Source organism: Paracoccus sp. SSJ (genome assembly GCF_030234105.1).
Classification (GTDB): domain Bacteria; phylum Pseudomonadota; class Alphaproteobacteria; order Rhodobacterales; family Rhodobacteraceae; genus Paracoccus; species Paracoccus denitrificans.
Window position 1 is genome coordinate 1 of the sequence record NZ_JASSPE010000023.1, and the last position, 57,225, is coordinate 57,225.

At 70.4% G+C, this 57,225-nt stretch carries 47 protein-coding genes, 1 tRNA gene and 1 pseudogene (1 of these 49 only partly in view); 19 read left to right on the forward strand and 30 right to left on the reverse strand.

Going from position 1 to position 57,225, the window contains the following annotated elements:
• Positions 1–186: 186 nt before the first annotated feature.
• From QPR87_RS23785 to QPR87_RS19730, 4 genes and pseudogenes are all read left to right on the forward strand, one after another.
• A pseudogene (locus QPR87_RS23785) lies at positions 187–324 on the forward strand (calcium-binding protein); the annotation flags it as partial.
• Positions 325–417: 93 nt separating this feature from the next.
• Positions 418–1,674, forward strand: coding sequence for a Hint domain-containing protein (locus QPR87_RS19720; protein WP_285050987.1), 1,257 nt, complete (start codon positions 418–420; stop codon positions 1,672–1,674).
• A gap of 17 nt (positions 1,675–1,691) precedes the next feature.
• Positions 1,692–2,411: an outer membrane protein gene (locus QPR87_RS19725; RefSeq protein ID WP_285050989.1), complete on the forward strand. Its 720-nt coding sequence runs from the start codon at positions 1,692–1,694 to the stop codon at positions 2,409–2,411.
• Between the two features lie 78 nt (positions 2,412–2,489).
• The gene (locus tag QPR87_RS19730) at positions 2,490–2,792 is read left to right on the forward strand and encodes a hypothetical protein (protein WP_285050990.1); all 303 of its coding nucleotides are present in this window, start codon (positions 2,490–2,492) and stop codon (positions 2,790–2,792) included.
• Between the two features lie 260 nt (positions 2,793–3,052).
• On the opposite strand, the gene QPR87_RS19735 is transcribed toward QPR87_RS19730, so the two are convergent.
• From QPR87_RS19735 to QPR87_RS19750, 4 genes are all read right to left on the reverse strand, one after another.
• Positions 3,053–5,002 carry a caspase family protein gene (locus QPR87_RS19735; protein ID WP_285050991.1) on the reverse strand — a complete coding sequence of 650 codons (1,950 nt, stop codon included), beginning with the start codon at positions 5,000–5,002 and terminating at the stop codon, positions 3,053–3,055.
• Positions 4,971–9,899 carry a two-partner secretion domain-containing protein gene (locus tag QPR87_RS19740; RefSeq protein ID WP_285050993.1) on the reverse strand — a complete coding sequence of 1,643 codons (4,929 nt, stop codon included), beginning with the start codon at positions 9,897–9,899 and terminating at the stop codon, positions 4,971–4,973. Before QPR87_RS19740 ends, QPR87_RS19735 begins: the two co-directional genes overlap by 32 nt.
• Before the next feature lie 31 nt (positions 9,900–9,930).
• Positions 9,931–11,706 carry a ShlB/FhaC/HecB family hemolysin secretion/activation protein gene (locus QPR87_RS19745; RefSeq protein WP_285050994.1) on the reverse strand — a complete coding sequence of 592 codons (1,776 nt, stop codon included), beginning with the start codon at positions 11,704–11,706 and terminating at the stop codon, positions 9,931–9,933.
• A 116-nt stretch (positions 11,707–11,822) separates the two neighbouring features.
• On the reverse strand, positions 11,823–12,335 hold the full coding sequence (locus tag QPR87_RS19750) for an OmpA family protein (RefSeq protein ID WP_232290469.1): 513 nt from the start codon (positions 12,333–12,335) through the stop codon (positions 11,823–11,825).
• A 186-nt stretch (positions 12,336–12,521) separates the two neighbouring features.
• On the opposite strand from QPR87_RS19750, the gene QPR87_RS19755 reads away from it, so the two are divergent.
• The 4 genes from QPR87_RS19755 (at position 12,522) to QPR87_RS19770 (ending at position 19,041) form a co-directional block, all read left to right on the forward strand.
• A complete protein-coding gene (locus QPR87_RS19755) occupies positions 12,522–13,277 on the forward strand; it encodes a PP2C family protein-serine/threonine phosphatase (protein ID WP_041529969.1) in 756 nt (251 codons plus the stop codon).
• Between the two features lies 1 nt (position 13,278).
• Positions 13,279–14,226, forward strand: a complete 948-nt coding sequence (locus QPR87_RS19760) for a M15 family metallopeptidase (RefSeq protein WP_285050997.1) — start codon at positions 13,279–13,281, stop codon at positions 14,224–14,226.
• Positions 14,202–16,607 (forward strand): ImcF-related family protein, encoded by a 2,406-nt coding sequence (locus QPR87_RS19765; protein ID WP_285050999.1) that lies wholly within the window; start codon positions 14,202–14,204, stop codon positions 16,605–16,607. The genes QPR87_RS19760 and QPR87_RS19765 overlap by 25 nt, the downstream gene beginning before the upstream one ends.
• 82 nt (positions 16,608–16,689) lie before the next feature.
• Positions 16,690–19,041, forward strand: coding sequence for a type VI secretion system Vgr family protein (locus QPR87_RS19770; RefSeq protein WP_285051001.1), 2,352 nt, complete (start codon positions 16,690–16,692; stop codon positions 19,039–19,041).
• Here the strand turns inward: QPR87_RS19770 and tagF are convergent.
• From tagF to QPR87_RS19840, 14 genes are all read right to left on the reverse strand, one after another.
• Positions 19,028–19,543, reverse strand: a complete 516-nt coding sequence (gene tagF / locus QPR87_RS19775) for a type VI secretion system-associated protein TagF (protein WP_285051002.1) — start codon at positions 19,541–19,543, stop codon at positions 19,028–19,030. The two genes, QPR87_RS19770 and tagF, sit on opposite strands and share 14 nt — an antisense overlap.
• On the reverse strand, positions 19,525–23,055 hold the full coding sequence (tssM, locus tag QPR87_RS19780) for a type VI secretion system membrane subunit TssM (RefSeq protein ID WP_285051003.1): 3,531 nt from the start codon (positions 23,053–23,055) through the stop codon (positions 19,525–19,527). The genes tagF and tssM overlap by 19 nt, the downstream gene beginning before the upstream one ends.
• Positions 23,056–24,447: a type IVB secretion system protein IcmH/DotU gene (gene icmH / locus QPR87_RS19785; RefSeq protein WP_285051004.1), complete on the reverse strand. Its 1,392-nt coding sequence runs from the start codon at positions 24,445–24,447 to the stop codon at positions 23,056–23,058.
• A 9-nt stretch (positions 24,448–24,456) separates the two neighbouring features.
• A complete protein-coding gene (gene tssK / locus QPR87_RS19790; protein ID WP_285051005.1) occupies positions 24,457–25,791 on the reverse strand; it encodes a type VI secretion system baseplate subunit TssK in 1,335 nt (444 codons plus the stop codon).
• Positions 25,792–25,802: 11 nt separating this feature from the next.
• Positions 25,803–26,276 (reverse strand): type VI secretion system lipoprotein TssJ, encoded by a 474-nt coding sequence (gene tssJ / locus QPR87_RS19795; protein WP_104491484.1) that lies wholly within the window; start codon positions 26,274–26,276, stop codon positions 25,803–25,805.
• On the reverse strand, positions 26,273–27,511 hold the full coding sequence (gene tagH, locus QPR87_RS19800) for a type VI secretion system-associated FHA domain protein TagH (protein WP_285051008.1): 1,239 nt from the start codon (positions 27,509–27,511) through the stop codon (positions 26,273–26,275). The genes tssJ and tagH overlap by 4 nt, the downstream gene beginning before the upstream one ends.
• Positions 27,511–28,548 carry a type VI secretion system baseplate subunit TssG gene (gene tssG, locus QPR87_RS19805; RefSeq protein WP_285051010.1) on the reverse strand — a complete coding sequence of 346 codons (1,038 nt, stop codon included), beginning with the start codon at positions 28,546–28,548 and terminating at the stop codon, positions 27,511–27,513. Before tssG ends, tagH begins: the two co-directional genes overlap by 1 nt.
• Positions 28,512–30,374: a type VI secretion system baseplate subunit TssF gene (tssF, locus tag QPR87_RS19810; RefSeq protein ID WP_285051012.1), complete on the reverse strand. Its 1,863-nt coding sequence runs from the start codon at positions 30,372–30,374 to the stop codon at positions 28,512–28,514. The genes tssG and tssF overlap by 37 nt, the downstream gene beginning before the upstream one ends.
• Positions 30,374–31,120 (reverse strand): type VI secretion system baseplate subunit TssE, encoded by a 747-nt coding sequence (locus QPR87_RS19815; RefSeq protein ID WP_285051014.1) that lies wholly within the window; start codon positions 31,118–31,120, stop codon positions 30,374–30,376. Before QPR87_RS19815 ends, tssF begins: the two co-directional genes overlap by 1 nt.
• A gap of 25 nt (positions 31,121–31,145) precedes the next feature.
• Positions 31,146–31,634, reverse strand: coding sequence for an Hcp family type VI secretion system effector (locus tag QPR87_RS19820; protein ID WP_011748725.1), 489 nt, complete (start codon positions 31,632–31,634; stop codon positions 31,146–31,148).
• Between the two features lie 144 nt (positions 31,635–31,778).
• A complete protein-coding gene (tssC, locus tag QPR87_RS19825; protein ID WP_011748724.1) occupies positions 31,779–33,293 on the reverse strand; it encodes a type VI secretion system contractile sheath large subunit in 1,515 nt (504 codons plus the stop codon).
• 3 nt (positions 33,294–33,296) lie between these two features.
• On the reverse strand, positions 33,297–33,839 hold the full coding sequence (gene tssB / locus QPR87_RS19830) for a type VI secretion system contractile sheath small subunit (protein WP_011748723.1): 543 nt from the start codon (positions 33,837–33,839) through the stop codon (positions 33,297–33,299).
• A 57-nt stretch (positions 33,840–33,896) separates the two neighbouring features.
• Complete coding sequence (locus QPR87_RS19835) at positions 33,897–35,081, reverse strand: type VI secretion system protein TssA (RefSeq protein ID WP_350310467.1); 1,185 nt, start codon at positions 35,079–35,081, stop codon at positions 33,897–33,899.
• Between the two features lie 76 nt (positions 35,082–35,157).
• Entirely contained in the window at positions 35,158–37,263 is a 2,106-nt protein-coding gene (locus tag QPR87_RS19840) for a serine/threonine-protein kinase (RefSeq protein ID WP_285051019.1), read from the reverse strand.
• Between the two features lie 172 nt (positions 37,264–37,435).
• On the opposite strand from QPR87_RS19840, the gene tssH reads away from it, so the two are divergent.
• Genes tssH through QPR87_RS19865 form a run of 5 tightly spaced genes read left to right on the forward strand, consistent with a single transcriptional unit; the run spans position 37,436 to position 44,270 of the window.
• The gene (tssH, locus tag QPR87_RS19845; RefSeq protein WP_285051020.1) at positions 37,436–40,183 is read left to right on the forward strand and encodes a type VI secretion system ATPase TssH; all 2,748 of its coding nucleotides are present in this window, start codon (positions 37,436–37,438) and stop codon (positions 40,181–40,183) included.
• Positions 40,184–40,191: 8 nt separating this feature from the next.
• Complete coding sequence (locus tag QPR87_RS19850; RefSeq protein WP_104491502.1) at positions 40,192–41,292, forward strand: DUF2169 family type VI secretion system accessory protein; 1,101 nt, start codon at positions 40,192–40,194, stop codon at positions 41,290–41,292.
• Positions 41,289–42,353, forward strand: coding sequence for a 3-oxoacyl-ACP synthase (locus QPR87_RS19855; RefSeq protein ID WP_285051024.1), 1,065 nt, complete (start codon positions 41,289–41,291; stop codon positions 42,351–42,353). Before QPR87_RS19850 ends, QPR87_RS19855 begins: the two co-directional genes overlap by 4 nt.
• Positions 42,350–43,336, forward strand: coding sequence for a DUF4150 domain-containing protein (locus QPR87_RS19860; RefSeq protein ID WP_285051025.1), 987 nt, complete (start codon positions 42,350–42,352; stop codon positions 43,334–43,336). The genes QPR87_RS19855 and QPR87_RS19860 overlap by 4 nt, the downstream gene beginning before the upstream one ends.
• Positions 43,329–44,270, forward strand: coding sequence for a hypothetical protein (locus QPR87_RS19865; protein WP_011748716.1), 942 nt, complete (start codon positions 43,329–43,331; stop codon positions 44,268–44,270). Before QPR87_RS19860 ends, QPR87_RS19865 begins: the two co-directional genes overlap by 8 nt.
• On the opposite strand, the gene QPR87_RS19870 is transcribed toward QPR87_RS19865, so the two are convergent.
• The 5 genes from QPR87_RS19870 to meaB form a co-directional block, all read right to left on the reverse strand.
• The gene (locus QPR87_RS19870) at positions 44,258–44,611 is read right to left on the reverse strand and encodes a hypothetical protein (RefSeq protein ID WP_104491513.1); all 354 of its coding nucleotides are present in this window, start codon (positions 44,609–44,611) and stop codon (positions 44,258–44,260) included. The genes QPR87_RS19865 and QPR87_RS19870 overlap by 13 nt on opposite strands.
• Positions 44,611–45,027, reverse strand: coding sequence for a DUF6484 domain-containing protein (locus QPR87_RS19875; RefSeq protein ID WP_011748714.1), 417 nt, complete (start codon positions 45,025–45,027; stop codon positions 44,611–44,613). Before QPR87_RS19875 ends, QPR87_RS19870 begins: the two co-directional genes overlap by 1 nt.
• A gap of 264 nt (positions 45,028–45,291) precedes the next feature.
• Positions 45,292–45,567 (reverse strand): 50S ribosomal protein L28, encoded by a 276-nt coding sequence (rpmB, locus tag QPR87_RS19880; RefSeq protein ID WP_011748713.1) that lies wholly within the window; start codon positions 45,565–45,567, stop codon positions 45,292–45,294.
• A 155-nt stretch (positions 45,568–45,722) separates the two neighbouring features.
• The gene (locus QPR87_RS19885) at positions 45,723–46,313 is read right to left on the reverse strand and encodes a methylated-DNA--[protein]-cysteine S-methyltransferase (protein WP_285051031.1); all 591 of its coding nucleotides are present in this window, start codon (positions 46,311–46,313) and stop codon (positions 45,723–45,725) included.
• Positions 46,297–47,310, reverse strand: coding sequence for a methylmalonyl Co-A mutase-associated GTPase MeaB (gene meaB / locus QPR87_RS19890; RefSeq protein WP_285051032.1), 1,014 nt, complete (start codon positions 47,308–47,310; stop codon positions 46,297–46,299). The genes QPR87_RS19885 and meaB overlap by 17 nt, the downstream gene beginning before the upstream one ends.
• Positions 47,311–47,452: 142 nt before the next feature.
• On the opposite strand from meaB, the gene QPR87_RS19895 reads away from it, so the two are divergent.
• The 3 genes from QPR87_RS19895 (at position 47,453) to QPR87_RS19905 (ending at position 50,116) form a co-directional block, all read left to right on the forward strand.
• A complete protein-coding gene (locus QPR87_RS19895; RefSeq protein ID WP_011748710.1) occupies positions 47,453–47,812 on the forward strand; it encodes a thioredoxin domain-containing protein in 360 nt (119 codons plus the stop codon).
• 94 nt (positions 47,813–47,906) lie between these two features.
• On the forward strand, positions 47,907–49,199 hold the full coding sequence (gene serS / locus QPR87_RS19900) for a serine--tRNA ligase (RefSeq protein WP_285051035.1): 1,293 nt from the start codon (positions 47,907–47,909) through the stop codon (positions 49,197–49,199).
• A 77-nt stretch (positions 49,200–49,276) separates the two neighbouring features.
• Positions 49,277–50,116, forward strand: coding sequence for a hypothetical protein (locus tag QPR87_RS19905; protein WP_230999437.1), 840 nt, complete (start codon positions 49,277–49,279; stop codon positions 50,114–50,116).
• A gap of 9 nt (positions 50,117–50,125) precedes the next feature.
• Here QPR87_RS19905 and der read toward each other — a convergent pair whose 3' ends face one another.
• From der to QPR87_RS19940, 7 genes are all read right to left on the reverse strand, one after another.
• A complete protein-coding gene (gene der / locus QPR87_RS19910) occupies positions 50,126–51,595 on the reverse strand; it encodes a ribosome biogenesis GTPase Der (protein WP_285051037.1) in 1,470 nt (489 codons plus the stop codon).
• Positions 51,592–52,914 (reverse strand): PQQ-binding-like beta-propeller repeat protein, encoded by a 1,323-nt coding sequence (locus tag QPR87_RS19915; RefSeq protein WP_285051038.1) that lies wholly within the window; start codon positions 52,912–52,914, stop codon positions 51,592–51,594. The genes der and QPR87_RS19915 overlap by 4 nt, the downstream gene beginning before the upstream one ends.
• A gap of 82 nt (positions 52,915–52,996) precedes the next feature.
• Positions 52,997–53,692 (reverse strand): tetratricopeptide repeat protein, encoded by a 696-nt coding sequence (locus tag QPR87_RS19920; protein ID WP_285051040.1) that lies wholly within the window; start codon positions 53,690–53,692, stop codon positions 52,997–52,999.
• A gap of 41 nt (positions 53,693–53,733) precedes the next feature.
• Positions 53,734–54,645 carry an EamA family transporter RarD gene (gene rarD, locus QPR87_RS19925; RefSeq protein WP_104491531.1) on the reverse strand — a complete coding sequence of 304 codons (912 nt, stop codon included), beginning with the start codon at positions 54,643–54,645 and terminating at the stop codon, positions 53,734–53,736.
• Between the two features lie 162 nt (positions 54,646–54,807).
• A tRNA-Cys gene (locus tag QPR87_RS19930) sits at positions 54,808–54,881 on the reverse strand.
• A 96-nt stretch (positions 54,882–54,977) separates the two neighbouring features.
• Positions 54,978–55,481, reverse strand: a complete 504-nt coding sequence (locus QPR87_RS19935; protein ID WP_285051042.1) for a tyrosine-type recombinase/integrase — start codon at positions 55,479–55,481, stop codon at positions 54,978–54,980.
• On the reverse strand, positions 55,451–55,699 hold the full coding sequence (locus QPR87_RS19940) for a hypothetical protein (RefSeq protein ID WP_285051044.1): 249 nt from the start codon (positions 55,697–55,699) through the stop codon (positions 55,451–55,453). Before QPR87_RS19940 ends, QPR87_RS19935 begins: the two co-directional genes overlap by 31 nt.
• 89 nt (positions 55,700–55,788) lie before the next feature.
• Here QPR87_RS19940 and tnpA point away from each other — a divergent pair, with 89 nt between their 5' ends.
• The 3 genes in view from tnpA to tnpC are tightly spaced (at most 59 nt apart) and all read left to right on the forward strand, a layout consistent with a single transcriptional unit that may run on beyond the window.
• Complete coding sequence (gene tnpA / locus QPR87_RS19945) at positions 55,789–56,148, forward strand: IS66-like element accessory protein TnpA (RefSeq protein ID WP_285051046.1); 360 nt, start codon at positions 55,789–55,791, stop codon at positions 56,146–56,148.
• On the forward strand, positions 56,145–56,492 hold the full coding sequence (gene tnpB / locus QPR87_RS19950) for an IS66 family insertion sequence element accessory protein TnpB (RefSeq protein WP_285051048.1): 348 nt from the start codon (positions 56,145–56,147) through the stop codon (positions 56,490–56,492). Before tnpA ends, tnpB begins: the two co-directional genes overlap by 4 nt.
• 59 nt (positions 56,493–56,551) lie before the next feature.
• On the forward strand, positions 56,552–57,225 hold the start of the coding sequence (tnpC, locus tag QPR87_RS19955) for an IS66 family transposase (protein WP_285051050.1). Its footprint extends 865 nt past the window's final position; 674 of the gene's 1,539 nt are visible here — the first part of the coding sequence; its start codon is at positions 56,552–56,554; the stop codon falls past the right edge of the window.

The window sequence follows — 57,225 nt, forward strand, 5'->3', positions numbered from 1 at the left end:
GATCCACATCCGCGTCGCCCTGATGAACCGCTTCAACGCCCTCGGCACCGCCGAGATCGAACGCGTGGCCTGACCTCAGCTGGGGAAAGGGCCATCATGTCCTGAAGCCGACTTCTGCAACAATGCCGAATAGAAGGCACGCCCGACGGCAATGACACCATCTTTGGTGGCGCCGGCGACGATTATATTCAAGGTCAGATGGGGTCCGACCTGCTGTATGGCGGGACTGGAAATGATGCCATCGTCGGGGATGGCGCCGGGACCACTGCCGGTCATGCCGACACGATTTACGGCGACGAAGGAAACGACCGGATTTATGCCGGGGGTGGCGCCGATCTCGTCTATGGTGGCGATGATCAGGACCTGGTCTACGGCGACGCCGGAAACGATACGCTTCACGGCGACGCCGGAAACGATGTGATCTACGGCGGCGCCGACCATGACCTGATCTATGGCGGCACCGGCGGCGATACCCTTTTTGGCGATGCGGGGAACGATGTGGTTCACGGCGATGCTGGGAACGACTATCTTTATGGCGGTGTCGGCGACGACTCGCTTTACGGTGGCGCCGACAACGACTCGCTTTACGGTGGCGCCGGCAACGATCTGGTTGACGGCGGCGCGGGGGACGATTCCCTGCTTGGCGATGTCGGGAGCGACACCCTGCTGGGCGGCGCGGGCAGGGACACCCTGAACGGTGGCGCGGGTGCCGATACGCTGACCGGCGGCACGGATGCGGACGTGTTCATCGCGGATGGCACGGCGGACACGATCACGGACTTCAACGCGACCGAGGGTATCGGCGACGCGGACAGCAGCAATAACGACCTTGTCGACCTGTCCGCCTTTTACAACCAGACCACTCTGGCGGCGTGGAATGCGGCCAACCTCGGCCTTCAGTTCAACACCCCGCTTGACTGGCTGCGCTATGAACAATCGCAGGGTGCGCTGGCCTCGGCCGGCGGGCTGCGTATCTTCAGCAGCTACGACCCGGTGACGAATGGCGGCACCTTCGTTCCGCCCGCGCTGCTGAACGAGGAAAACACCAGGGTTCCCTGCTTTGCCAGGGGCACGCGGATCGCGGTGGCCGATGACGAGGTGGCGATCGAGACCCTGCGGGCCGGCGATCTGGTCCAGACGCGGGACAACGGCCTGCAACCGATCCGCTGGATCGGCTCGCGCAAGCTGAGCGCGGCAGAGCTGAAAGCCATGCCGAACCTGCGGCCGATCCGCATTGCCGCGGGCGCCCTGGGCAAGGGCCTGCCGGTCGCCGATCTTCTGGTCTCGCCGCAGCACCGGGTCCTGGTGCGCTCGAACATCGCGCAGAAGATGTTCAAGACGCGCGAGGTGCTGGTTGCAGCCAAGCAACTGGTGCTGCTGGAAGGGTTCGATATCGCGAACGACCTGCAAGAGGTGGAATATTTCCACATGCTGTTCGACCGCCACGAGGTGGTGCTGTCGAACGGCGCCGAGACGGAATCGCTTTATACCGGCGCCGAGGCGTTGAAGGCCGTCGGCAAGGCGGCTGCCGAGGAAATCTTTACGCTTTTCCCGCAACTGGCCGATCCCGACCATGTTCCGACCCCGGCCCGATACCTGCCGTCCGGTCGCCAGGCCCGCAAGATGGGCATGCGCCATCTGCAGAACAACCGCCCGCTGATTGCTGCCCAATAACACCCAGAGGTCATAATATGTTTAAAAGTATTGCTATTTCGACGAGCGTTCTGCTGGCCGCGGTTCCGGCATTTGGCGGCGGCTTCACCATTCCCGTGGTCGAGACTCCGGTCGTCTTGCCGCAAGAGGTCGCGCCCGCCATCGGGAGCTGGGAGGGGCTGTATCTGGGCGGTGCCCTTGGATCCGCTTTCGGCTCGGATGACCGGGTCGGCATCTCGCAGCCGGGCGGCGGCGCGGCCTATACGCCGGGTTCGGTCGATATCCGGGGCGCGACCTTTTCCCTTCAGATGGGTTATCGATGGCAGCGCGAGGTTCGCGGCCGGCAGATCGTGACCGGCCCCGAACTGGCCTATGAGGCCGGCGGCGCGGATGACAGCTTTTCGCGGGCGGGCGAATCCGCGTCGAGCGAGCTGAACGGTCTCTTGTCGCTGCGCTGGAAGACCGGCGTGCTGAACGAAGCCGAGGACCTGCTGTTCTACGGGTCCGTCGGCATTGCGCACGGCTCGTTCGACTACACGGTGACCGGCGCCGGCATGCGTTACGACGGCGATTTCACCGACAGCGCCCTGACCGTCGGGCTGGGCGTCGAGAAGAGGCTGAACGAGCGGGCGTCGCTGTTCGGGGAATGGGAGTTCCGGCAGTTCGGCAAGACGACCCTGACCGATGCGGCCGGTTACACGACCCGGGCGACGCCCGAGCATCACAGCATCCGCGTCGGTGTGAACTTCGCTTTCTGACATGTGACTGAGCGCATCCGTCCGGGTGCGCTCAGCCGACCTCCAGCTTATTCATGGACGATCCGAAGGAGACCGGGTGTGAGCTGTGCTGTGAGAGAGTTGCAGGTGCTCAAGGCCGAGAATCATGCGGCTTCGATCATCTCGGACGGGGAATGGAAGGCGCTTGTCGAATATCATTTCGGCAAGGACAAAGAGCGGAGCTGCTATTATTCCGGCTATCTGAACGGGCAGCATGACGCCCTGCAGATCGCGGCCGAGATCGCCATGGCCATTGCGGGCACCGTGGCGGACGAAGGATCGCAGCGGATGGTCAGGAACCTGGCGTCGATCCTGGTGCTCATGACCTCCGAGACGCAGGCCAGCCCGGCTGGAAGATGCTAGAGGCTGGCACGGCCGGGGTGCATTCCGCGCCTTCTGTTGCGGCTGCGGCACTGTCTTTCATCCGGTAGGCCGCAGGCTTTTCGTTGTCGCGAGGGGAGGAATCGGCCGGATCGGCGGCCTCCCCGATATCTGCCGATCCGGCCAGTTTTGCTGCATTCCGCCCGGTCGTCAGGCCGACCTGTCCCGGCGGGATGCACCGCGGCGTTCGACGGGTGCGCTTCTGTCGGATCGGCGGGCGGTGCGCAATCTCCGGGCATCGCTCAGCCCGACAGTGCGGCGGTGTCGAAACCGCCGTTGCGCCACAGCTCCAACGCCTGATCCAGTGCCGGGCCGGGTTCGCCGTCTGCCTCGCCCTGATAAAGCCCCGCCCGCGCCAAGCGGCGTTGCAGCGCGCTCAGCGTCTCGGGGTTCCAGTTCCCGCCCTGCTCGGCCAGCTCGCGCAGCAGGCTGCCATCGTCCGAGGCGACCCCCAGCAGCAGTTGCACCGCCGCGCGCGAGGGGTCGCGGGGCAGGCCGCGCCCCTCGTCCAGCAGCACGGCTGCTGCGCGATGGCCGCGCGGCTCGCCCTCGCGCGCGGCGCGTTCGAACAGTGTCCGGGCGTCGCCGGGATCGCCGAAGCGGCCCTCTTGCGCCAGAACGCCCAGGTTGAAGGTGGCGATGGGCGATCCGGCCTGCGAAGCCTGCTGCATCAGCGCGATGCCCCGCTGCCGGTCCTGGGGGCGCCGGCTGTCCAGAAGCGTCACCGCCAGATTGATCGCCGCGTCGGCGCTGCCGGCGGCGGCGGCCCTTTCGTAAAGCGCCAGGGCCCCGGCAGGGTCGGGCGCCACGCCGTCGCCGGTTTCCTTCAGCAGCGCCAGGCTGACCATGGCCCGCAGGTCGCCGCGCCCGGCCGCGTTTTCGTAAAGCGCGACCGCCTCGGCCCGCAGGCCGGCCGCCGCGGTGGCCCGCGCCAGCAGCGCGACGTATTTCGCTTGCCGGGGGTCGAGGCGGCTGGCCTCTTCGCAGGACCGCATCGCCTCGACGGCGTTCTGCGCCAGAAGCTCGTAGGAGATGCCGGGCGTGGTCTCGGTCCCGTCGCGCGGATGGGTGGCCAGCAATTCGCAGCGCCGGGCCGGGCCGGGGTCGGTTTCGGCGGACAGTTCGGCCAGCATGCGCCGCGCCTCGTCGATATGCGGCCCGTTGGGATAGCTGCGGGCATAGCTTTCCAGCAGCGGCTTCAGCCGGCTGCGCCGCGCCAGATCCCAAAGCTGCTCGCCCGCCGCGCCCTCGGCCTCGGGTCCCAGGCTGCGCCGCGCCTGGCCTGAGCGGGCGGGGTCCTGCGCCAGCAGCGCCAGCACCTCGCCGACATGACTGCCGTTGGGATAGCGCTGAAGGTAAAGGCGCAGCAGCGCCGGGTCGGCGGCGCGGACGGCGACCTGGTAGAACAGCGTCTCGGGCGAGGCCGTGGGCGGGCCGTCGGCAAAGCGGAACTGCCGGGTCAGCGCCGAGGCGTCCCAGGGAATCTGCTGCCCGCCCGTGCGCGCCATCACATCCTTGCGCACCGCGATCATCATCTCGCCGATGTCCTGCGCGGGGGTGTGGATATGGCTCAGCAGCGCCTCGGTGAAGGTGCCGTTGCGGCCGGCACCGTCGAAGGCCACGGCACCGGGCTGGGTGGCATAGGCGATCAGGAAATCGGCGGGGCTGCCGATGCGGGCCAATCCGCTGCCGCCGTCGGGAAGCCGCAGCGGATTGTCGCCGCAGGCATCCAGCAGCACGATCTTGATCCCCGGCGCTGCCGCCATCGCCGCCATCGCCTCGTCCAGCGCAACGGTGCGGGCGGTGGCCTGGTCGAGCCGCTCCAGCCGGAAATCCTGCGGCAGCAGATAGTTTTGGTCCGCGACCTGAAAGGCATGGCCGGCATAATAGAACAGCGCCACCTCGGCGGTCCGCGCCGCCGCGCTGAACTGGCCGATCAGCGCCCGCATCTGCGCCTGGTCGCTGTCCACGCCCAGGATCACCTGGAAGCCGAGGTCACGCAGGGCGGCGGCCATATCCTCGGCATCGTTGGCGGGATTGTCCAGCGCCGGCACGCCGTCATAGGCGGCGTTGCCGATGACCAGCGCCACCTTGGGCGCCGCTGCCGCCTGTGCGGCCAGCAGCAGCGCCGCGATCAGGGCGGCCAGGATGGCGGCGGGCCTAAAGCCCGACCGCGCGCACCAGGACGGCATCGGCTTTCTCGACCGTGGCAAGGATCAGCCCCTCCTGCCGGGCATGGGTGCGGGCCAGTTCGGGGTCTTCGACCCGCAGCAATTCGATCTGCTTGACGATTTCGGCCCGGGCGTTCGACATCGTCCGGCTGGCCTCGCGCAGGGCGTCGCGGCGGATGGCGCGGCGCTCGGCCTCGCTGCCCGCCGTGGCCAGCCGGTCCAGCGCCCGGCTGCGCGCCGCGCCGATATCCGCGCTGGCTTGGCGCAGGATGGCCGAGACCGTCTGCATCGAGGGCGGCAGCTCGGCCGAAAGCTCATCCAGCGCGCTGGAATAGCGGTCCAGCGCCCGCGACAGGCAGGCCAGCATGTCCTCGGCCTGGCCCTCGTGCTGGCTGCAGGCGTCGATCATCTGCGAGACCTCGTCCGACAATGCGGCCAGCCGGGTCAGCCCGTCGTCCTGCGGGCCGGAGGTGACCGGCGGCGGCCCGCCCGGCAGCACCGAAGCCGTGCCGGCCACCGTGATCGGGAAGGGCACCGGGCCGTCCGTCGGGTTCGGCAGCGCCGTTCCCGGCAAGGTGTTCTGCGGGATCGGGATCCCCCGGGTCGCGGCCGGGTTGACGATCTGCAAGGTTCCCGGCGCATAGGCGATGGCATAGTTCGCCTCGGCCCCGTCCAGCATCCGCGCATCCGAGGCGGTGATGCCATAAAGGCCGGGCTGGCTGGCCGGCGTGGCATCGCTGGCCAGCAGGACGCCGGTGATCGTGTCGCCCTCGGCCAGGCTTCCGCCGGTCAGCGCCCAGTCCAATAGCGGCGCGGTGCCGAACCGGGCCAGGCTGTCGCGTGCGCCGATGGTGATGCTGCGCGGCACCACCTCCAGCGCGCCCTCGGCATAGCTGATGATGTAATTGCCGGTCGCATCGCCGTCCGCGCCGCCGATCCGGGCCCCGCCTGCGGTGATGGCATAGGGCGTGCCGGCGACCCAGGCCCCGGCCTCGGCGCCCGCGCTGGCCAGATCGACCGCGGTCAGCCGGTCGTCATGGCGCAGCCCGGCCGCGGTGGCATCGCCGGTCGAGAACAGCAGCCGCTCGCCATAGATCTTGCTCAGGTCGTCGGCCGAGACGGTCAGCAGCGCGCGGTTGATGGTCAGGCTCGCCGCCGAGGCGATGATGTCATAGCTGGTGCCGTCGGGCGAGGTGACCGTGCCCGCCGTCTGGATGGCATAAGTCCCGGCATTGCGCGTGCCCGCCGGCAGGCTGAAGATCCCCGCGACCAAGGGCTGGTCGCCGAACAGATAGCGCCCCAGCCCATGCACCGTGCCGCCGGGCGTGGGCAGGGCGTCGCCATAGGTCGCGGTCAGCGGCGTGGGCTGGGCCCAGAGCACGGGGTCGATGCTGTAGATCTGCGGATAGGCGCCATTGCCGCCCGGCGCCCAGGTGGTGGTAAAGCTCCAGCCCGTGGCGCGGCCCATGAAGCCCGCAGTATCGCGCAACTGCGCTGTGGTCAGCCCGGTGCCGCCGGCGGATTGCTGCTGCCCGCTGGTCTGGCGGTCCCAGAACGACACGGCGACGCTGCCGGTGCCTTCGCCTTCGTCATCGGCCCCGACCAGCCCGCCAATGCGCAGCAGGGCCGGCGCTGCGGTGGTTGCGATCCGGCCCGCGGCATAGCTGCGCTCGATGCTGCCGGCGTTCGAGCCGACCAACCCGCCGATGGTTGCCGGCAGGTTGCCGGAATAGGTCACGGGCGCCAGCGAATAGGCGTCGGCGATGCCGCCGTCGTTCCAGCCCGCCAGCCCGCCCAGGGCCGAGCGCGGCGCATCCGGCCCGCCCGTGCCGTCCAGCGCCACCCCCAGGCGGCCCGAGGCACGGGCTCGGGCGATTTCGCCCGGATTCCAGCCGACCAGCCCGCCCGCCGCGACGGTCGCATCGCCCGAGATGTCGACGGCATTGCCGGCAAAGACATCGGCGATCGTGCCTTCATTCGCGCCGATCAGCCCGCCGATCTCGGCGATGCTGCCGCTTTCGGGCAGGCCGGACAGGGCAAGGCCCAGACTGCCCAGGGCATAGGCGGTGCCGACCGTGCCCTCGTTTGTGCCGATCAGCCCGCCCGCCTGGACATAGCCCGCGGTGTCGAGGTCCATGGCCACATCGCTCCAGGCATCCGAGATGGTGCCGCTGTTCGTGCCGGCCAGGCCGCCAAGGGCCAGCAGGCGGATGGTCTCTGTCCCTCCCTGCGTCAGGGCGATGCCGCCGGTTGCCGAGACCCCGGTCAGCGCCCCCGCATTCTCGCCCACCAGCCCGCCGATGACCCAGTTGCCGTTGCCGGTCTGGGTGATCTGGGCGGCGGCGGTCGAATCCGCGATGCTGTCGCCGTCATCGGTCATCCCGACCAGCCCACCGATGCGCGAAGCGGGGGCGAAGCCCTCGCTGTTGTCCTCGGACCCGTCGAAGCCGGATTCGATGCTGCCGGCATAGCGGCTGCCGGTGATCGTCGTCCCGCCCAGCGACTGCCCGACAAGGCCGCCGGCCATGACCACGTCGCCCCAGCCGTCCGCCTCGCCCGAAAGCGCCAGGGCGACGCGCGATTCCGCGCCGGTGATGCGGCCGTTGCCGAAAACCCCGGCTAGCCCGCCAAAGCTGGCGCTGCTGACCGAATCCTCGCCCATCTCGGCTTCGATCCGGCCGGTGACCAGCACATTCGCGATCACGTTCGGCGCCTCGCCGGCCTGCGTCTCTCCGACCAGGCCGCCTGCGACGGCGGCAAAGCCTTGCTGCGCGCTCAGGTCGATGTCCAGCAGGCGCAGGTTGCGGATCGTGGCGCCGGCGATGGTGCCGAACAGCCCGCCCGGCCCCGAGGAGACGACCTGCGCAAGCCCGGTGATCGCATGGCGGCCGCCGGCCCCGGCGCCGTCGAGGCTGCCCGAGAACGGCGTCCCCCGGCTGCCGATGGGCCGGAACCCCGCGCCAAGGTTCCAGGCGGCCGTGCCCGCCGCCGCGATATCGGCGCCCAGGGCGTAATGCGCTCCGGCATGGCCGGCCGAGCCGATGCCCTGAAGCCCGTAGACATCGGCGATGACATAGCGGCTGGCGGCGGTCCCGGCGCCGCCCGTCGCACGCAGGAAGCCCGCGGTGTCGGACATGGCGAAGTCGCGCGCCGAAAAGCCGGGCAGCGTGGCGGCGACCTGCCGCCATTGCGAGGCGCCGTTCAGGCGAAAACTGTCCACTGCGACGCCCGCCGTCGCCGTGATCAGCGGCGCTTGCAGGTTCAGCGCCCCGGCCGGTCCCTGCACCGACGCGTTCAGCGCGATGCTTTCGCCTGCGGTCATGTTCAGCGCCGTGGCGCCGCTCCAGCTCAGCGCGCCGATGCTGGTGATGCCGGCGCCCGCGGTCAGCGACAACTGGCCCGGTCCGCTCCAGCTCATCGCGGCGTTGACCAGCAGGTCGTTGTCGGCGCGCAGGTCCAGATGGCTGGCCGCGCCGGCGGCGAAGGTCAGGGTCATCGGCGTGTCGACGACCAGATCGCCGGCATCGTCGCCCTCTCCCTCGGTCGACAGGATGTAATGCCCCGCATCCAGCAACATGCTGTAGATATCCGTCACCAGCACATGCGTCGGATCGTCGGGGTCATAGCTGTCCTCGCCGACGATGCGCAGGTTCTGCGGGTCGAAAAGCACGGTGCCCGGCCGGCCGCGGGGGGCCGAGACCCGCACGTCGGAACTGCGGATCGCCAACTCGCCGCGGCTGGATATCTCGGCAAAGCCGCCGTTGCCGCCCTGAGTGCCGCCCCGGGCCGAGACGCCGCCGGCAAAGCGGGTATGGGCATCCGACCAGACGATGATCCGCCCGCCATCGGCACGGCCGATCCCGTCGGCCAGCAGTTGCGCCCTGGCATCCAGCGTGGTGCGCCGCGCCCGGGGCAGGTCGCCGGTGCCGCGATAATCGCCGCCGACGCGGATCAGCCCGCCGCCGCCGGTGCCGCTGGCATCCAGCACGGCGCCCTCCAGTGCGATGCGGTCGCCGGTGATGGTGATGCTGCCGCCGCGCCGGGGCCGCGCCGCCGGCCGTTCGGCGGTGATTGGTGCCGCGGCGCGCCGGCCGCCGCTGACATCGACCCGGCCTGCGACCCGCACCCGGCCGCCGTCGCCGCCGCCCAACACCACCCGTCCCGAGCGGCCCGAGACGGTGCGCGCCTCGGTCACGCCGGTGAGGTTGATCGCATGGCGCGCGGCATGGCGTGCCGTCGCCGCCTCGATCTCGATCACGCCGCCATCGGCCGAGATCCGGCCGTGCTGCCGGACCAGCGCCATGGCCTCGCCGTCCTCGGCGGGCGGTAGGGCCACCGACAGGAAGTTGTCGCCCGAAAGGTTCAGCACCGCCCGCCGCCCTGCGCCCAGCCCCACCGTGCCCAGCGGCACGCGGATCGTGCCGCTGTTGGCGACCCGTCCGCCCAAGAGCGCGGCATAGCCGCCGGGGATGATGTCGATGTGGCCGCGATTCTCGACCGTGCCGGGCCGGTCGCCGGAAAAGCGCAGCCGGCCGGCGGTGAAATCCTCGTTCGAGATGTCCAGCGTCGAGCCGACGAAACCCGCCGTGGCGATACGTCCCTCGCGCCCGACCAGGATGCCGTTGCGGTTGACGACGAAGACCTGGCCGTTTGCGCCCAGAAAACCGTCGATGCGGGTCGGGCGGTCTCCGGTCACCCGGTTCAGCAGCGCTGCGTCACGTCCCGGCTGATGCACCCGGACGGAGCCGCCGGCCCCGATGCTGAAGCTGCTCCAGTCGATGATGGCGCGGTCGCTCCGCTGGTCCACGCGCATGGCGCCGGGGCGCGGCGTGCCGACGCTGGCGCTGCCGCCGACCACGTTCGGCCCGCTGGGCAGGGTCTGCGCCGCCAGCGGCCCCGGCACCAGCGCGCTGCACATGAGCAGCGCTGCCCACAGCCGGCGCCGGGGGCTAGAAGCGATACGAACTGACGATCGTGAAACGCGAGGGATCTTCCTGTCCATCGTCCCTGTTCCCTTTGCCGTATTCGAACCTGATGAGCGCCGAGGAATAGCTGGGGTCGCGGATCAGCCGCAGATCGACGCCGATGCCGAAGGAGGTGGCCTTGATGCGGGCCGCCTCGTCGGCCGAGGGGTTTTCCAGATTGACCGCGCCCACCGCAGCAAAGACATAGGGGCTGACCACCAGTGGGCGGCCGAAGCCCTGCGCCGGAAAGTGTCGCGCCACCTCGCCGCGCAGGAACCAGCCGGAATCGCCCGACAGGCTGCCCAGGTCAAAGGCCGACAGCCCCTCGGTCGAGGCGATGCCGAACTGCTCGCTGGACAGAAGCGGGTCGCCGAATGCGCTTTGCGCCTGCCCCGACAGCGCCAGGCTCCAGTCCTGGCGAAAATCGCGGTCATAGCGAAAGGACAGCTCGAGCTTGCGGAAATCCGCATCTGCGCCGTCGCGCGACAGCGGCAGGGCCGGCGTCGCTTCGGCAGCGCTGCGCGCGCCCAGGGCGTCCAGCCCGAGCGACAGCACCGCCGCCATGCGCAGGGCGCTTTGGTCGGAAAGCTGCCAGTTGCCCTCGCCGGTCAGGCGCAGGACGCGGGTGCGGTCCTTGTATAGCCCGAAATCGCCGGCGCCGGTTTCCAGATCCTGCCGGTCGCGTTGCAGGTCCAGCGCCGCCGTGACCGAGATGTTGCGCTTGACCGAGCGCACCACCGGATAGAACAGCCTGAAGGACAGCCGGTCGAAATCCGAGGCCGTGGCCACCGCGCCCGTGTCCGGTCCGGTCCTGGAGCTGGCCGCCTCGATGCCGAAAGTCAGTCCGTCATGGCCCAGCGGAAGCACCGCGCCGCCGGCCAGGGTGCGCAATTGCGGCCGGTCGCTGAAATAGCCGTCATCGCCCAGCCTGGGATGGCCCGAGGCGCGCAGATAGAACACCTCGCCCCGGCTGAGCTGGTTGTTCAGCTCGACCCCGGCGCTGAGGTTCCACCGCCCCAATTCGCGTGAGAAGCTGTTGTCCAGCCCGACGAAGCCGGTGACCGAGCGGAACTGCGGGTTCAGGATGATGATCGTCCCGCCGGGCCGGGCGCCGGTGGACAGTGCCGATCCTAGCGCGACGCCGAACATGTCGCCGGCCAGCAGCAGCCGTCGCTCGATATCGGGCAGCCGCAGCGTCGGGCGATCGACCAGCGGCGCGGTCATGGCGTCCAGCCGGGCGCGCAGGCCGGGCGGCGCGGCGCTGGAATCGATCCTCTCGACAAAGCCGCTGACCACGGTCAGGCGCAGCGCGCCGCCATCCTCCAGCGTCTGGGCCGGGATGACCACGCGCGACAGCACATAGCCGTTGCGGACATAGGCGGCCTCCAGGTCCGAGGCGGCGGTGAAGATCTCGGAGACCGCGATCCGCTTGCCGGTCAGGCGCTGGCGCAGCGCTGCGACCTCGGCCTCGCTGCCGGGCAGGGCGCCCTCGACCCGGACATCGGCCAGCCGGATCGACAGCCGATCCGCGCCCGGGGGTGCGGCCAGCCCCGGCGAGCCGCTGAACACGACCGAACCCGACAGGCGCTGCATCGGCGGCTGATAGCTGTCCTGGGTGATCTGGCCTGCGGTCGGGGTCCGGGTCTGGGTCCGCGCCGGCCCGGTGGGCAGGGCCAGCAGGGCCAGGGCGGCAAGCGCCGTTATCAGGGCTGCGGGGGCGGTTGGGCGTGGCAGGCGGATGCCGCGTCTTGCGAGTGTCACTTTCCTGCCTCCCCCGATCAATGCGACGACATGGCCGTCGTCCTTGTTTCGTCAGGCCGTCGAATGTCTTTGCGTCGTCGGTATCCCGCCGGAACCTCCGGCGGTGCGGTCGTTCGTCAGCTCAATGCCTGAAACTCGACCCGGCGGTTTTCGGCGGCCGCCGGATCGGCGGGATTGGCGAGGAAGCGTTTGCCCATGCCAAGCGCCTCCAGCCGCGAGGCGGTGATGCCGCAATCCTGGACCAGCCAGCGGCGCACCTCTTCGGCGCGCAGCTTCGAAAGGGTTTCGTTATAACTGTCGCTGCCTTTTGCGTCGGTATGACCGACGATGCGGAATAGCCCGACATCCGATTGCCGCATCGCCGAGCACATCCTTTCCAGGGCCGGGCGCTGGTCCGGCGCGATGCTGGCCGAATCGAAGGCGAAGCGGATCGCGATATTGACCTGAAGCTCGGGCGCGAATTCGCCAAAGACCACGGTGCCGGACGGCTCCGTCGCCTCGGTCGCGCCCTGTTCGCCGCCCTGCGTGACCGAGATCATGTCCAGCCCGCGCGTCTTCTGGCCTTGAAGGGTGGCGCGATACATCTCGCGCTGCGCCTCGAAGCGTTGCAGGATCTGCTCTTCGGTCAAGTCCTGGCCCTGGGCAGAGCCGGCCAGAAGGCAAATGCCGCACAATATGGCTAGACCAGTCCGCAGCACGGGAATCACCATAAAAAACTGCATCCCTGAAATAATATTTTACGCTAAACTAAGGATGTTTTCAATTCTTGCGCGATTGTTCGGGATGAGGTTGCCTTGCCTGCAAAGGATCACCCGGTGAACGGTCCCACCACCCGGCGCGGCCTGTCGGTTCGGGGCGCCGGGCTGACCCATCGCGGCGCGGTGCGCGACCAGAACGAGGACGCGATCCTGGTCGATCCCTCGGGCCGGGTCTGGGCGGTGGCGGACGGCATGGGCGGACACCGGCTGGGCGGCTATGCCTCGGACCGGGTGATCGACGCGCTGGAAACCATCGCCGACAGCGAAGAACCCGCCGAGGCGCTGGCCGCGCGCTTTGCGGCGGCGGATGTGCTGATCGCAGAGCGGGGCCGGCGCGAGGGTGCGGTGATCGGCGCCACCGCCGTTGCGGCGATCATCCGGCGCGGCCGGCTGACGCTGGCCTGGGCGGGGGACGCGCGGGCCTATCTGCTGCGCGACGGCGGGCTGGCCCTGCTGACCCGCGACCATTCGCTGGTGCAGGAATGGGTGGATGCCGGCCGGCTGGCGCCCGAGGCGGCGCGCGGCCATCCGCAGGCCAACATCGTCACCCGTGCCGTGGGGGCGGGGGCGGCGCCGGAATTCGTCGCGCTGGACCTGGTCGTGGGGGACCGGCTGCTGCTGTGTTCGGACGGGCTGACGCATGTGCTGCCCGACGATGCGCTGGCCGCGGCGCTGCGGGACACCCGCCCCGGCGCCGCGCCGGGTGCCGGCACGCCCGCCGATGCCGCCTGTGCCCGGCTGGTGCAGCAGACGCTGGCCGCGGGGGCGCCCGACAATGTTTCGGTCATCGTCGTCGACATCGGGCCGGGCTGAGATGGGCCGCCGTCCCGTCCCGCCGACGGCCCCGCCCGCGCGCAAGGCGCCGCCGGGGCGCAGCCTGTCCCGCGCGCCCCGGCCGGCGGGCACGCTGGCCGCGCCGATCATCGTGGCGATCGGCGTGGTGATCGGCGCCATCGCCTTTGCGGTCACGACCTGGTTTCTCGACAGCGCCGACCAGGCGACCGAGCTGCGCCTGTCCCGGCAAGAGGCCGAGCTGGCCGTGCTGCGCGAGGCGCTGGCCGAGGCGCGGGTGGAACGTCAGGGCCTGCGCGCCGACCTGGCGCAACTGCGCGACGACCTGAGCCTGGTGGCGAACCGCGCCCCGGTCGCGCCGCAGCCCCAGGTCGCGCCCCCGGCCGATCTGGGCGGCGAGGATTTTGAAAGCCCGCCGCCGACCGAGGCGCTGACCGAGCAGATGCGGCTGGCGAAGTCGCGCTTCAACAAGGGCATCACCCAGCCGCGCAACGCGACGATGCTGGCGATCCTGGGGCAGCCGCGGGACAGCTACAACACCGATTGCCAGCCGGTGACCAATCCCCGGCTGCGGGGATTGATCGAGACGCGCAAGGTCGGGCCGATCACCGTGACCATGCTGAAGCCCGCGCTCGACAGCCTGTCGCGGGTGCTGGAGCGGCTGGAGCAGAGCGATCCCGACATCCATGCCAAGCTGGGCACGGCCGGGGGGCTGTGCGCGCGGCTGATCCGCGGCTCGACCCGGTCGATCTCGAACCACTCCTGGGGCACGGCCATCGACCTGACGCTGGAGGGGCAGCTCGACCCCTTTGCCGATGGCGCGACGCAGTTCGGGCTGCTGATCCTGGCCGAGTATTTCAACGAAGAGGGCTGGTTCTGGGGCGCCGCCTATAACAGCCGCGAGGATTCGATGCATTTCGAGGTCGGCGAGGAGACGCTGCGCAAATGGCAGGCCGAGGGGAAGCTCTGACCGCCGTCGCCGGGCGGCTGGCCCAGCCGGTGCTGGCCTATGCCGAGCGCCTGCCCTGGGTGGCCGAGGACATGGCGGCGCTGGCCGGCCATGCGCGGGTGCTGCTGGACCGCTTCGGCACCGAGGCGCTGCGCGCGGGCCTGCCGCCTCAGGCGGTGGCGGCGGCGCGGGCCGGGTTGGCGCTGCTTTTGCAGGATGCGGGCGCGGCCAATCCGGCGCTGCCGGGCTGGCAGGGCGCTGCGCGCGGCTTTGGCGCCATGGACGGCGCCAGCCTGGCCGAGGCCCTGCGGCGCGGCGGGCCCGAGCTTGACCCGGTGCGCGACCTGGTTGCCGATTGCCTGGCCCGGACCGAGGCGCGGCGCCAGGCGCTGGACCGCAGCCGGCCGGCGGGCTGGGGCGCCATGCTGGCCGTGTTGGCCGGGGCATGGCTGCTTGCCGCGCTGGGCTGGGCGTTCTGGGTCGAAACCGGGCAAAGCCGGGCGCTCGACCGCCTGTTTCAGGCCGAAGCGGTGGCGGCGGGACTGGATCGCGATGCGCCTTTCGCCGATCTGGGCGCGCGGCTTGATCGGTTGCAGCGGGCCGAGGCTCAGGTGGCGGCGGGCATGGCGCGGGTCCGGGTGCGGCCACTGGGCTGGCTGACCGGGCGCGACGCCGCCCGTCGCGCGGCGGCGGCGCTGGCCGAGGCGCGCGCCCGCCACCTGCCGCCGGCGCTGGCCCGCGCCATCGACGGCGCCCTGGCCGGCGAGGGCGAGCCCGCAGCCGCCTATGACACGCTGCGCGCCTGGTCGGTGCTGTCGGGTGCGGCGGAATGGCAACCCGCCTGGCTGGCCGGCTGGGCCGAGGATCGCGTCGGCGCCGATCCTGCGCTGGCCGGCCTTGCGCCGCATATGCTGGCCCTGCCGCGCCGTCCCGACACCCCGGTCGCGCCGCCCGATGCCGAATTGCTGGCGCAAGCGCGCGTCCTTGCGGCCGAGGCGCCTGAACCCGAGCGCGCCTTTCTGGAACTGCGCCACTTGGCCGAGGCGGCGGCGCTGCCGCGCTGGCGCCCCTTGCAGGCGCTGCCGGTGCTGGCGGATATCGCCGAGCGCCGCTCGGGCCAGCCGCTGGGCCGGCCGATTCCGGGGCTTTACACCGTCGCCGGCTGGGACATGGCCCGGGCGCGCGGCGCGGGGCTGGCGGTCGAGGCGGCAAGGCAGGCCGGCGCGGCGCTGTTCGCCCAGGCGCCGGCCCAGCATAACGACAGTCCCGACCAGGTGATGGCGCTGCTGCAAGGCGCGACCTTGCAGCACTGGCAGGACTGGCTTGCGGACCTGCGGCTGCGTTCCTTTGACGACCGGCGGCGGGCGGTGCTGGTCTCGGGGGCGCTGTCGCGGCCGGATTCTCCCCTGGCTGCGCTGATCGCCGAGGTCTGGCGTCAGGTGGGCGGCACCGACCGCAGCCGCCCGCATGAGCTGCAATTGGCCGTCGCCGTCCGCTTCGGCCCCGAGATCCAATATGTCGAAAGCGGCCGCATCGCCCAGATCGCCGCGCTGTTCGCCGAGTTGAACGTGGCGCTGGGGGCCATGGACGCGGATGCGGCGGATGCGCAGCGCCGGCTGCTTGGCGTGCAGGCCCGGGCGCGCACGGTCAGGGCGCTGCGCGACGCGCCGCCGTTGATCGGCCGGCTGGTCGAGGACACGCTGGCCGAAAGCGGCGCGGCCGAGGCCAGCGACCTGACCAACCCGCTGACCCGCGCCTGGCAGGCCGAGGTGTTGCCGCTTTGCGCCCCCGCGCTGGCCGGGCGTTTCCCCTTTGCCCAAGGCCCCGATGCCGATCCGGCCGCGGTCGCCGCCCTGATCGGGCCGGGCGGCGCGATGGACCGTTTCCTGGGCGCACGCGCCGCCACCCTGCTGGACCGCGATGCCGATCCCTGGCGCTGGAAGCCCGAGGCGCGCTTTGCCGGGCTCAGCCCCGACAGCGCCGCCTTTCTGCAACGCGCGCTGACGGCGGGGGCGGCGCTGGCGCCGGGGCTGCGCATCTCGGCCGCCGCCTTGGCCGAACGCGGCCGGGCCACGCTGCTGGTCGGCGGCCATGGCGGGCCGGTGGGCGCGGCGGGGGATGCGGTGGCGCTGGACTGGCCGGGCGCCGATCCCGCCGCCGGGGTCGAGGTCAGCTTTGCGACGCCCGAGGGCGCGGCCCGGTTGCAGCAGCCCGGCCCCTGGGGCCTGATGCGCCTGCTGGCGCCCTTGCGGCTGCGCGAACGCGACGGCGGCCGGCGCTTCCTGATCGACCTGCGCACCGAAGGCGCGCGGCTGTTTCTGGAGATGGAGTTCGAGCGGCCGTTGAACCCGCTGTCGGCCCGGCGCCTGCTGGCGGGGCTGGCCTGTCCGCAGGTGCTGTAATCATTCGCCAATCCGCCCGGCTTGCGCCATACTGGAACCGGCAATCCGGCCGGTCGACCGGCCCCGGAGGCAGGAGGCCAGCATGTCATCCGCCCGCGAGATCACCGTCGCCATCCCCGCCATCGGCGAGCCCGTCACCTTCGAGCGCATGGAGGGCGAGGAACAGGTCTCGGCCCCCTTCGCCTTCGAGTTGCGCTTCTCGGCCAAGACGCTGGACCTCAAGCCGGCCGATCTGCTGGGCACCCGCGCCACCATCGCCGTCAAGGGGGCCGAGGACAGCGAGCCGCGGCATTTCGACGGCCATGTCGCCGAGTTCGGCCTGGCCGAGATCCGCGACGACTTCGCCTTTTACCGGCTGCTTCTGCGCCCGGCGCTGTGGTTCGCGAGCCTCGCGACCGACAACCGCATCTTCCAGAACCTTTCGGTGCCCGACATCATCGAGGAGGTGCTGCGCGCCTATCCCGACGTGGTGCTGGACAAGCGGCTGGAGGGCAGCTACCCGCCGCGCGACTATTGCGTCCAGTTCGAGGAAAGCGACCTCGACTTCCTTCAGCGGCTGATGGAGGAGGAGGGGATCTTCTATTTCTTCGAGCATGGCGAGGACGGCCATGTCACCGTGCTGGCCGATGCCAATGCGGCGATGAAGCCCGCGCCGGGCGCCGAAGAGATCGCCTATGAGCCCGACAGCCCCAGCGCGCCGCGCGAAGGCGACTACCTGACCGGCTGGGTGCCGCGCGCCTCGGTGCGGATCGGGGGTTTTGCACAGACCGATTACGATTTCCTCAAGCCATCCTCGGACCTGATGGCGACGGCGAGCCGGCCCGAGGGCCATGCCGGCGACCGGCGCGAGGCTTACCTTTATCCCGGCCGCCATCTGGAGCTGGGGCGCGGCGACCGTCTGGCCGGCATCCGGCTGGAAGAGGCGCAGGCCGCCTTCGAGCGCGTCGCGGCCGAGGGCACCGCCCGTCCGCTGGGACCGGGGCGCAGCTTCACCCTGACGGGTTTCCCGCGCGAGGCCGAGAACGACCGCCATCTGGTGCTGTCCGCCCGCTATCGCATGTGGGACGATCAGGTCCGCGCCGGCCAGCGCGCCGGGCAGGAGGGGCGCGATCCGCTGGGCTATCACGTCCGGCTGGTCTGCGCCCCGGCCCGCATCCCCTTTCGCCCCGAGCGCCGCACGCCGCGCCGGCCGATGCGCGGGCCGCAGACCGCCGTGGTGGTGGGGCCGGCGGGGGCCGAGATCTATACCGACGAGCATGCGCGGGTGAAGGTGCAGTTCTTCTGGGACCGCAAGGGCCGGCGCGACGCGCATTCCAGTTGCTTCGTCCGCGTCAGCCAGACCTGGGCCGGGGCGGGCTGGGGCTTCATCCAGATCCCCCGCATCGGACAGGAGGTGATCGTCGATTTCCTGGACGGCGATGCCGACCGGCCCATCGTCACCGGCCGGGTCTACAATGCCGAGCAGGTGCCGCCCTATGGCCTGCCCGGCAATGCCACGCAATCGGGCTGGAAATCCAACAGCTCGCCCGGCGGCGGCGGCTGGAACGAGCTGCGCTTCGAGGACAAGGCCGGCGCCGAGGAGGTGTATTTCCAGGCGCAGAAGGACCATAACGAGCTGATCAAGAACGACGAGACCCGCCGCATCGGCCATGACTGGATCGAGGATGTCGGCAACGACGCCACCCAATCCATCGGCAACGACCGCCGCGAAAGCGTGGGCCACGACAAGTTCACCACCATCGACGCGAACCGCCAGGTCTCGATCGGGGTGGACGATACGGAAAAGGTCGGCGGCCATCGCAGCCTGGACGTGGGCGCCACCGAGACGATCCATGTGGCCGCCAGTTCCACCGAGGCCATCGACGGTGCGCATAGCCAGACCGTCGGCGGCGTGCAGACCATCACCGTCAAGGCGGCGCGGGTGGACAGCGTGGCCGCGACCGAGACGCGCAATGTCGGCGCGGCGCAGACCAATACCATCGTCGGCGCGCGCGCCGTGACGGTGCTGGCCGGGCAGAACCATGCGATCACCTCGGACGACGGCTGGAAGGTGGGTGGCAACCGCTCGACCAACGTGGCGGGGAACGAAACCGTGGAGGTCGCCGGCAACCGCAGCCACAAGGCGGGCGGCAACCGGGTCGAGAAGATCGGCGGCGATTCGACGCTGGACGTCGCCGGCAAGCGAGGCACCACGGTCGGCGCGGACGAGTTGCACAAGGTCGGCGGCAAGATGGCCCTGGACGTGGGCGCGGCGCTGGCCATCGTGGCGGCGGATTCGATCTCGCTGACCTGCGGCTCGGCCGCCATCGTGCTGAAAAAGGACGGCACCATCACCATCGAGGGCAAGGACATCATGATCAAGGGCTCGGGCAAGATCGACGTGAAGGCGTCGGGCGAAACCTCGGTCAAGGGCTCCAAGGTCAACCTGAACTGAAGATCGCCGCCAGGGCCGGTTCGGGTGCCGCCGGATCGGCCTCCAGCGCCGGATGTCCGCGCCGCCACAGCAACAGCGGCGGCGCATCTGCCTTGCCTATGGGCGTGGGCAGGACCGCCAGCGCCTGCCACAGTGCATCCGGGTCGGGTTCGGCGGCGGCTTGCAGGGCGGCCTCGCACCATGGCTCCAGCTCCGTCGGCCCGGGCAGCGTGTCGTCCAGCAGGAACAGCGCCAGCGGAAAGCGCCGCCCCACCGCGTCGGCCGAGGGCAGCACCAGCCCCGCCGCCGCCCGCCCGCCCGAGGCGATGCGCAGCCGCAGCCCGCCATCGGGCCAGTCGTGGGGCCAGTCGTCGGGCCAGCCTTCGCGCCCGGCCAGATGCGCCGCGGCCCAGCGGTCCCAGCGGCGGCGAAAGGGCTCGGGCAACCCGCGGCCGACGAAATCCCCGCGCGCGGGCAGCTTGCCCCAGAAGCCGGCCTGCGGGCCTAGAACGCTTCCGGGCATCGGAAGGCGCCGAACATGCTGAGATCGAAGGGATTCTCGACCGAAGCCGCGCGCAGTTCGAACCGGGCGGCATAGGGGCCGATGCCCAGCCGCAGGCCAAAGACCTCGGGCAGCGCGGTGGGCGACAGCCCGGCCTTGCGCACCAGCCGCAGCCAGGCCCAGGCGCCGGTTTCGGTGCTGATCGCCTCGCCCGTGCCATCCACCGGGGTGAAGCTCAGCGAGATCAGGTTGGTGCCGTCCTTGCCCGGCCAGGTCATCGGCATCGGCCGGGCGGCGGCATTGAAATAGACCAGGCTCTGCCCGTCCACGTTCAGCGTTACCCGCGCGGCATTGGGGGTCAGGTCCTTCGGCTCCAGCGTAAAGGCCATGACCGGCCCGGCACCACCCGGAAACAGTGCGTCGCGGATGGCGCGGGCCTGTTCGAACGGGGCCAGCGTGCGGGCGTCCAGCCCCAGGTCGGCCCGCCAGCGCCAGGGCCGCGCGCTGGTATCGACATAGGGCGCCAGCGTCTCGTTGGTGAAGCCGTCGAAGCGGCCGCCGGGTCCGAAAAGCTGCTGGAAGTCGCTGACCGTCACGTCGATGGCCGAATCCGCGACGAAGGGATAGCGCCCCCCCGTCGCCGCGCGGCAGAAGGGCAGCACATCCGCCCGCCAGCGGGCGTTGAGCTGGGCCAGGATCGCCTCGCGCGTGACGCTGATCGTGTCGCCGGCGATGGCGCCCAGCCAGGCGTTGACCGGGTCGGGCAGGGTGGCCGCGACATTGCGCAGATCGCCCGTCAATTGCGGCAGCCCGCCGCGCGACAACAGCGCCGCCTGCGGATCGGGGCTGGCCTGCACGGTCAGAAGCTCCTTGGACAGCGCCCCCAGCGCCGTCTCGGCATCCGCGATCAGCGGCGGCTTGCCGTCCACCTCGGCGACGATGGCCTTGAGCGGGGCGAAATGCCGGGCGATCTCGGCCCCGGGCGGCGGCGGCTCGGGCTCTCCCGGACGGCGGGCGGCGGCGGCGACCTTGGTGCCGATCCTGGCTGCGGCGCCAAGGCCCAGCTTGCCGGCCACCTTCTTCAGCACGCCGGGATTGATCTCGGGGCTGTCGCCCTGTTCGGGCGGTCGCGCCAGGTCGGTTTCGGCGACGACGGCGTTCAGCAGCCGCTTCAGCGTGCTGTCGGGGCTGGCAAGATCCTTCAGGTTCGCGGTGGCGGTGGCCAGGTCGGGGATCGGCGCCAGCCGCACGTCGCGCAGGAACCCCTCCCAGGCATTGATGAAATCGTCCTGGTAAAGCTTCATCATGTCGGCTTGCAGCGAGGCGGCCGAGGCATCGGCGCTTTCCGCGCAGCCGCCTGCAAAGACCTTGCGGTCGTTCAGCGCCGCCTCGGCCATGCCGGGCAGCATCGGCAGCACCGTGCCGTGAAAGCCCTGCCAGGTAAAGGCGCCGGGAATGCCCTGGCGCAGGGTCTGGCCCGACAGCCGCGTCAGCACCTGCCCCGCCAGCGGCCCCGCCTTTCCCGCCGGTATCCAGTCGGGCAGGGTGGCGATCTCGGGTTCGGACATCAGCGCGCGATAGGTGCGCAGCGACAAGGGCACGGTGCAGATCGCCTGCAAGGCGGCCTCGACCAGCTGCGGATCGGCCTCGATGCGGCTTTCGTCGCCGCCCAGCCGGTCCAGCGCGGCAAGCTGCCACAGGCGCGCGGCCTCGGTCGGGAAGGGGGTCTCGGCGGCAAAGGCGGGCAGCACCTCCTGCCACCATTCCGCGAGCCAAGCACGGTCATAGGGACCAAGCCCGGTCAGCATCTGATAGGCTTTCAGCGCGCCCAGCAGGAAATCCGGGTCGCGGATCTGCCGCCACATCGTCGCCTCCAGAAAGGCGACCATGCGCGGCTCCAGGAGGTTGCGCAGTCCGCGTTCGCGTGCCAGCCGGGCCGCGCCCTCGATCTCGGCCGCGGCCGAGGGGCCGATCAGCGCCAGCGGCCCGCCGGGCACCGGCGTCCGGGCCGCCTCGATCTCGGTCATGGCGTCAAGGGCGACGGGCAGGTCCAGGGGCTCGGTCGGCGCCTGTCGCGAGGCGGCGTTGGCAAGCCGCCCCGCAAGGTCGGCCAGCAGGCGCTGCTGGTCGGCAACCGCGCCGGACTGGCGCATGGTGTTGAACAGAAAGCCCAGGCCCGCCAGCAGCACCAGCAGCGCCGCCGCCACGGCCGAGCCGCGCCAGATCCATGTCCGGCGCTCCTCGGCGCGCGGATCGAACAGGCCCAAGCCCGCCTCGCCGAAGATCACCCCGGCCAGCAGGTCGTGCAGGAAGAACGACCGCCGCTCGCCCATCGCGCGATGCGGCACCGGCGCGGGCGCGAGGCCGAAGCCCGCCGCCATCCCCGCCAGCATCCGGTCCAGCGGCGAGCCCTCCTGCGTGGCCGAGCTCAGGTAAAAGCCGCGCAGCCAGGGCGTCTGCTCATAGCGGCTTTCGCCGAAGGCGGTGTCGATCAGCAGCCGCAGCGGCGCCTCCAGCCGCTCGAACTCGGCCGGAAAGCGGAAGATCGCGGCGCGCTGCGGCAGGTCGGCATCCTCGGCCAGCCGTGCGTCCAGCCGGCCCTCCAGCACGGCGGCGAGGCTGCGGAACTCGCGGGTGATCGCCTCGGGCTCGGGCAGGGCGTCGACCGGCAGGGTGGCGCCCCAGACCTGCGCCCGCTCGGCCGAGGTCAGCGCGCCGAAGAACGTCTCGAAGCCCGGCAGCCGGTCGGCCTTGGTCAGCATCAGATAGACCGGCAGCTGCATCTCCAGCCGCTCGGCGATCTCGGTCAGGCGCTTGCGGATCTCGCGCGCGTGGCGGCGCAGCGCGTCCTCGGGGCCCAGCAACTCGTCCAGCGACAGGGCGACGATCACCCCGTTCAGCGCCCGCCGGCCGCGATGCCTTTTCAGCAGGTCGAGGAAGCCGGCCCATTCCGCCGCATCGCGCTCGGGTTCGCTGGACTGGTCGGTATAGCGGCCGGCGGTGTCGACCAGCACGGCGTTTTCGGTAAAGAACCAGTCGCAGTTGCGCGTGCCGCCGACCCCCTTGAGGTCGTCGTTCAGCGCGATGGGAAAGTTCAGCCCCGACTGGCGCAGCGCCGTGGTCTTGCCGGTGCCGGGTGGGCCGATGATGACATACCAGGGCATCTCGCGCAAAAAGCGCCGCTTGCCCAGGCGGGATCGCGCCAGCGTCGCCAGGATCTCCTGGAACTTGCCGCCGATCTCGGCCGCCGCATCGGGCGCATCGGGCAGGGGCGGCGGCGCGGCCAGTTCGGTGACGAACATGCGGTTGCGCCGCGCGGCGCGGATCTGGCCGACCAGCAGGATCAGCAGCCACAGGACCAGGATGGCGCCCAGGCAGAGCGCGCGGACCTCGGCGCTTTCCAGCGGTGCCGCCTCGCCGACCGAAACCAGCGGGCCATAGAACCAGATCGCCGCTGCCAGCAGCGCCAGCCCGACGAAGGTCCAGAAGCCGCGGGACAGGAAGAACCGGAATATGGCCTTGAGGATACGCATCTATTGCCTCTTCTCGATGCGGATCTCGATCCGGCGGTTCTGGGCGCGGCCATCGCGGGTGGCGTTGTCGCCCACCGGCTGGCTGTCGGCGCGGCCCTCGGCGCTGATGAGTTCGGCGGGCACGCCGGCCGCCGCCAGCGCCTGCGCGACGGTTTCGGCCCGTGCCTCGGACAGCCCCTGGTTCGAGGCGAAGGGATTGCTGCGCTGCACCGGCACGTTGTCGGTATGGCCGCTGACCGCGACCGCGCCGATGCGATGGGCATTGGCGACGACGGTCCTGCCGATCGCCTCGACCAGCGGCTGATAGGCCGGGTTGAGACTGGCCTTGGCCGAGCGGAACACCTCGGGGTCGCTGGCCCGCACCACCAGCACCACGAGGCCCGAGGTCTCGCGCCCCTTCATGGCCGGGCGCAGGGCGGCGGGCAGCGCGGCCTCGAATGCGGGCAGCAGCGGGTCGATCACGGTTGCCGGCAGTTCCGGGGCCGGCTCGACGGTCTGGCGGACCGGGCGAAAGATCGCGGCGCGGTCGGGCGGTGGCAGGCCGGCGGCCTGGGTGAACAGGCTTTCCGCCTTGCCCGACAGATGCATCGAGAGGCCCGTATGGATCGCCAGGACCAGCCCAAGCGCCCCCAGCCACAGCGTCCACAGCGGCACCGCGAATCGGCGCGGCGTATCCGGCGCGACCACTCCGGCGCCATGCGGGGCCAGCGGCGCGGCCTCGCGCTCCGGGTCGCGCAAGAGCCGGGCGATCTGCGCGCGCAGGGCTACCAACGCACCTTCGCCGGCGCCGCCCTGCACGCGATACTTGCCGCGAAAGCCCAGGCAGAGGCACAGCCACGCCAGCTCCAGCAGGTCGCGCTCGCCCGCCGGGTTGCGCATCAGCGCGTCCAGCCGGTCGAAGAAGCGGGTGCCGGCATCGACCTCGCCGGTCATCTGCGTCACCAGGGGTTGCCGGGGCCAGTCGCTTTGCCCGCCCCAGGGCGTGTTCAGTGCCAGGTCGTCCAGCAGGGCGGCGACGAACCAGGCGCCCTGATCGGCCCGGCTCAGCGGCATGCCGGCGGCGACCGAGGCGTCGCGCCCCTCGACCAGCACCGATTGCAGCCGCGCCCGCAGCGCATCGGGCCGGGCGGGGGGATTGGCGCGCTCAAGCTCGGGCGCCAGTTCCAGCAGCGTGGCATGGGCGGCGACCAGCGGGTTGGGATGCGCCCGCCCGCGCCGGGCATGGGGCGCGGCCTCGGGCGCAACGGGATCGGGCGGCGCCTGCCAGGCGGGGCGCGGCAGCATCGGACCGGGCGGATCGGGCAGGGATTGCGGCCGGCCCGCGCCCAGCGGCCGGATGCGGGTGCGGCCGGGGTCGCCGAGGCCGAAGGGATCGTTCGGATCGCCGCCCATCCCCCGCCCCTATCTGCTGACCGCGTAGCAGTCGATTTCGGGTTCGCGGTCCAGCTTGCCGGACACGCCCAGCACGAAGCCCGGCGAGGCTTGCAGCCGTGCCCAGTGCTCGGACTTGCGGTCCAGCTCCAGGCACAGCCGGTCGCCGTCATAGGGGATCTCGCGCGGCTGCGAATGCAGCGGCCGCAGGGGAATGCCCGGCAGGCGCGAGGTCCACAGCGTCTCGAACTCCTCGGCCGCGCCCACGGTGACCTGGCGGGTGAAAAGCTGCATCAAGCCCTCGTCAGACATGTCCGAGCCGATGCGCAGCACGATGCGGCTGTTCTGCAGGATCTCGGGATTGTCGATGCGCACCTTCCAGACGTTCTGCGCGTGACGCGCGACCGGCAGGGCGCGGGATTTCGGCTCGACATGACGCAGGGACAGGATCAGCGAGCGCAGCGCATCCGCCAGCGCGGCGAAACCCGGCTGCGGGTCGGCATGATCGTAATCGGGCAGCGGCGACAGCCGCCGGGTCGAGGAACCATAGGTCGCCATCCGCCCCGCCAGCTCGGCCAGGTCGGCGAAAAGCTCGGACGGGTGCGCAAGGTTCTGCGCGAGCAGGTGTTGCAGCCTTGGCCGGGCGGCGTTGGCCAGCTCCAGGATCAGCAGGTTCTCGACCGAGCGGCCGGCGCCGCCCAGCACCATGCCGCCCTGCGCCTCGATGATGCGGTCGAGCCCGGTGACCAGTTCCTTGAGCAGCCCGGCATACCAGGGCACGGCGGCCAGCGTCAGCGCGGGGGGCAGCCAGCCCTCGGCCAAGGCGATCCGGCCGTCGGCGGCCAGCCCCTCGATCCCGGCCAAGGGCAGGGTGACGGCGCCCTGCGTGGCCTCGCCGGGCAGGAACAGCCGGGTCGAAAGCCGGGCGATCTCGACCTCGGCGGGCTCGGTGCCGCCGCGGATCTCGTCGCGCAGGCTGGTCCATTCGCCGCGCCAGCGTGCGCCGCCCGGCTCGGCATGGGCGGGATCGACCGCCGCCGTGCCGGGCTGGTGCGGCGCCACGCCCAGAAGGACCGCGCCGGCGGGCGTCGCGCGGCCGACCGCGACCGGCGGCGGCGCCGGGCTGTCGGCCGGGATGCGAAAGGCGGTGCCGTCGGGGAACAGCCCCTCGGCCTCGGCGATGGCGACCTGCCCGGCCTCCAGCGCCGAGGGGTCCAGCCGCAGCGCGACAAAGCCCCATGCCTGCCGCGGCCGCGCCCGCAGCAGCGCGCGCAACTGGGCCGCGGCATGGCGGTCCTGCTGCTGGAAATGCTGCGGGCGCAGGAACAGGCCCTCGGACCAGACGACGCGGCTGCCTTCGGTCATGCGCTTTCCCTTCAGGCTGGTGTCATCGTGACGCCGCCCGGCCCGGCGGTGACGGTGAAGCTGGCGGTGCCGGTGGGCGAGACGGCGGCCTTGGCGCGCGTGGTCTTGCCGGCCGGGTTGCGATAGCCGGCGACCACCGCCACCGCGGTCGTCGCCGGATCCAGCACCAACGCCTTTTCGGCGCTGCCGCCGGGCGCCAGGGTCACCGTCTCGGCCTTGACCAGATCGGCCCCCAGGGCGGTTGCTGGATCTTGCAGCGCCAGCGGATCGGCGGCGTCGAAGCCGGCGGTGCCGCGCAATTGCAGGATGTGCAGCGTCAGCGGCCGGTCGCCGCCGTCGGGGCCGGGATTGACCCCGGCCGAGGCCGACATGGCCAGGTTGACCGAGCCGGGACCGGCCGGCCCGCCGCAGGCCGCGGTCAGCGCCAGCGTTCCAAGCCCGGCCAGCGTGGCCCGGCGCGTGAGGATGGGAAGAATCGTTGTCATGGCTCGCTCCTGTCAGGGGTTTCGTAGGCATCGCGGAATTCGGCGCCGACCTCGCCCAGGAAGCGGTCCTCGGCGGCGCGGGCGATCTCGGCCCAGCGGGCGGCATAGGCGTCCCAAAGCAGCGCCGAGCGCCCGCCCGCCAGCAGCGCCCGCAGCAGCCCGGCATCGGCCAGCTGCGCCTCGATCGCCTCGGGCGAGAAGCGGTCGATCATGCGGCGCAACGCGGCCTGCAAGCCGTGCCAGCTGCGCATCCGGTGGTCGGCAAGGTCGCGGAACGCCTCGGCGATGGCGGCGTCGGGGTCCAGATAACCCGCCCCGCGCGGCGCGATCAGCGCGGCCACCTGTTCGTCGGGCATGGCAAGGAATTTCAACGGGTTGACCTGTGCCGCGCCCAGCGTGGTGCGGGCGACGCGCAACGAGCCCTTTTCCTCGGCCCGCGCGCGCAGCAATGCGACCAGCCCCTCGGCCAGCATCCGGTAGCGGCGGCCAAGCGCCTCGATGTCGACACCTTCGACACTTGCCGGGTCCAGCCCGGCGCTGCGCAGGAAGGCGGCGGCCGCGTCGGATGGCGGCTGCGGTTGCGGGGCGGCAGGGGGAGGGGAATCCGGCAGAGCGGCTGACATGACAGGCACGGGATCGGGCCGGGGCGGCGATGCGCCCGCCGGTCCCCAGCTCCAGTCGTCGCCCGCCTGGGGCGGCGTTGCAGGCGGTGCGGCGGGCAGCGGGTCCAGCATGAAGGGATCGTCGAAGCCCGGCGGCGGCGCGGGCGGCGGTTGCGGGGCGAAACGGCCGGTCGTGCGCTCGAAGGGTTCGGGCAGTTCCGGCGGACGCGGCGGCGGCGGCGGTGCCGGATCGCGGGGCGCGAAGAACGGGTCGATCCCGATGCCTTGGTCGGGCGCTTCCGCCGCTGCCTGCGCCCCGGCCTCGACGGTCACGCCCAGAGTGACGTCGCCCAGCCGCAGCCGCATTCCGTCGCGCAGCGCGGCGCTGCGGCCCGGTCCCAGCGGCTCGGCCGCACCGTCGAGGAACAGCCCGCCGGTGCTGGTATCGGTGACGGTCCAGCCCTCGGCCGTGGCCTCGACGATGCAATGGCGGCGCGAGACGAACATCTCGGGGTCGTCGATCTGCCAGTCGCAGCCCGGCTCGCGCCCCAGCTCCGCCCGGCCGCTGTCCAGCCGCAATTCGGTTTGGGGCTGGGGAACGGGGCTTGCAAGGACGGTAAGGCGCAGGGTCATCAGGCGGCCTGCCTTTCATCCAGCGGCAGGCGCAGGTCGTCGCGGTCCCGCCCCGCACCCCCGCCCAGCCAGCCGGTCTGTCCCAGCGCCGGCCCCAACCCCAGCGTGGGCGCCGGCACCTCGGGCGCGGCCAGCACCAGCCGCAGGTCGAAGCCGATCTCTTCGCCCATGACAAAGCGCAGCAGGCGGCGCAACGCCGCCCTTGCCGGGCCGTCCTCGATCAGCCTGCGGTATTGCGCAAGCGTCAGCGGGCCGACGACGATCTCGGCCCGGGCCTGCGGCTGATAGGCCCGCGGACCCAGCATCGCGCCCCGGCCCAGTCCGGCATGGGTACGGCCGAGTCGGCTGGCCAGGGCGGCGGGGATCTCTTGCCAATGCGGCACGAATTCCGCCACCCGCACCGGCGCGTCCAGCAGGTCCGACAGCAGCTCCGCCAGCGTCTCGGGGCTGCGGATCTGGCTGGCCAACCCGGTGGCGTGGCGCAGGGCAGGCGCGGGATCGTCCAGCGCCTCGGCGGTGCCGGGCAGGCCGAGGCCGGCCAGCGCCGCGATCATCGCCGAAAGCCGGCCCTCGTGGCCGTGATCGGCGGCGATGGCGGGCTGGGCCTCGGCAAAGGCGCGGTAGTAAAGCGCCATCATCCGGTGCTGGAGCAGGTTGCAGAACTCCAGGAAGGCGCGATCCGCCCCCGGCTCGGGCAGGGCAGAGCCGGCGAACCAGCGTTCGGACATGCGTTCCAGCATGCGGCGGCTCAGATGCAGCGGCATCGGGCCTTCGGGGCCGAAAAGCCCGGTGATCTCCAGCGCGATGCGAGCCGGGGCGTCGCCTTCGGCGGGGCTGAAGCGCGCGACCTCGCAGGCGGCGGGGCCCAGGCGGATTTCCTGCCCCAGCCGCGCGGGCTCCAACTCAGGGCCGCCGGCATGGCCGAAGCGGCGGCCGGGCGATTCCAGCCGCCGCATCAGGGCGAAGGCCTCGATGCCGGCGGGTGGGGGCGGGTTCCCCGTCAGATCCGGGCGCGCAGGCCGGGCCGCATCGGCCATGACATCTCCTCCTGTTTCTGGACAAGGCGGGTGCGGGTGCGCACGAAGGCGTTGACCGAGGCGTGCCGGGCGAACAGCCGGTCGAGCAGCGCCGGCAAGAGCAGCCAACTGGCCCCGGCCAGCGGGGCCTCGTCGATCTCCAGCGTGATCTCGGTGCCGCGGCCGAGGGCCAGCGGGCCGGGCAGGTCCAGCCGCTCGATCACCGGGCGGCTCGATACCGCGGCGACGGCGCGGGCGTGGCGGGCAAGCCGCGGATCGCCGCGATCGGCGTAAAGCGCCAGCAGCGCGCAAAGCGGCGCGCCGTCGCGCCCGGCCTCGGCCAGCGACAGATGGCCCGAGGCAAGCTGCGCCACCAGCCGCCAGGTCAGGTCGTCCAGGCCCGCGGTGCCGCCCTGGCCCGCCTGCGGCGGCGCGCCTGCCAGTGCCGGCTGGGGCCGGCGCATCGGGCCCAACAGATCGACCCGCATCACCGGCTCGCCGCCCTCGGGGGTCAACCGCGGCGTGTCGTCCAGGATCGGCAGGTCGCGATTGGTGCAAAGCGCGCGGATGTCCAGCCGGTGCGGCATCCGCCCGCCCGCCCGCGAGACCGAGATCCACAGGTCGTGCCCGGCATGGGAGCTGCGCATCTGGCCGCGCCGGATCTCGTCGGTGGCCGGGCGGCGGGGGCGGCGCTCGGTCCACCAGACCGGGCCGGCATGGCGCGGCGCCTCGGGGGCATGGGCGGGACAGAGCAGCCCGTCCTGCCCCTCGCGGTCGGCATCGGCGACGCGGATCAGGCGATAGACCTCGAAATCGCGGGTGCGGGCGCGGTCGGGATGGACCGGATGCGCCGTGGCCCGCGGATCGAGTTCGACGAAATTGCACTCTTTCTCGAACAGGTTGACCAGCGGCGTGGCGAACAGCCGGAAATCGTCCCGGCCCAGCCCCTCCAGCAGCGGCTGGGGGCGGGCAAGCGGCAGGGCAAGCTCCAGCGTCACGCCTTCGCCGCATTGCCGGGCGGCGGGCGCGAGCCCGTCCAGCCGCAGGTAGTGAAAGCGTTCCGGCATCAGGAAATAGTCGCGCAGCAGCCGGAAGCCCTCGAAGCTGCGGCGCAGGCGCGGGGTCAGCCCCTCGTCGTCGCCGGTGCCCACCAGGTCGGGCCGAGCGAGGGGAAGCGCGACCGCCCCCGGCCGGGCGGGCCGCGCCAGCGCCCCGAGGCTGCCGCCGAAGATCGCGTCGAACAGCGCCCCCGCCTGCGCGCTGCCGGCAAAGCACAGGTCGAGCCGGTCCAGCGCCAGCGCCGACAGCGCGGCCGGTCCCGTCGCGTGCAGGCCGATGCGGATGCCCGCCTCGGCCCCCGGCGCGGCAAGGCCCGCGGCGGCCAGCGCGCCACGGTCGGGCAGGTAGTCCGCCGTCCCCAGCGCCAGCGGCCAGAGCGTCACCGCCTGCGCGGTGGCATAGGTGGCGCGGGTGGCCAGCCCTTCGCGCACGGCGGCGGTGAAGCGGCTGCCGCGCGGCACCGGATGCCCGCCCGCCATGGCCTGCACCTGCGGGCCGGGTTGCAGCACGCCGATGCCCATGGCCGGCCCCGGCGCGGCCAGGTCGGGCCAAAGCGCGTCCATCACCCCGGCGGTGAGACGCTGGCCCTCGGCCTCGACCTTCATCCGCGTGCGGGCGGCCAGGAAGGCCACGCCCTCCAGCAGCCGCTCGACATAGGGGTCGGGGCAGGGCACGGCGTCCAGCGACAGGTTGCGCGCCACGTTGGGATGCAGGGCGGCGAATTCGCCGGCCAGCACCCGGATATGGTCCAGTTCGGCCTCGTAGGCGGCAAGGAAGGCGCGGTCCATCAGCCCTCCTCCAGCACCGTTGCGGCGGCACCCGTGTCCAGGTCGATGGTGGTCAGCAGCCGCAGCCGCTCGGGCGCCGGGGCCATCAGCAAAAGCCCCTCGATGTGCACGCGCAGGCCGACACGGGTGCCGGGCTCGACCGCGACGCGGATGGTGTCGCGGCGCAGGCGCGGCTCGAACACCGCCAGCACCTCGCGCAATTCGCGCGCCAGCGCCTCGTGGTCGAAATCGCCCGCGCGCCGCCCGGCAAAGGCGGGCACGCCGTAATTCAGGACCGAGGCACGGACATGGGGAAAATCGGCCAGCATCTCGGCCGGGTCCTCGGCGCCGCCGGCGATGCCGGGGGGCGCGGCGCGGCGCTCGGCCGGGGTCAGCAGATAGTGCACCTCCAGCCGCTCGATGCCGAACAGATCCTCGATGTCGCGGCGCACCGCCTCGCGCAGAACGTCCGGGGTGACGAGGATGCCGCGTTCCTGCAAGGCGGCGTGGCGGGCCTGCAATTGCGCCAGCGCCGCGAGTTCGCGCGCCTGGTCGGCGTCCAGCCCGTCGCGCCCCTCGCCCGACAGCAGCGCCTGCAAGCGCGCGGCGCCGTGGCGGGCGGTCAGGGCCGCCTCGCGCCGGGCGATCTCGGCCGACAGTGCGGGCAGGTCGTCGATCAGCCGGTCCCACAGGCTGGGCTGCACCTCGTCGCGCCGCGCCTGGAGGGGCACGGAGGTGCGGGGGCGGTCGGGGGCGGGGCTGGCCATGGCGATCCTGCGCGCATCCCGGCGGTCACTTGGCCGCCATCAGGTCGTATTCGACCTCGTGCTCGTCGCCTTTCGAATGGTCGTCGGCCTGCACGACATACTTGATGGCGATCTTTTCGAACGAGAGGCTGATCTGCTCGGCGATCGTGTCGATTTCCGGGGCGGGCTGGCTCTGGCTCATCGAATAGGACGAGACGAGGCAGTTCGTCATGGTGATCGTCAGATAGTCCAGATGCGCCTCGCCCGAATCCTTGCGGACGGTGAAGACCATGGTCTCGAAGGCCTTGCCCTGCATGCAGGCCAGCGCCAGATAGGGCGAGGCGGCGTCATACCATTTGTAAAGCGTCAGGTCGCTGACGGTGGCGCGCCCGCGCACGCGGCCCGACCCGGTCGCGGCCGAGCTTTTCTGCTCGGCCTTCAGGTCGGCGCCCCAGATGTCGATTTCGCCTTCGTGATCGGCCCGACGCGATTCGCCGTCGATGCCGTCGATCTTGAGGTATCCGGTGAAAGCCATCTCGTATCTCCCTGTTCGGCCTGTTCGGCAAGCCGGGTTTCAGACATGGCGGGGCCCCTCGGGGCCGCGTCAGGGGCCGCGCGCGTCATGGGCGCCCGCCGGCCCGGTGCCGCAGGGGCCGTCGCGGCCCCCGGGCAAAGCGCGTCACGGCCCCTTGACCGAGGGCAGTTCCGAGACCAGCCGCAGCGAGGCGTTGATCCCTTCCAGCTGGTAATGCGGGCGCAGGTAGAAGCGGGCGGCGTAATAGCCGGGCCGGCCCTCGACGCTGTCCACCTGGACCTCGGCCTTGGCCAGCGGGCGCTTGGCCTTGGCCTTGTCGTCGGCCATGGCGGTGTTTGCCAGCACATAGCGGTTGATCCATTCCGACAGCCAGACCTCCATGTCGGCGCGTTCCTTGAAGGTGCCGATCTTGTCGCGGGCGATGGCCTTGAGGTAATGCGCGAAGCGGCAGACCGGCAGCAGATAGGGCAGGTTGGCCGACAGCCGCTCGTTGGCCTGGGCGTCGGGATCGACCAGCCGCCCGGCCCGGGCCTCGCAATCCTGCAAGGTCTGCGCGCCCAGGAATGCCGCGACATCGGTGTTCTTGCGATGCAGGATCGGCATCAGCCCCAGCTTGGCCAACTCGTGCTCGCGCCGGTCGTCGATGGCGATCTCGGTCGGGCATTTCATCACCACCGAACCGTCGTCGCTGGGGAAGGTATGCACCGGCAGGTTGGTGACCGCGCCGCCCGATTCCACGCCGCGGATCTGGCTGCCCCAGCCGTACAGCTTGTGGCTGCGGTTGATGTTCACCCCCATGGGAAAGGCCGCGTTCATCCAGACGTAATGGTCGTGCCTGCCGTCGATTTCCTCGCGGAAGTCGAAGCCCTTGACCGGGATGGTGTCTGGCCCATAGGGCAGCCGCGCCAGCACGCGCGGCAGGGTCAGGCCGATATAGCGCGCATCCTCGCTTTCGCGCAGGCTTTGCCAGGCCGCGTAATCGGGCGAGGAGGTGACCATCTTCAGGTCCTGCGGATTGGGCAGTTCCTGCCAGCTTTCCATGCGGAACAGCCGGGGCGAGGCCGCCGCGATGAAGGGCGCATGGGCCGAGGCGCAGATCCCCGACAGGTTGCGCAGCAGCCCCACGTCGCGCGGATGGTGGCTGAATTCGTAATCGCCGACGATGCTGCCGAAGGGGGCGCCGCCGAAGCTGGAATATTCCTCGGTATAGAGCTTGCGGAACATGGGCGACTGGTCCCACATCTGCCCCTCGAAATCCTCAAGCTGGTCGGCAAGCTCGTCCTTGGTGATGTTCAGCACCCGGATCTTGAGCATGGTGTCGGTTTCGGTGTTGTTCACCAGATAGTGCAGCCCGCGCCAGCTTCCCTCCATGCGGCGGATCTCGGGGGCGTGCAGCACCTCGTTCATCTGCGCGGTCAGAAGCTCGTCGATGCCGGCGATCAGCGACTTGATCGAGCGCACGGCATTGCCCGAGATCGTGGCGCTGCCGGCCTTTTCGCGGGCGGCAAGCGCCAGGTTCGCGACCAGTTCGCGCAGCTTGGCGCTGTCGTCCTGTTCCTTGACGCGGAAATCCTTTTCCAGAAGCGTGCCGAATTCGTCCAGGTCGACGGCTTCGGCTTCGGGTGCGGCCCCGGCGCCCTTGAGTTCCTGTTCGGCCATGGCTCAGCCCTCCGTCTCGTCGCTGCCGGGGGTCACCGCCTGCTCGGCGACGCGGGCCAGCAGCGGTTCGTCGTTCAAAAGCTGGGCGATGCGCTTTTCGGCGCTGGCCTTGCCGTCCATATAGCTCAGCAGTTCCTCGAGCTTGCGGCGCATCTTCATCAGTTCGGCCAGTTCGGGGACCTGCTCGGCGATGCGGTCGGGGGCGAAATCGCCCATGTTGCGAAAGGTCAGGTCCACGAACATCTCTTCCTCGCCGGCCTCCTCGCCCTCCTTGCGGGGCAGGCGGTTCGGGATGCGGGCGGTGACGCGGGGCGAAAGCGCCTCCATGAAGGCGGGAAAGCGGCCGGCATCCACCTCGACGAAGGATCGTTCGGCGGGCGGTTTCTGCGCCTCGCGCGAGGTGGACTTGCCCGCCAGATCCGCCATCACCCCCATGACGAAGGGCAGTTCGATGGTGGTCGGGCTGCCGTAATGCTCGACGTCATAGGCGATCTGCACCCTTGGGGCGCGATTGCGTTCGATTACCTTGGCCTTGCTCTCGCTCATCGCGGGTTACTCCCTGTCGCGGCACCATCCGGCGCCGGCCCCGATTGCGCCCTGCCGTCAGCGTCCCTTGTCTTCGGCCACTCCGGCGACATTGCGGAATTCCTTCATTCCTCCAGGCGCCAGCTCCTCCATCAGTTGCAGGAAGTTCATCGGCACCATCTTCTTCATCCGCCGCGCCAGATGCGGCAGCGGCGAGGCAGGTTCGTTGCGGTCGTAGAAATCGATGATGAGGTCGAGACAGGTCTCGACCTCGGCGCGTGTGGCCAGCCTTGCCGGCAGGCCCGCTGATACGGACGCGAAGGGAACGGCCGCAGGTGCGGGTATCGCGGCGGGGGGCGCCGCGGGTGCGTCGGTTCCCGCCTGCGCCGCCGGCTGCGCGGCATGGCTGAACTGGGCCTGCGGGCTGGCCAGCGTTGCCGCCATCCGCTCCAGCAGCCGCCGCAGCGCCGGAAAGCGGGTCGGCGGGTCGTCCCCGATGCGGGCGGCCAGGGCCGTTTCCAGCCGGTCGAGCGCCTCCAGCGAGGCGGCAAGCCCTGCCTCCAGCCCCGCCACCGCCTCGGGCTCCATGTCGCGCGAGGCGCGGCAGGCGGTCAGCACCCGCGTCACCCTTGCGTCATGAAGCGCCGCGCGCTCGGCCTGTTCGGCGGCGGAAAGGCCGGTCGGCCCCTCGGCGGCCAGCACCGAGGGCGTGACCGTGCCCGCCGCCAGATCCCCGCCCGAGACCACCGGCAGGCCGCGCGGGGCAAGCATGGTATTGAACTCCAGATCGCCCAGGATCCCCGCATCGGCATTCTCGATCTGGTAAAGCGCGTTGATGCGGCGCAGCGCGGCTTCGCGCACAAGCTGGCCTTCCCGCAAGGCGGGGTGCAGGTGGTCCCACCAGGTCTCCAGCGTGCCGGCCAGCAGGTCCAGCCCCTCGGCCAGTCCCTCGGGGCCGCGCATGTTGGTCATGATCCGTGCCACGATGACCAGCAGGCGCAGGTCGCGGCCGGTCTGGGCCAGCGCCTCGGCCTCGTCCAGCAGATGCGCCCAGTCCAGCGCCACGTCGCCGGTATTGCCCTTGGCCAGCTGCTCGGCCCGGGTCGCCCGAGAGGCCCCGTCCAGCGCCCGCGCGAGAGCCAGAAATCTCATGTCGTTGCGAAGATCCGATCCGGCGGAATCCGGCACGGAAAGCGGGGCGAGAAACATAGGAGAAACCTTCTCAAAGGCCACATTATGTTCTTCTCGGAATGGGAAAATCATCTCACGGACCGAGGCTTTGCGCAATGAAATCCTGCGGATCGGCCGATATGCCCTGACCGTGGGAGCAGACGAGCCGTCAGGGTCGCAGGTCTAGGATGCGATGGGTGGCGGCCAGGATCAGGTCCGGCCGGGCCGCGCGGCGTGCCGCCAGCGCCTCGGCAAAGGCGGCGGCGGATTCGTCGCCCGGGCGGCGTTCGTCGAAAAGCGGGCCGCGGGTCACGAAGGCGAAGATCCCCGCCTTGCCGAAATCGCGGTCGTTGACGCGAAAGGCGATGCGCCCCTGGCCCAGGCCGGGATCGTCGGCAGGCCACAGCACGCGCACGCGGCGCAGCGTGCCCTCGGGCCGGCCGATGCGGTCCAGCCGGGTTTCCTGGTCGCCGGCATTGGGCAGCACGTTGAAGACCTGGCCGGTTTCCTCGACCGCGACCCAAAGCTCTGCCTCGGGCGTGGCCGCCAATTCGGCGGGGATAAGCACATCGGCCACCGGATTGTCGCCGGGCCGATAGATCCCGGTCAGCGAGGGCTCGGGTCGGTTCGCCTCGGCCAGGCGGATGCCGATGCCGCCCTCGGGCAGGTCCGAGGCCGCGGCGAGGATCCTGCAGAGCGAGGGGCTGAGCGTCTCGACCTCCAGTCGCAGGGTGCGGTCGCCAAGCGCCGGGCGCAGCGTCTCGGCCAGCGCCGTGGCGGCGGCCGCATCGGGCAAGGCGCCGCGGATCGCCACGCCGGCACCGGGCGGGGCGCCCCCTTGCGGCAGGTCGCTGGCCAGCGGGCCGCAGCTGGCGGTGCGGGCGAGCAGCGCGTCCAGATCGGCCGGCATCAGCAGGGCAGGGGCGGCGGCCAGCCGCGGCACCAGTTCCATGCCGGTCGCCTGCGCCCATTCGGCCAGCCGGGCGGCGGCCGCGTCGCGCTCGGCCGGGGTGGCGGCGGTGCCGGCGATCTCGGCGCGCATGTCGGTGATCTGCACTGTCCAGTCCTGCAACTCTTGCAGCGCCGGGAAAAGCCGCTCCACCGCCTCGGCCCAGCCCGGTGTCGGCATGCCGCGCGCCGGGGACAGCGCGTCCGGCGGCGGATCGCCTCCGTTTGCGGCGGCGAAGGCGGCCGCGATTCGTCCGGCGCTGGCGGTATCCGGTGCCGGCCCGGACAGCCGGGGCGCCTCGCCGCCCGCCGCCTCCAGCCGCCAAGGCTGGACCAGCGGCAGGTCGGGGACCAGCAGCGACCTTGCCGCGAAGAATCCGCCCGTCAGCACCACGGCCAGCACCAGCAGGATCAGCCCTATCCGACCGCGCCCACCCCCTGCCCGACGCTGCTGCGGCCGCGGGGTGGCGCCCTTGCGGGCCGGCGCGGCCTCGGCCCCCTTCAGCAGCGCATCCAGCCGTGCCACCACCGCCGCGGCCGAGGGCGCGCGCTCGGCGATGCGCGGCGCCGAAAGCCACAGGATCAGCCCCGCAAGGGGCTCGGGCAGGCCGGTCACGTCCAAGGGTTCGGCCTTGCGCCGGATCATCTCGCCGGGCGTCGCGCCGGCAAAGGGCACCTCGCCCCGCGCCGCCGCCAGCAGCAACGCGCCAAGCGCATAGAGGTCGCTGGCCGGCTCGGCCTTGCCGTCGAACTGTTCGGGCGCGGCATATTCGTATTTGCCGGCGAACTGGTTGCCGACGACCGTATGCGCGCCGGCGGCGGTGTCCTTGGCGATGCCGAAGTCGATCACCGTCGCGCCCTCGACCCGGCCGTCGCGCAGGATCACGTTGTCCGGCGACAGGTCGCGATGCACCACGCCGCGGGCATGGGCGGCCACCAGCCCCTCGGCCACGCGATGCGCCACGATCAGCAATTCGCGCATCCCCAGCCGCCGCTCGGCCATCGCCTCGGACAGGGCCGGGCCATCGATGAAGTCCATCACCAGGAAGACATGGCCCTCGGGCGTGCGCGAGCAGTCGCTGTAGCGCACCACGGCATCGTGCAGGATGTCGCGCATCGCCTCTTCGCGGCGCATCAGCTCCAGATAGCCCTCGTTGCCCGAGAATCCGGCCGAAAGCGCCTTGATCGCCACCACCCGGCCGGTGACCAGGCTTTTCGCGCGATAGACCTCGCCGGTGCCGCCGCGCCCCAACACACCCTCGACGGTCCAGGTGTTGTTGAGCACCTGGCCCTCGTGGAAGATGTCCCCCGGCAGGGCCGGGATCATCGCGGCAGTTCCTTTTGCGGCAGGTTGCCCATCGCCGGCTCCTTGCGAAAGGATTTCCGAAAGTCGCGGTTTTGCAATACACTTCCCTAGGGTCATTTTCCCCCCGAGCCTGCCCGTGGCAAGCCCGATTTATCGCTCCGGTTCTTTTGCCAGCTTTGCAAGGATGGCCAGGATGACGACCGTGACGCCCCGCGCCCCCGCCAGAGGATCGAGAGAGACTGTCAAGCGCAAGGAACTGGTCGGCCGGCTGGACCCGCTGTGCCTGCGGGCGTTTTCCGACGGCGCGCGCAACGCCAAGGCGCGCGGCAATCCTTATGTCGAGCTGGTGCACTTCATTGCCGCGCTGGCCGGGATGCCGGATTCGGACCTGTCGCTGATCGCCGCGGCGGCCGGGGTCGACGCCGCCCGGCTGGAGGGCGACCTGGCCCGGGCGCTGGACGCCCTGCCGCGTGGCGCCAGCGCGGTCGAGGAGTTTTCCGACCACATCTTTCACGCCATCCAAGAGGGCTGGACCCTGGCCGCGCTGGAGGGCGGCACCGATCGGGTGCGTTCGGGCGACATCCTGGTCGCCTGCCTCAAGACCCCGGTGCTGGAGGGGTTGCTGCTGCGCATCAGCCCGGAATTCGGCCGCATCGACCCCGACCGCATGGCGCCGGACCTGCCCGGCATCCTGGCCGGCTCGGCCGAGGCGGAGGGGACGGTCCCGCCCGAGATGGCGCCGGCCAACGTGCCGAAACCGCCCGAGGGGGCGCTGGCGAAATACGCCACCAACCTGACCGAGCGGGCGCGGGCCGGCAAGATCGACCCGGTGGTCGGCCGCGACCCGGAAATCCGCCAGATCATCGACATCCTGATGCGGCGGCGGCAGAACAACCCGATCCTGACCGGCGAGGCAGGGGTAGGCAAGACCGCCGTGGTCGAGGGCTTTGCCCTGCGGCTGGCGCGCGGCGACGTGCCGCCGCAACTGGCCGCGGTCGATCTGTGGCTGCTGGACATCGGGCTGATGCAGGCCGGCGCCAGCGTCAAGGGCGAGTTCGAAAAGCGGCTGAAATCGGTGATCGACGAGGTGCAGGCTTCGGTGAAATCGGTGATCCTGTTCATCGACGAGGCGCATACGCTGATCGGTGCCGGCGGCGCGGCGGGAACGGGCGATGCCGCGAACCTGCTGAAACCCGCGCTGGCGCGGGGCGAGTTGCGCACCGTCGCCGCCACCACCTGGGCCGAATACAAGCAGCATATCGAAAAGGATCCGGCGCTGACCCGGCGCTTTCAGGTGGTGAAGGTCGAGGAGCCATCGGAGGCGGCCGCCGTCGAGATGCTGCGCGGCGTGGCGGGCGTGCTGGAAAAGCACCACCGGGTCGAGATCCTGGACGAGGCGATCGGGGCCGCGGTTTCGTTGTCGCATCGCTATATCCCGGCGCGGCAATTGCCGGACAAGGCGATCAGCCTTCTCGACACCGCCTGCGCCCGCGTCGCCGTCAGCCAGCACGCCACGCCCGCCGAGTTGGAGGATCTGGAGCGTCGTCTGCAGGCGCTGGAGATCGAGGCGGGCATCATCGCCCGCGAGGCCGCCATCGGGATCGACACGACCGAGCGCCAGGCCGCCAACGACGCCGCCCGCACCGCGACGGAGGCCGAGCGCGCGGCCGCGCTGGAACGCTGGGAGGCGGAAAAGGCGCTGGTCTCGGACATCCTGACCTTGCGGGCCGAGTTGCGCGGCGAGGGCATGGCACTGGACGAGACGGGGGCGAACGAGGCGGGGGCGGATACGGACGGCGCTGATACATTGCCCCCAGCCTCTGTGGAAACCGAGGCGGCCGACCCCCCCGACACCGCCGCGCGGCTGGCACTTTTGCGCACCAAGATGGCCGAACTGGCTGAAAGGCAGGGTGAGCGGCCCTTGATCCTGCCCTCGGTGGACCGGCTGGCGGTGGGGGCGGTGGTGCAGGACTGGACCGGCATCCCGCTGGGCCGGATGCTGGCCAGCCAGACCGAGCGCGCGCTGGGCCTTGCGGGCCTGCTCGCGCAGCGCGTCGTCGGTCAGGACCATGCCATGGCCACCATCGCCAGCCGCATCCAGACCGGCATGGCCGGGCTGGGCGCGCCGGAAAAGCCGATGGGCGTCTTCATGCTCTGCGGTCCCTCGGGCGTCGGCAAGACCGAGACCGCGCTGGCGCTGGCCGACGCGCTTTACGGCGGCGAGCAGAACCTGATTTCCATCAACATGAGCGAGTTCCAGGAGGCGCATACCGTCTCGACCCTCAAGGGCGCGCCGCCGGGCTATGTCGGCTATGGCAAGGGCGGCGTGCTGACCGAGGCGGTGCGGCGCCGGCCCTATTCGGTGATCCTGCTCGACGAGGTGGAAAAGGCCCATCCCGACGTGCACGAGATCTTTTTCCAGGTCTTCGACAAGGGGATGATGGACGACAGCGAGGGGCGGCGGATCGACTTTCGCAACACGCTGATCCTGATGACCTCGAATGTCGGCACCGACGAGATCATGGCGCTGACCGATGCCGGCCGCACCCGGGTCGAGATCGACAGCCTGTCGGCCGCGCTGCGCCCGCCCTTGCTGAAGGTGTTTCCCCCGGCGCTGCTGGGGCGGCTGGTGACGATTCCCTACCTGCCGCTTTCGGATGCGATGATCGAGGCCATCGCCGGGCAGAAGCTGGCCGGCATCGGCCGCAGGCTGGCCGCCGCGCATGGCGCCGAACTGGTGATCGGCGCGGGAGTCATGGAGCAGATCCGCGCCCGCTGCACCGAGGTCGAATCGGGCGGCCGCATGATCGACGCCATCCTGACCGGCGCGATCCTGCCCGAACTCAGCCGCCGGGTGCTGGATGCCAGGCTGGAAGGGCGCGGCATCGGCAGGGTGACGGTGACCGGCGGGCCGGACGGCTTCGGCTATGCGCTGGACTGAGGCGCGCCGTGCAGATTTTCGACCAGACCGGCTTTCCCCATCAGATGGGGACCGGCATGGACGTGGCCGGGCAAGGCTACATGCTGCTGGTGGTCAAGGGCAGCTTCGCCTTTCCCGACCGTGAAACCGACCCGCCCCTGCCGCTGAAGGACCAGCGTCCGCTGGTCATGGCCGACGAATATACCGGCGCGCCGGGCTTTTCCGCGCCGCTTTGGGAAAGCGATTTCGCCTTTCGCAAGCCCTTCTGCGACGTGGTGCTGAACGGTGCCGCCCATGCACCGGCCGGCCGCCCGGTCGAGCGGCTGCGCGTGGGGCTGGCGGTGGGCAACTGGTCCAAGCAACTCGACGTGGTCGGCCAGCGCGAATGGCGCGTGCTGGGGCCGGCCATTGGCGCGACCCGGCCCTATCCCTTCACGCGGATGCCGTTTTCCTATGACACGGCCTTCGGCGGTCCCGACCGCAGCCGTCCACCCGGTCCCGACGTGCCGGTCCATGCCGCCAATCCGGTCGGGCTGGGCTGGGCCACCGCCTCGGGCGGCAGTCCGGCCGGGCTCGCGCTGCCCAATACCGAGGCGCCGGGGCAGGAGATCACCTCGCCCTATGGCGACTGGCAGCCGATGGCGCTGGGGCCTTACGGGCGCGGCTGGCCCCTGCGCCTGCCCTATGGCGGCACCTATGACGAGCGCTGGGTGGCCGAGACCGCGCCCTTCCTGCCGCGGGATTTCGATGAGCGCTACTACCAGATGGCGCCGCCCGACCAGCAGATCGCGCCGCCCGCGCCCTTTACCCCGGTGGTGCTGGTGCATCTGACCCCGCGCGGGCGCGAGGCGTTCCGCCTGCCCGACACCCGGCTGCCGTTCCGGGTCTGGCGCGGGCGCGAATGCTGCCTCGACACCGCGGCGCTGCCCGACACGCTGGCCATCGATGCCGAGGCGCGGGTTTTCATGCTGAGCTGGCGCGTGCAGGTGCCGATCCGCCGCACCATCGCCGAATTCTCGCGCGCATGGATCGGATCGCCGACCGCCGCCATGCTGCGGGCCGAGCGCGAGGGGCGCGGCTATATCCGCCTGGCGGCCGTTCCGGGCGAGGGCGAGGGGGATGGCCCATGATCGGCGTGCTGGCGGCGGGCATGGTGACGGCGGTGGGGCTCGATTGGGTCGCCTCGGCGGCGGCGATGCGGGCGCGGCTGGACGGGTTCGCCGAGACGCGCTTCATCGCCCCGGGCGGCTGGCGCATCGGTGCGCCGGTGCCCTTGCCCCGCAACTGGATCGGCCAGCGGCGCATGGCGCATCTGGCCGCCGGCGCGGTGGCCGACATCCTGCGCCAGGAGCCCGCAGCCGCCGAGGCCGCGCTGATCCTGTGCCTGGCCGAAGAGGGCCGCCCCGGTCGCCCGGTGCAAGACCCCTCGGCCCTGCTGCGCATGCTGTCCCAGATCCTGGGCCTGCCCGAGCGGCGGGCGCATGTGGTGGCGCATGGCCGGCCCTCGGGCTTCGTCGGGCTGGAACGGGCGCGGCGCATGATCGCGGCGGGACAGGCGGGGCGGGTGATCCTGCTGGGGCTCGACAGCTATCTGACCGGGCCGGCGCTGGCGCATTACGCCGGCCTTGAGCGACTGCTTCAGAACGGCAATGCCGACGGCTTCATTCCCGGCGAGGCGGCGGCGGCGGTGCTGCTGGGGCCGGGGGGCGCCTTGCGGCTGACCGGGCTGGGGCTGGCGCGCGAGGCGGCCTTTCTGGGCAATGCGCGTGGCGAGGACGGCGCGGACCTGCCCCTGCGCGGCGACGGCATGACCGCGGCCTATCGCGCCGCGCTGGCAGAGGCCGAGACCGATCTCGCCCATGTCGAATACCGCATCTCGGACCTGCCGGGCGAGCAGCATTTCTTCCGCCAGGCCGCGCTGATGACCTTGCGGCTGGAACGCGGCCGCACCGCCTTTCAGGATCTGTGGAGCCCGGCCGAGAGCCTGGGCAATATCGGCGCGGCGGCGGTGCCGGCGATGCTGGGCATGGCGCTGGCGGCGGTGCGCAAGGGCTATGCCCCCGGCTCGCCGGTGCTGGTCGAGGCCTCGGGCGACGATGGTGCCTGCGGGGCGGCGGTGCTGCACGAGGCGCGCGGCCCGGCCCGGCGCGTCACGGCCGAGGACCGCCTTGCCACGGGGACGGTGCGATGAGCGGGGTTTTCGCCAACGGGCTGGAGATCAGCGGCAAGGCGGTCAACGCCCAGACCATCGCCGCCTTTCCCGACACCTGCTTCACCCCGCCCGAGAACCCGGCGACCCCGCCGGGCGTGCCGGTGCCCTATCCCAGCTTCGGCGTCGCCTCGGACACGGAAAACGGCACCGGGACGGTGTTCATCGGCGGCAAGACGGTGAACATCAAGAACAAGTCCGACGTCAGCCGCACCTCGGGGACCGAGGCGGGATGCGCGGCGAAAAAGGGCATCATCACCTCGAAGAACACCGGCAAGAAATATTTCAACTCTTGGTCGAACGACGTGAAGTTCGACGGCGAGCCGGTGATCCGCTTTTCCGACCTTGCCACGCATAATCACGCCTCGCCCGGCGGGCAGACGCCGCCCTGGGCCGAGATCTGTGCGGCCAATTTCAGCGATACCAATTGCGTGACGCTGCTGAACGACCTGGGAATGCAGGTTCACGAGCATGGTGACAGCCTCTGCAACTCCGAGCAGACCGGCAAGGAATCCGAGCATCCATTCGAGAACCAGATGTTTCAGCAGGCCCGCGGCGGTCCGAACTACAAGCCATGGGGGAGCTATGACGTCGACAAGGCCCCCTGCGTCTGCATGCAGTCCCGCCATCTGGGCGACAACAATGCCCCCAAAAGGGGCAAGGGCAGCAAGAAGGAGACGCCGCACAATCTCAAGACGACGGCGATCAGGGAGTATCTGGCCGACAATCCCCGTCCGACTCTCGGCGATGCGATCGCCGAGACGCAACAGGCCTATGACGCTCACCACGAATGCCTGCAAGATGAGGACGAGAAAACCAGGGAGCACGCGCTCGAATGCCTGAAACTGATCCTGCTGGCCTATCTGCAGAGCGTGGCGCCCAAGAAGAAGGGGGCCGACGGAAAGCTCAGGCCGCAGACGCACGAAGAACTTCTCAGCACAAGAGTGAGGTCACAAAGTGGCTAATGCATATGACGATCCCGGCAGGACCATAGACGATCTGGCGCCGGAGGAGGTGGACATCGAAGCCATCGACGCCTTTCATCTGGGCGGCACGCGCTATGCGGCGAGTTTCGAGCTCAGCGACGAGGACAGCGAGGTGGTTCGCTCGTTCCTGCTGATGGTCGATTTCGGCGCGACCCTGACATACTCGGTGCGGATGCGGATCGACAAATCCATCCTGTCCCATGCCAGCCTTTCACCAGACCATCATGTCGTGCTGCAACTGGGCCGGCATGTGCACGACCTTACGCCGGGGGGCGATTCGGTAACGACCCTTCAGGACGGCGTCCTGCGGCGATTGTGGCATCTCGATGCCGGCCATCAATATGTCTACGGCGATCGCAGCACGGCCTATGCCCGCGAAGGTGGCGCGTGGGAGCGGATAGAGGGCTACGGCAACGCAGTGTTCCGATGCATCCACGGGCCGCGTGCGGATATGATCCATGCCTGCGGGAACCGCGGCGTTCTCGCGCGGCTGGAAGGCCGGCGCTGGGTTCCGGTCGATCTGCCCGTGCAGCGCAATTTCCACGCGATCGAGGTCATGCCCGATGGCGCGATCCATGTCTGCGGCGCAAGGGGCGCGGCCTATGCGATAGTCGATGACGAGTTGACGGAACTGCAATCGCAGCCCTGGGACTATATGGGCGTGCTCAGCTTCAAGGGCCGGCGCTACTGGACCGATGCGAATTATGGAATCAGCGTGCAGAAAGGCAATGTCGTCGAGCCGCTGCGCGAGCTGGGCCAAGCCTTCTACATGCACGCCTCGGACGAGAAGCTGGTGATCTCGGGCTGGAAGGAGGTCTTCATCTTCGACGGCGAGAACTGGGAGGGGTTCGAGATGGGCTATGACGGCAATATCTTCCTGCGCCGGCTCGACATGGCGGATTACGGCGGCTGATCCAGCCGTTCGGCCAGATAGGCCCTGACGCGGTCCAGATCCAGCGCCGCCACGCGCAGCCCCTCGGCGCCGGGTTGCAGCATGCGCAGAACGAACAGTTCGCCCGGTTCGGGGTATTCGGCAAAGCGCGCCTCGGCGATGCGCAGCCCCTCGGTGCCGGCCACGCGCAACCCGTCCAGATGCGCCTCCAGCCGCTCCAGCAGGCGGGCGATGCGCAGGGCGTCCATCTCGGGGTTTTCCTCGGGGAACAGCATCGCCCGGTCGTAGAGCGTCCACAGGAACGCCGCCTGCTCGGCGTGCTGGCGCAGGATCTCGGGCAGGACGGGGGCGGGGGGATACATCAGTTCAGGTTGATCGAGCCGCCGCGGATGCGGTTCGCCGCCGAGGCGTGGCTGACCAGATAGGTGCCGCGAATGGTGATATGGCCGTCCGCCTCCAGCACGATCGAGGCCTTGCCGCAGCGCAGTTCGATCCGTTGCCGGGCGGTGATGCGCAGCGGCTCGCCGTCGGCGACGGCCACTGGCCCGGCGGGCATGGCCGAGACGATGCGGCCGACCACCAGCGGCCGGCACGCATCGCCATCCTCGAACAGGATGGCAAGCTCGGCGCCGATATCGCCGGGCTCGAACCGCACCAGGCTGCGCGCCGGAACCGCCTGGGCCGAGGGATTGCCGGGAAAGACCACCAGCGGCCGGCCTTCGTCAAGGCCAAGCAGCATGCCGATCACCACGCCGCCGCGAATATCCTCGCCGATCATGCCCAGCCCTCCGCCCCGGCTCTTGCAATGATAGCACGACGGCGGCGCGACTTCACCGGGATTTCCGGGCTGTGCCGGTGGCCGGGCGCTGGGCCGTCAGGGACGATTTGGCATGAACTGCCACCGGGGCGTCATGAAATGCGAGCCGGTGCGGCGCGGGTTTCGATTACCGCCTGTCCAGATATGAAAAGGCCCCGCCGCGGACGGCAGGGCGCATCGCATGTGGCCGGACCTGGAATCGGCAGGCGCGGCCGGAAAGAAGGATCAGGCTTTCGCCAGCTCGCGCTTGATCTTCAGCGCGCGATCCGACAGTTCCGCGTCCTTGGCCTTCGCCAGGAAGGCGTCCAGACCGCCACGGTGGTCGACCGAGCGCAGCGCCGCGGCCGAGATGCGCAGCTGGTAGCTGCGGCCCAGCTTTTCCGACAGCAGCGACACTTCGTTCAGGTTCGGCAGAAACCGGCGGCGGGTCTTGTTGTTGGCGTGGGAGACATTGTTGCCGCTCATCGGGCCCTTGCCGGTCAGTTCGCAAACGCGCGACATGATCTTGTTCCTTCGATTCGATCCTGCGCGGGCGTCTGCCCGCAATATGAAAGGGCGCCGCGTGGCAGCGCCCGGAAATCCGTTTGCGCGGGATAAAGCGAGATGGGCGTCACGTCAAGCCTTTTTGCCGGGTTCTCTTGCCGCGCCGCGCTGCCTCATGCCGGGAAATGCCGGGTTTCATGGTCGAGCAGCGCCCGCTTGCGCCACAGACCGCCGCCATAGCCGGTCAGCCCGCCATCCGAGCCGATCACCCGGTGGCAGGGAATCACCACCGCGAACTGGTTTGCGCCATTGGCCCGCGCCACGGCGCGGATCGCCGAGGGCCGGCCGATGCGCCGCGCCAGCTCGGCATAGCTGATGGTTGTGCCCGCGGGCAGGCGCTGCAATTCCCGCCAGACCTGCTGCTGGAAATCCGTGCCGTGCAGGGCCAGCGGCAGGTCGAAAGCCGTCAGGCCGCCCCCGAAATAGGCGGTGATCTGCGCTTCGGTCCGGTCGGTGACGGCGGTGCGGCCGGGGCCGATGCGGCCCCCGGCGCCTTTGGCGAGGCGGCGCAACTCGGCCGGCAGCGCCTCGCGTTCGACGAATTCCAGCAGGTGCAGCCGGTCGGAATCCGCCACCGCAATCATGGCGCCCAGCGGCGTGTCGAACCATGCGGCGGCAAGTGCGGCCGGCCCCTGCGGCGGCTCGCCCAGCAGTGCGGCCAGCGCGGCACCGGGATCGGCCTGCGGGTCAGGCCCGGCGTTCATGGGCCTGCCGTCCGGCGGTCAGCGAATCGCATTCCGCCGCCCCCAGCCAGTCGAGCATATGCGCCGCAGCCGAATCGGGATCGCTCTCGCCCCGCGCCACGGCATCGCCCATCTCGCGCAGCCGGGCGCGCACTTCGGGTCGGTCCAGCCGCGCCAGCAGCCCGGCGCGCAGTTCCGCAAGGAACCAGTGCCGCGCCTGTTCGGCCCGGCGGCCGTCGAAATGCCCGTGCTCGCGCCGCCAGTCGGCAAGCCAGGTCATGTTGGACCAGGCCTTGTCCAGCCCCTCGCCGGTATAGGCCGAGACCGGCAGCGCCTTGGGAAAGCCCTCGGGGTCGTAGGGGCGCTTGCGCAGCAGCCGCAGCGCGCCGGCGTAATCGGCGACCGTGCGCATCGCGGTCTCGCGCAGATCGCCGTCGGCCTTGTTGACAAGGATAATGTCGGCGATCTCCATGATGCCGCGCTTGACGCCTTGCAGCTCGTCGCCGCCGGCCGGGGCCAGCAGCAGGATGAACAGGTCCGACATCTCGGCCACCAGGGTTTCGCTTTGCCCGACGCCCACCGTCTCGATCAGCACCGCGTCGAAGCCCGCCGCCTCGCACAGCCGCACCGTCTCGCGCGTGCGGCGCGCCACGCCGCCGAGTTCGGCGCGCGAGGGCGAGGGGCGGATGAAGGCGTTGGGATCGCGGCTCAGCGTTTCCATCCGGGTCTTGTCGCCCAGGATCGAGCCGCCCGAGCGTGCCGAGCTGGGATCGACGGCCAGGACCGCGACCTTCAGGCCCTGCGCGGTCAGCATCTTGCCGAAAGCCTCGATGAAGGTGGACTTGCCGACCCCCGGCGTCCCCGACAGGCCGATGCGCAGCGCCTGCCGCTGGGGCAGTTCGGCCAGCAGCGCCAAGGCGCGGGCGCGATGGTCGGGGCGCGTGCTTTCGATCAGCGTGATCGCGCGGGACAGCGCGCGGCGGTTGCCCTGCGTCAAGGGTTCGGTCAGTTCGTCCATGCCCATCCCGCTGCCTTGTTGCGACGCGAGCGCCGACTGCCCCCGCACCCCGTGGATATTTCCACAAGGAAGACATGTAAACGCCGGGCGGTTGTGGCGGATGGGCGCGGGGGATAGGTCTGGGGCAGCAACGGAGCGGGCAATGCTGACAAGGCGGGCGATACTGGCCGGGATGGCGGCCATGGCGGCGGGGCCGGGGACGGCCGCGTCCGGGCTGCAATTGCTGATGGTGCGGCGCAGGGGCTGCGTCTATTGCGCGCAGTGGGATCGCGAGATCGCGCCGGTCTATGGTCGGCACCCCGAAGGGCGCGCGGCGCCGCTGCTGATGGTCGATCTGGATGGACCCTGGCCCGACGGGCTGGCGCTGGCGCGGCAGCCCTGGCTGACGCCGACCTTCATCCTGCTGCGGGGCGGGATCGAGATGGTGCGCGTCGAGGGCTATCCGGGGCGCGAGCGGTTCTTCGGCGTGCTGCGCGACATGCTGGCCGAGGCGGCGGGCTGAGATGGCGGGCTGAGATGGCGGGCTGAGGCTTTCGCCTTGCGCCGCTTTGGGTTATCCGGGCTGACAGTAAGGACTTCCTATACACGGGTCAGCCATGCACGACATCCGCGCCATCCGCGAAAACCCCGCCGCTTTCGACGCTGCGCTTGCGTTGCGCAACCTGCCGCCGGTTTCGCCCGAGATCCTGTCGCTGGATGCCGACCGCCGTTCCCGCATCGCGGCCGCCGAGGCCGCGCAGGCCGAGCAGAACAAGGCCAGCAAGGAGGCCGGCGCCGCCAAGGGTCGCGGCGACGAGGCCGAATTCCAGCGGCTGCGCGCCCTGGTCACCGCCAAGAAGGACGAAACCGCGCGACTGCAGGCCGAGGCCACGGCGCTGGACGCCAAGCTGCGCGAGCTGCTGCTGGCCGTCCCCAACCTGCCCCTGGACGGCGTGCCGCCGGGCAAGGACGAGGACGACAATGTCGAGATCCGGCGCTGGGGCGAACCTCGCGCCTTCGATTTCGTCCCGCGCGAGCATTTCGAGGTCGAGGGCGTCCGTCCCGGCATGGATTTCGAGACTGCCGCGAAACTCTCTGGTTCGCGCTTCGTGGTGCTGAAGGGCGGCGTCGCCCGCGTCCATCGCGCGCTGGCGCAGTTCATGCTGGACCTGCATACAGAAGAGCATGGGCTGGCCGAGACCTGGGCGCCTGTCCTGGTGCTGTCCGAGATGATGGAGGGCACCGGGCAGCTGCCGAAATTCGGCGAGGACAGCTATCAGACCCGCGAGGGCTGGTGGCTGATCCCGACATCCGAGGTCACGCTGACCAACACCGTGAACGGCGATCTGGTCGACCATGCCAGCCTGCCGCGCCGCATGGTGGCGCATAGCCAGTGCTTCCGTTCGGAAGCCGGCAGCGCCGGCCGCGACACTTCGGGGATGCTGCGCCAGCACCAGTTCGAAAAGGTCGAGATGGTCTCGATCACCGATGCGGAATCGGGGGTCGAGGAACATGCCCGCATGACCCGCTGCGCCGAGGCGGTGCTGGAGCGGCTGGGCCTGCCTTACCGCACCATCGTGCTGTGCGGCGGCGACATGGGCTTCGGCGCCCGCATCACCCATGACCTCGAGGTCTGGCTGCCCGGGCAGGGCAAGTATCGCGAGATCTCCTCGGTCAGCTATTGCGGCGATTTCCAGGCCCGGCGCATGAACGCGCGCTATCGCCCGGCGGGCGGCGGCAAGCCGGAATTCGTCCATACGCTGAACGGCTCGGGCCTGGCGGTGGGGCGCACGCTGATCGCGGTGCTGGAAAACGGCCAGCAGGCGGACGGGTCGGTCAAGCTGCCCGAGGTGCTGCATCCCTATCTGGGCGGCAGGACGCGGCTGGGCGCCGACGGCGTCCTGGCCTGACTTAACAAAAGATAGAGCACGCGAAACCGGCCGGGAACGGGCGGCGTTTCCTGCCCATGTCTCGCGCGGGCGCATCCTTGCTGATCCTTGCGGTGCTGGTCTTCACGGCCAGCACGCTGCTTTACGCGCTGCGATCCGAGCCCGCTGCGCTGCCGCTGGCAGAGCCGGGCCTTGCGCTGTCGCCCTGGCAGGGATACCCCGGCGCCCGGCCGCCGCCGGTCGATCTGCCCGGCCTGTTCCTGCGGCCCGAGGGCCTGGGCATGGCCGGGCTTCTGGGCATGACCTGGGCGGCGCTGGCCTATCACGCCGGCCGCCGCTGGTTCGAGAGGCGCCGGATGCGCCTGGCCCGCGCCGCCGCCCTGGAGGAAGAGCGCGAATTGCCGCCGCAGAACGCCGGCCCGCCGACGCCGGGCCATCTGCTGCGGCTGCACGAACGGGACGACAGCCTGGGCGAACATGCGCCGCTGATCCTGGGATTGCTGGCGGGAGCGATCTGGCCCTGGTTCCTGCGCGGCCATCCGGTCATCGCCTTCCTGCTGTCGGCGGCGATGCTGGCGGGGTTCCTGGCGGCGGCGTTGCGCGGCATCCGCGCCGGCAGCCTGGTGCAGCACAGTTCCTCGCTGGGCTTTGTCGCGGGCTGGGGACTCCTGGTCAGCTTTGCCGTCTTTACCGGGCTGCTGCGCGACCGGCTGGACGTGCCGCAAGAGGCCGCGGCGGTGATCGCCTTGCTGATCGGCTCGGTCGCCGCGGTCAGCGTGCAGTTGCGGCTGGGGCGCCGGATCGGCTTCAGCGTGGCGGTGATCTGGGGGCTGATCGGCATTGCCGCCAGCACCGTCACCACCGACGCGGCCATCGCCACCATGACGGTCATCGCGATCGCCATCATTGCCGTGGCGCTGGTGCGGGTGACGACCTAGGCGCCCGGCCTAGCTGCCCTTGGGCTTTTGCCGGTGCTTGTGCTTGGACAGCGCGCCGGACTGGTTGATCTTGCTGGCCTTGTCCTTGTAGGGGTTCTTGGTCCCCTGGTCGCGGAAGGTCAGCCGGATCGGCGTGCCGGGCATGTCGAAATCCTGCCGCAGTCCGTTGACGAGATAGCGCTGATAGCTGTCGGGCAGCTTGTCGGTATGGGTCGCCATGACCACGAAGGCCGGCGGCCGGGTCTTGACCTGGGTGATATAGCGCAGCCGGATGCGGCGGCCGCCGGGCGCGGGCGGCGGATGCGCCTCGGTCATGGCGGAAAGCCACTGGTTCAGCCGGGCGGTGGGGATGCGGCGGTTCCAGACCTCATGCGCCTTGAGGATCGCGTTGTGCAGCCGGTCCAGCCCCTTGCCCGTGCGGGCCGAGACGGTGACCAGGGGCGCGCCCTTCAACTGCGGCAAGAGCCGCTCGAACGCCTCGCGCAGTTCCTTGAGCTTTTCGGGCTTGTCCTCTTCCAGATCCCATTTGTTCGCGGCGACGACCACGGCGCGGCCCTCGGTCTCGGCGAAATCGGCGATGCGCAGGTCCTGCTGCTCGAAGGGGATGCCCACGTCCAGAAGCACCACCACCACCTCGGCAAAGCGCACGGCGCGCAAGCCGTCGGCGACGGAAAGCTTTTCGACCTTGTCGGTCACGCGCGCCTTCTTGCGCATCCCGGCGGTGTCGAAGATGCGGACCGGCGTGCCCATGAAATTCGTGCTGACGCTGATCGAATCGCGGGTGATGCCGGCCTCGGGTCCGGTCAGCAGCCGGTCCTCGCCCAGGATCTTGTTGATGAGCGTCGACTTCCCGGCATTGGGCCGGCCGATCACCGCGATCTGCAAGGGCTTGCTTGCCGACGGGCGCCAGTCCTCGGTCTCATCGTCGCCATCCTTGACGGCGACGTCGGTCTCGGGCGCCTGCTGGACGTTCTGCGCCTCGAACGCCTCGGCCAGCGGCACGAGGGCGCGGTAGAGGTCGTCCATGCCCTCGCCATGCTCGGCCGAGATGCGCAGGGGCTCGCCCAGGCCGAGCGCATAGGCCTCCATCGCGCCCGCCTCGCCGGCGCGGCCCTCGGCCTTGTTGGCGGCCAGGATCACATGCCTGGCCCGCCGGCGCAGGATGTCGGCGAAATATTCGTCGGCCGCCGTCACGCCCACGCGGGCGTCGATCACGAACAGGCAAACGTCGGCCTCGTCCACCGCACGCTCGGTCAGGCGGCGCATGCGGCCTTGCAGGCTGTCGTCCTCGGCGATTTCCAGGCCCGCCGAATCGACGACGATAAAGCGCAGGTCGCCCAGACGCCCCACGCCCTCGCGCAGGTCGCGGGTCACGCCGGGCTGGTCGTCGACCAGGGCAAGCCGCTTGCCGACAAGGCGGTTGAACAGCGTGGACTTGCCGACATTGGGGCGCCCGACAATGGCGAGGGTAAAGCTCATCTGTATGCGATCAACTGGCCGTCATGGGTGACGACGTAAAGGGTCTGGCCCGCGACGGCCGGGGCTGCCGCGGCGCCGCCCGGGATCTGGGCGGTGCCGATCAGCGCGCCCGAGGCGGGATCGAAGACGCGCAGATAGCCGTCCGACGAGGCAAGGTAAAGCTTGGATCCCGCCAGCACCGGCCCGTAATGGTTCCAGACCCGGTCCTGCTTGCGGATGACGGACTCGGTGAAATAGGGCAGCTTCTGCGCCCAGACCCGGGCGCCGTTCGCCGCGTCCAGCCGGATCAGCTGCGCCTGGTCGTTCACCAGGAAGACCGAATTGCCGGCGGCCAGGACCGGGCTCGCCGCGCCTTCGCGGGCATGCCATTTCATCATGCCGTTGCTCATGTCGTAGGCGCCGACGCCGCCGGCGCTGGTGCCGGCATAAAGCGTGTTGCCCAGGATGACCGGATCGCCGGTCATGTCGCGGAAATAGCTGACCGCGCGGCCGACCCGGGTTCCGCCGACATTGGCGACCCAGAGCTGGCTGCCGTCGCGGGCATCCACGCCCGCCAGCGCGCCGGTGTTCGATGGAAAGACCACCGTGCTGCCCGAGACTGCCGGGGCCGAGGCGCCCATCACCCCGGCCATGTCCTTGTTGCCGAAGCTGCGCCACATCACCTTGCCGTCATTGGCGCGCACCGCCCAGCCGGTCTGTTCGCGGTCCAGCACATAGACCACGCCATTGACGACCGTGGGCGCGCCGCCGATCGTCGAGCCGACCTTTTGCCGCCAGGCGACGGCGCCCGTGCGGGCATCCAGCGCCACCAGCTCGCCATAGCCGGTGGTGACGAAGACACGGTTGCCCTCGAAGGCCAGCCCGCCGCCCGAGACGCTGCGGCCGCTTTCGCCGGCCGGGCGCAGATCGACGCTCCAGGCCCGGCCGCCGCCGGCCGTGGTGGCGGTGACGGTGGACTGGCTGTCCATGGCAAAGACCAGCCCCGCCGCGACGATGGGTTCGGCGGTGATGCGGTGGCGCTTGTCCGAGGCCGTGCCGATGGGCACCGCCCAGAGCCGGCGCGTGCCGGCGCCAAGCGCGACGTTGCCCGGCGCATGGGCGGCGTTGCCGGCGCGCTGCGGCCAGTCGGCATTGGCGCGCACAGGCGGCAGGGACAGGGCGGCGGTGGTGGGCGCCTGGGCGCCTTCGGTGGCAGGACCATCGGGCGACAGCACGGCACGCGGGTCCAGCCGCTCTCCGGGCAGCGGCGCCTCGCGTTGGGTGCAGGCCGAAAGGGCGGTCAGGCCAGCCAGAGCGGCGATCAGGGACAGCCTCGTCATCGCTTTCTCCTCTATCCGGGCCGGTATTGGGTCGGGTTCGGCCACGGGCGCTTTGGTTCGGTTTGCCGGCGGGGGCCGGCCTTCAGTTTGCGGCGGGGGCCGGCATGGTCTGCGGCAGGGATCCTTCGCTGGGCTCGGGTTCCACGCCCAGCGTGATCATCATCTCGGACAGGCGGCGGCGCAAGGGCTCGGACAACCCGTCCTTTTGCTGGATCTGGCCGATCAGCATCACGGCATCCTCGGTGCGGCCGGCGCCGATCAGCGCCACGGCCTTCTGCTCCAGCGCCAGCAGCTCGAAGGGGGCGCCGGGCTTGGAGAGATCGGCCAGCAGCCGGTCGCGTTCGGCCGCATCCATCGCCGGGCCGGCGACCATCACGGCCTTCAGCAGCGCCAGGTCGTGCAGCACCGGATCGTTTTGCAGGCCGGCCGCGGCGGCCTTGAGCCGCTCGGTCGCCTTTTGCGGCAGGCCGGCCTGGGCCTCGGCGCCGGCTGCCAGCATTTCGGACAGTACCTTGCGACCGGCCGAGCCGGCGGGATCGACGGCGGAAAGCGCGGTGATCGGATCGTCTCCCTGCCGGGCGGCCAGGATGGCGTCGCCCCAGGCCCGGGCCCGTGTTTCGGCCTGGCTGCTGGAATATTCCCGCCAGGCGGCCCCGCCGACGATGCCCAGGATCACCAGGAGCGCGATCCAGCCATAGCGGCGGAACAGCGCGAACAGCCGGTCGCGGCGCAGATCCTCGGTGACTTCGTCGATGAAGCTGTCGTTCTGATTGGCCATGTCGCCCCCGGATGTTCTTTCGCGCTGTTCTATACGGGGTTTCACCCGTTTGCCAATGGCGGGGCGCGGCGGGACTGGCGCAGGGCCGAGGCGGAATAGACTGCCAGCGCCGCCCAGATCATCGCAAAGGCGATCATGTGCCAGGTGGTGAAGGTCTCGCCGAACAGCAGCACGGCGCAGAGGAATTGCAGCGTCGGGTTCAGATAGAACATCAGTCCCACCGTGGCCATTTCGATCCGCCGCGCGGCATAGCTGAACAGGATCAGCGGCACCGCCGTGATCGCGCCCGAGGCGATCAGCAGCAGCGTTACCGGCAGATTCGCGCCGAAGCCCAGCGGCTGGGCCAGCGGCGCCGGCATCAGGTCAAGCGCCTGGGCGATCAGCCAGCCAAGCGCCAGCGGCGCCAGCAGCGCGACCTCGGCCGCGACGGACAGCACCGGGCCCAGCGGCAGCGATTTCTTGAGCGCGCCGTAGAGCACGAAGGTCAGGGCGATCCCCAGGCTGATCCAGGGCGCGACCCCCAGCCCCCAGGTCAGCAGCACGACCGCCAGCACCGCCAGCAGGATGGCCATGGCCTGCACCCGGGTCAGGCTTTCGCCGAAGACCAGCACCCCGGTCATCACCGCGGCCAGCGGGAAGATGTAGTAGCCCAGAGAGCTTTGCACCACATGGCCGGCCTGCACGGCCCAGATGAACAGCCCCCAGTTCGCCGAGATCGTCAGCGCGGCAAGGGCGATCCGCCCGACGACAGCGCCGGTCAGCGCCGCGCGCAGCTGGCCCAGCCGGCCCTGCGCGCCCAGCACGACCAGGAACAGCGCCAGCGACCAGATGGTGCGATGCGCCAGCACCTCGACGGTCGGGACGCCGGCCAGGGCGCGGTAGAAGATCGGCGAGAGGCCCCAGGTCACGCAGACCGCGATCATCGCCCAGAAGCCCTTGGTCCATTCGCTCATGCGCGATTCCTTTCCATTCCGCCAGCCATGCGTCCGATTCGCGGCAAGGACAAGGGTGGGCACGCGTCTTTGCCGGTGCGGGCGATTTGCGCAGCCCCGGTCGGCACTTGCCCCGCGGCAGGGCCAGAGGACCGGAAGGGTCGCGCAAGCTGTCGAGGAGTTTGGAGGCGGGTACCGGAATCGAACCGGTCTTCACGGATTTGCAATCCGCTGCGTAACCTCTCCGCCAACCCGCCGGAGCCTCGCGTTTGCTAGGGTTTTCGTAGGGCGGGGTCAAGGGGGTTATCACTCTGGTTATCGCTTTCATGTTCTGGTCCCGTTCTGTTCCACGGTCAGGACCGCTTGGCGCGGGCCTGTCTTGCCCGCATGATCTGCCGGGCTTCCCCGGCATATTTCCGCACCATTGCCTTGGTGTTGTGCCCGCTGTAGGACATGATCTCATCGTCGTCGTAGCCGGCCCAGGCGAATTCCATCACACCGCGATAGCGCAGTGTGTGCAGGTCGTATGCCTCTAGCCCGAGCCGTCGCCGTTCCTTGAGCATGATTTCGGCCATGCGCCGATAGCCCATGCGACTGCCATCCTGCTTTGTGATGATATGCCGGGACGGCATGGGGGCAAAGGGCAGGGCGGCTTTGGCGTCATCCAGCGCAGCTTTCAGCGCCTCTGTGCAGGGCAGGATAAGGGGCTTGTCGCCCTTGCTCTGGCGGAGTCTGAGTGTGCCCGTGCCCGCTGGATCATAGTCGCCCCAGGTGAAGCAGACCCAGTCTCCAGGCCGCTGGACGCTTCCTATGCCGATCTCGAAGATCAGCAGTTCCAGCGGTCCGTCTCGCGCCACATCTGGAAATCCTGTCGGACATGAACAGGACTATCCTGTATCGTGTCCAGCCCCGGAGCCTTTGCTTCCAAGGGAATTTTCCGACCGACCACCTCAACAGCAGCCTGCTTCATCGCTTCTTCTAATACTTTGCTGTGGGTATAGGGGATGATGGCACTGTCGTGAATGGTCAGAACGGGCAAACCCAGGAGAGTGCAATGCGTGATAACCCGCTCCATGATCGTAAGCGTCCGGTCTGCCGGCTCTGCCTCGGGGTGAGAGTGCGGGATAGTGTCCACCACTCGATAGTGGACATTATGGTGATGGCGTGGCGCGTCGGACGAAGCGGCTTTGGACGGACGAGGAGAAGCGGTCGATCTGCTTTCAGACGGCTGCGCCCGGCATTTCGGTGGCACAGGTGGCGCGGCGCTACGCGGTGAACGCGAACCTGATCTTCAAATGGCTGCGCGATCCCCGCTATGCGCTGGACCCGGCGTCGGCTCCCATCTTGCCGGAGGAGGCGCGCTTTCTGCCGGTGGAGATCGTCGCGGAGACGAAGGCTCCAGTTGCAGCACCTGCCGCCGACGGTCACATCGAGATCGAGCTTGCGGGCGGGCACCGGATGCGGATCAGCGGGAGCTACGATCCCGAGGCGCTGGCGCGGCTGATCCGGGGTCTGACGGCGTGATCCCGGTTCCGGCCAACACGCGGGTCTGGCTGGCGGCCGGGGTGACGGACATGCGCAAGGGCTTTGCGGCGCTCGCCGCCCAAGCCGAGGCTGTGCTGAAGCAGGATCCGTTTGCCGGGCACCTGTTCGTCTTCCGTGGCCGTCGCGGCGACCTGGTGAAGGTGATCTGGTGGGATGGCCGGGGGGCCTGCATGTTCACGAAGCGGCTGGAGAAGGGCCGGTTCGTCTGGCCCTCGGCCAAGGAGGGGAAGGTGGCGCTGACGCCGGCGCAGCTATCGATGCTCCTGGAGGGGATCGACTGGCGGGCCCCGGAGCGGACCTGGCGGCCCTTGGCGGCGGGATAATCCGCCGATCCGGAGCGGAGAGGATTCCCACAAGGAATCCAATAAGATAAACTCTCGACATGCTCACCCAAACCCTGACCTTGCCGGACGACCCAGAGGAACTGCGCAGCTTCACCGCGCGGCTTTTGGCCGAGGTGAAGGCGCAGGCGATCCTGATCGAGAAGCTCCGACACCAGCTGGCAGGGCACCGCGCGCACCGGTTTGGAGCCTCGTCCGAGACGGCGGAACAGCTTCAACTGGCGCTGGAGACCAGCGAGATCGCCGCAGCAGCAATGACCGCGCGGATGCGCCTGCCCGACATCGAGGAGAAGGACAAACCCAAGCGCCGTCCGATCCCCGACCACATCCCGCGGATGGAAGTGGAACTGGCGCCTGGCACAGATGCCTGCGCCGATTGCGGCGGACGGCTGCGCCGGATCGGCGAGGATGGTGAGGCACGAGCCCGCCACCGGTCCGAGGGCCGTGCCGAACGAGGAGCTGGAGTATGTGCCGGGGCGCTTCATCGTGAACCGGATCGTGCGGCCCCGGCTGACCTGCGCTTGGCTCGTGAGCGCTTCGTGCAGGCACCGCTGCCCTCGCGCCCCATCGAACGCGGCCGCCCGGGGCCCGGTCTCCTGACCCATGTGCTGGTCAGCAAATACGCCGACCATCTCCCCCTCTATCGCCAGAGCCAGATCTTCGACCGCGAAGGGCTCGATCTCGACCGATCCACCCTAGCCGACTGGGTCGGCAA

Excerpts from the sequence above, each read along its gene's own strand:
- tssG (WP_285051010.1), bottom strand. The coding sequence starts at position 28,548 with ATGGCCGATGCGGCCCGGCCTGCGCGCCCGGATCTGACGGGGAACCCG.
- QPR87_RS19815 (WP_285051014.1), bottom strand. The coding sequence starts at position 31,120 with ATGGCCAGCCCCGCCCCCGACCGCCCCCGCACCTCCGTGCCCCTCCAG.
- QPR87_RS19835 (WP_350310467.1), bottom strand. The coding sequence starts at position 35,081 with ATGATTTTCCCATTCCGAGAAGAACATAATGTGGCCTTTGAGAAGGTT.
- meaB (WP_285051032.1), bottom strand. The coding sequence starts at position 47,310 with ATGGACGAACTGACCGAACCCTTGACGCAGGGCAACCGCCGCGCGCTG.
- QPR87_RS19855 (WP_285051024.1), top strand. The coding sequence starts at position 41,289 with ATGATCGGCGTGCTGGCGGCGGGCATGGTGACGGCGGTGGGGCTCGAT.
- tssM (WP_285051003.1), bottom strand. The coding sequence starts at position 23,055 with ATGCGTATCCTCAAGGCCATATTCCGGTTCTTCCTGTCCCGCGGCTTC.
- QPR87_RS19820 (WP_011748725.1), bottom strand. The coding sequence starts at position 31,634 with ATGGCTTTCACCGGATACCTCAAGATCGACGGCATCGACGGCGAATCG.
- der (WP_285051037.1), bottom strand. The coding sequence starts at position 51,595 with ATGAGCTTTACCCTCGCCATTGTCGGGCGCCCCAATGTCGGCAAGTCC.
- QPR87_RS19770 (WP_285051001.1), top strand. The coding sequence starts at position 16,690 with ATGTCATCCGCCCGCGAGATCACCGTCGCCATCCCCGCCATCGGCGAG.
- serS (WP_285051035.1), top strand. The coding sequence starts at position 47,907 with ATGCACGACATCCGCGCCATCCGCGAAAACCCCGCCGCTTTCGACGCT.
- tssJ (WP_104491484.1), bottom strand. The coding sequence starts at position 26,276 with ATGACAACGATTCTTCCCATCCTCACGCGCCGGGCCACGCTGGCCGGG.
- rarD (WP_104491531.1), bottom strand. The coding sequence starts at position 54,645 with ATGAGCGAATGGACCAAGGGCTTCTGGGCGATGATCGCGGTCTGCGTG.
- rpmB (WP_011748713.1), bottom strand. The coding sequence starts at position 45,567 with ATGTCGCGCGTTTGCGAACTGACCGGCAAGGGCCCGATGAGCGGCAAC.
- QPR87_RS19895 (WP_011748710.1), top strand. The coding sequence starts at position 47,453 with ATGCTGACAAGGCGGGCGATACTGGCCGGGATGGCGGCCATGGCGGCG.
- QPR87_RS19740 (WP_285050993.1), bottom strand. The coding sequence starts at position 9,899 with ATGTGCAGCGCGCTGGTGCCGGGGCCGCTGGCGGCGCAGACCCTGCCC.
- QPR87_RS19860 (WP_285051025.1), top strand. The coding sequence starts at position 42,350 with ATGAGCGGGGTTTTCGCCAACGGGCTGGAGATCAGCGGCAAGGCGGTC.
- tssB (WP_011748723.1), bottom strand. The coding sequence starts at position 33,839 with ATGAGCGAGAGCAAGGCCAAGGTAATCGAACGCAATCGCGCCCCAAGG.
- tagH (WP_285051008.1), bottom strand. The coding sequence starts at position 27,511 with ATGACCCTGCGCCTTACCGTCCTTGCAAGCCCCGTTCCCCAGCCCCAA.
- QPR87_RS19760 (WP_285050997.1), top strand. The coding sequence starts at position 13,279 with ATGGGCCGCCGTCCCGTCCCGCCGACGGCCCCGCCCGCGCGCAAGGCG.
- QPR87_RS19735 (WP_285050991.1), bottom strand. The coding sequence starts at position 5,002 with ATGCCGTCCTGGTGCGCGCGGTCGGGCTTTAGGCCCGCCGCCATCCTG.
- QPR87_RS19915 (WP_285051038.1), bottom strand. The coding sequence starts at position 52,914 with ATGACGAGGCTGTCCCTGATCGCCGCTCTGGCTGGCCTGACCGCCCTT.
- QPR87_RS19725 (WP_285050989.1), top strand. The coding sequence starts at position 1,692 with ATGTTTAAAAGTATTGCTATTTCGACGAGCGTTCTGCTGGCCGCGGTT.
- tagF (WP_285051002.1), bottom strand. The coding sequence starts at position 19,543 with ATGCCCGGAAGCGTTCTAGGCCCGCAGGCCGGCTTCTGGGGCAAGCTG.
- tssH (WP_285051020.1), top strand. The coding sequence starts at position 37,436 with ATGACGACCGTGACGCCCCGCGCCCCCGCCAGAGGATCGAGAGAGACT.
- tssK (WP_285051005.1), bottom strand. The coding sequence starts at position 25,791 with ATGACCGAAGGCAGCCGCGTCGTCTGGTCCGAGGGCCTGTTCCTGCGC.
- tssF (WP_285051012.1), bottom strand. The coding sequence starts at position 30,374 with ATGGACCGCGCCTTCCTTGCCGCCTACGAGGCCGAACTGGACCATATC.
- QPR87_RS19885 (WP_285051031.1), bottom strand. The coding sequence starts at position 46,313 with ATGAACGCCGGGCCTGACCCGCAGGCCGATCCCGGTGCCGCGCTGGCC.
- QPR87_RS19940 (WP_285051044.1), bottom strand. The coding sequence starts at position 55,699 with ATGGAGCGGGTTATCACGCATTGCACTCTCCTGGGTTTGCCCGTTCTG.
- QPR87_RS19875 (WP_011748714.1), bottom strand. The coding sequence starts at position 45,027 with ATGATCGGCGAGGATATTCGCGGCGGCGTGGTGATCGGCATGCTGCTT.
- icmH (WP_285051004.1), bottom strand. The coding sequence starts at position 24,447 with ATGGGCGGCGATCCGAACGATCCCTTCGGCCTCGGCGACCCCGGCCGC.
- QPR87_RS19765 (WP_285050999.1), top strand. The coding sequence starts at position 14,202 with ATGGCAGGCCGAGGGGAAGCTCTGACCGCCGTCGCCGGGCGGCTGGCC.
- QPR87_RS19920 (WP_285051040.1), bottom strand. The coding sequence starts at position 53,692 with ATGGCCAATCAGAACGACAGCTTCATCGACGAAGTCACCGAGGATCTG.
- tssC (WP_011748724.1), bottom strand. The coding sequence starts at position 33,293 with ATGGCCGAACAGGAACTCAAGGGCGCCGGGGCCGCACCCGAAGCCGAA.
- QPR87_RS19870 (WP_104491513.1), bottom strand. The coding sequence starts at position 44,611 with ATGTATCCCCCCGCCCCCGTCCTGCCCGAGATCCTGCGCCAGCACGCC.
- QPR87_RS19840 (WP_285051019.1), bottom strand. The coding sequence starts at position 37,263 with ATGATCCCGGCCCTGCCGGGGGACATCTTCCACGAGGGCCAGGTGCTC.